Origin of the sequence: Geothrix alkalitolerans (assembly GCF_022808885.1) — a bacterium.
GTDB lineage: Bacteria > Acidobacteriota > Holophagae > Holophagales > Holophagaceae > Geothrix > Geothrix alkalitolerans.
Map to the genome: position 1 here is coordinate 57,672 of NZ_JAKZLE010000007.1, position 53,109 is coordinate 110,780.

General features: G+C 68.3%; 63 protein-coding genes (2 of these 63 running past the window's edge). 40 read left to right on the top strand and 23 right to left on the bottom strand.

All coding sequences use genetic code 11. The annotated features are described in order from the left end of the window. The 18 genes from MLJ35_RS13415 to MLJ35_RS13500 form a co-directional block, all read left to right on the top strand. Positions 1-117, top strand: the end of a protein-coding gene (locus MLJ35_RS13415; protein WP_243384764.1) for an outer membrane protein. Its footprint begins 468 nt before the window's first position; the window shows 117 of its 585 coding nt (coding positions 469-585); its start codon lies off the left edge, out of view; the stop codon is at positions 115-117. 186 nt (positions 118-303) lie between these two features. Further along, positions 304-825, top strand: coding sequence for a DUF3887 domain-containing protein (locus MLJ35_RS13420; RefSeq protein WP_243317460.1), 522 nt, complete (start codon positions 304-306; stop codon positions 823-825). A 57-nt stretch (positions 826-882) separates the two neighbouring features. Further along, positions 883-1,509 carry a hypothetical protein gene (locus tag MLJ35_RS13425; RefSeq protein ID WP_243317459.1) on the top strand — a complete coding sequence of 209 codons (627 nt, stop codon included), beginning with the start codon at positions 883-885 and terminating at the stop codon, positions 1,507-1,509. An 89-nt stretch (positions 1,510-1,598) separates the two neighbouring features. Then, the gene (locus MLJ35_RS13430) at positions 1,599-1,916 is read left to right on the top strand and encodes a hypothetical protein (RefSeq protein ID WP_243384765.1); all 318 of its coding nucleotides are present in this window, start codon (positions 1,599-1,601) and stop codon (positions 1,914-1,916) included. A gap of 166 nt (positions 1,917-2,082) precedes the next feature. Further along, complete coding sequence (locus MLJ35_RS13435) at positions 2,083-2,382, top strand: YciI-like protein (protein WP_243295619.1); 300 nt, start codon at positions 2,083-2,085, stop codon at positions 2,380-2,382. Positions 2,383-2,658: 276 nt separating this feature from the next. Then, the gene (locus MLJ35_RS13440) at positions 2,659-3,333 is read left to right on the top strand and encodes a DUF2278 family protein (RefSeq protein WP_243384766.1); all 675 of its coding nucleotides are present in this window, start codon (positions 2,659-2,661) and stop codon (positions 3,331-3,333) included. 127 nt (positions 3,334-3,460) lie between these two features. Beyond that, entirely contained in the window at positions 3,461-3,847 is a 387-nt protein-coding gene (locus tag MLJ35_RS13445; RefSeq protein WP_243384767.1) for a DoxX family protein, read from the top strand. Then, on the top strand, positions 3,844-4,068 hold the full coding sequence (locus tag MLJ35_RS13450; RefSeq protein WP_243384768.1) for a hypothetical protein: 225 nt from the start codon (positions 3,844-3,846) through the stop codon (positions 4,066-4,068). Before MLJ35_RS13445 ends, MLJ35_RS13450 begins: the two co-directional genes overlap by 4 nt. Further along, positions 4,068-4,601: an NADPH-dependent FMN reductase gene (locus tag MLJ35_RS13455; RefSeq protein WP_243384769.1), complete on the top strand. Its 534-nt coding sequence runs from the start codon at positions 4,068-4,070 to the stop codon at positions 4,599-4,601. The genes MLJ35_RS13450 and MLJ35_RS13455 overlap by 1 nt, the downstream gene beginning before the upstream one ends. Further along, positions 4,598-5,083, top strand: coding sequence for a YaiI/YqxD family protein (locus MLJ35_RS13460; RefSeq protein ID WP_243384770.1), 486 nt, complete (start codon positions 4,598-4,600; stop codon positions 5,081-5,083). Before MLJ35_RS13455 ends, MLJ35_RS13460 begins: the two co-directional genes overlap by 4 nt. Before the next feature lie 51 nt (positions 5,084-5,134). Further along, the gene (locus MLJ35_RS13465; protein ID WP_243324015.1) at positions 5,135-5,320 is read left to right on the top strand and encodes a hypothetical protein; all 186 of its coding nucleotides are present in this window, start codon (positions 5,135-5,137) and stop codon (positions 5,318-5,320) included. 51 nt (positions 5,321-5,371) lie between these two features. Beyond that, positions 5,372-6,256, top strand: a complete 885-nt coding sequence (gene bla, locus MLJ35_RS13470; RefSeq protein ID WP_243384771.1) for a class A beta-lactamase — start codon at positions 5,372-5,374, stop codon at positions 6,254-6,256. An 18-nt stretch (positions 6,257-6,274) separates the two neighbouring features. Beyond that, positions 6,275-6,754, top strand: coding sequence for a HugZ family pyridoxamine 5'-phosphate oxidase (locus tag MLJ35_RS13475; protein WP_243384772.1), 480 nt, complete (start codon positions 6,275-6,277; stop codon positions 6,752-6,754). 167 nt (positions 6,755-6,921) lie between these two features. Next, complete coding sequence (locus MLJ35_RS13480; protein ID WP_243324011.1) at positions 6,922-7,395, top strand: rubrerythrin family protein; 474 nt, start codon at positions 6,922-6,924, stop codon at positions 7,393-7,395. Continuing rightward, positions 7,388-7,951 carry a DUF3501 family protein gene (locus MLJ35_RS13485; RefSeq protein WP_243384773.1) on the top strand — a complete coding sequence of 188 codons (564 nt, stop codon included), beginning with the start codon at positions 7,388-7,390 and terminating at the stop codon, positions 7,949-7,951. The genes MLJ35_RS13480 and MLJ35_RS13485 overlap by 8 nt, the downstream gene beginning before the upstream one ends. Positions 7,952-7,960: 9 nt before the next feature. Beyond that, complete coding sequence (locus MLJ35_RS13490) at positions 7,961-8,404, top strand: Dps family protein (protein ID WP_243324009.1); 444 nt, start codon at positions 7,961-7,963, stop codon at positions 8,402-8,404. A 196-nt stretch (positions 8,405-8,600) separates the two neighbouring features. Then, positions 8,601-9,179 (top strand): Fe-Mn family superoxide dismutase, encoded by a 579-nt coding sequence (locus MLJ35_RS13495; protein WP_243384774.1) that lies wholly within the window; start codon positions 8,601-8,603, stop codon positions 9,177-9,179. A gap of 111 nt (positions 9,180-9,290) precedes the next feature. After that, positions 9,291-9,992: a DUF2461 domain-containing protein gene (locus tag MLJ35_RS13500; RefSeq protein ID WP_243384775.1), complete on the top strand. Its 702-nt coding sequence runs from the start codon at positions 9,291-9,293 to the stop codon at positions 9,990-9,992. A 5-nt stretch (positions 9,993-9,997) separates the two neighbouring features. Here the strand turns inward: MLJ35_RS13500 and MLJ35_RS13505 are convergent, their stop codons facing one another. From MLJ35_RS13505 to MLJ35_RS13555, 11 genes are all read right to left on the bottom strand, one after another. Then, positions 9,998-11,038 carry a prephenate dehydrogenase/arogenate dehydrogenase family protein gene (locus MLJ35_RS13505; RefSeq protein ID WP_243384776.1) on the bottom strand — a complete coding sequence of 347 codons (1,041 nt, stop codon included), beginning with the start codon at positions 11,036-11,038 and terminating at the stop codon, positions 9,998-10,000. Positions 11,039-11,064: 26 nt separating this feature from the next. Next, entirely contained in the window at positions 11,065-11,295 is a 231-nt protein-coding gene (locus tag MLJ35_RS13510; RefSeq protein WP_243384777.1) for a thioredoxin family protein, read from the bottom strand. Between the two features lie 8 nt (positions 11,296-11,303). Next, the gene (locus MLJ35_RS13515) at positions 11,304-12,377 is read right to left on the bottom strand and encodes a permease (RefSeq protein ID WP_243384778.1); all 1,074 of its coding nucleotides are present in this window, start codon (positions 12,375-12,377) and stop codon (positions 11,304-11,306) included. A 7-nt stretch (positions 12,378-12,384) separates the two neighbouring features. Further along, a complete protein-coding gene (gene arsM, locus MLJ35_RS13520; RefSeq protein WP_243384779.1) occupies positions 12,385-13,299 on the bottom strand; it encodes an arsenite methyltransferase in 915 nt (304 codons plus the stop codon). A 67-nt stretch (positions 13,300-13,366) separates the two neighbouring features. Then, on the bottom strand, positions 13,367-13,702 hold the full coding sequence (locus MLJ35_RS13525) for an ArsR/SmtB family transcription factor (protein ID WP_243384780.1): 336 nt from the start codon (positions 13,700-13,702) through the stop codon (positions 13,367-13,369). A 71-nt stretch (positions 13,703-13,773) separates the two neighbouring features. Further along, the gene (locus MLJ35_RS13530; protein ID WP_243384781.1) at positions 13,774-14,193 is read right to left on the bottom strand and encodes an arsenate reductase ArsC; all 420 of its coding nucleotides are present in this window, start codon (positions 14,191-14,193) and stop codon (positions 13,774-13,776) included. 121 nt (positions 14,194-14,314) lie between these two features. Continuing rightward, positions 14,315-14,797, bottom strand: a complete 483-nt coding sequence (locus MLJ35_RS13535; RefSeq protein WP_243384782.1) for an arsinothricin resistance N-acetyltransferase ArsN1 family B — start codon at positions 14,795-14,797, stop codon at positions 14,315-14,317. After that, positions 14,794-15,207: a rhodanese-like domain-containing protein gene (locus MLJ35_RS13540; protein WP_243384783.1), complete on the bottom strand. Its 414-nt coding sequence runs from the start codon at positions 15,205-15,207 to the stop codon at positions 14,794-14,796. Before MLJ35_RS13540 ends, MLJ35_RS13535 begins: the two co-directional genes overlap by 4 nt. A 3-nt stretch (positions 15,208-15,210) precedes the next feature. Next, positions 15,211-16,305, bottom strand: coding sequence for an ACR3 family arsenite efflux transporter (gene arsB / locus MLJ35_RS13545; RefSeq protein WP_243384784.1), 1,095 nt, complete (start codon positions 16,303-16,305; stop codon positions 15,211-15,213). A 9-nt stretch (positions 16,306-16,314) separates the two neighbouring features. Beyond that, a complete protein-coding gene (locus tag MLJ35_RS13550; RefSeq protein ID WP_243323991.1) occupies positions 16,315-16,650 on the bottom strand; it encodes a carboxymuconolactone decarboxylase family protein in 336 nt (111 codons plus the stop codon). Continuing rightward, positions 16,647-17,036: an ArsR/SmtB family transcription factor gene (locus MLJ35_RS13555; RefSeq protein ID WP_243384785.1), complete on the bottom strand. Its 390-nt coding sequence runs from the start codon at positions 17,034-17,036 to the stop codon at positions 16,647-16,649. Before MLJ35_RS13555 ends, MLJ35_RS13550 begins: the two co-directional genes overlap by 4 nt. 104 nt (positions 17,037-17,140) lie before the next feature. On the opposite strand from MLJ35_RS13555, the gene MLJ35_RS13560 reads away from it, so the two are divergent. Beyond that, a complete protein-coding gene (locus MLJ35_RS13560) occupies positions 17,141-18,628 on the top strand; it encodes a M20/M25/M40 family metallo-hydrolase (protein ID WP_243384786.1) in 1,488 nt (495 codons plus the stop codon). Here the strand turns inward: MLJ35_RS13560 and MLJ35_RS13565 are convergent, their stop codons facing one another. From MLJ35_RS13565 to MLJ35_RS13575, 3 genes are read right to left on the bottom strand one after another with little or no spacing between them, the layout of a single operon-like run. Beyond that, positions 18,629-20,650, bottom strand: a complete 2,022-nt coding sequence (locus MLJ35_RS13565) for a cation:proton antiporter (protein WP_243384787.1) — start codon at positions 20,648-20,650, stop codon at positions 18,629-18,631. Positions 20,651-20,654: 4 nt separating this feature from the next. Beyond that, on the bottom strand, positions 20,655-21,698 hold the full coding sequence (locus MLJ35_RS13570; protein ID WP_243384788.1) for a potassium channel family protein: 1,044 nt from the start codon (positions 21,696-21,698) through the stop codon (positions 20,655-20,657). A gap of 1 nt (position 21,699) precedes the next feature. Beyond that, positions 21,700-22,143: a PaaI family thioesterase gene (locus MLJ35_RS13575; protein ID WP_243323982.1), complete on the bottom strand. Its 444-nt coding sequence runs from the start codon at positions 22,141-22,143 to the stop codon at positions 21,700-21,702. Between the two features lie 98 nt (positions 22,144-22,241). Here MLJ35_RS13575 and MLJ35_RS13580 point away from each other — a divergent pair, with 98 nt between their 5' ends. Then, positions 22,242-23,240 (top strand): PstS family phosphate ABC transporter substrate-binding protein, encoded by a 999-nt coding sequence (locus MLJ35_RS13580; protein WP_243384789.1) that lies wholly within the window; start codon positions 22,242-22,244, stop codon positions 23,238-23,240. Positions 23,241-23,268: 28 nt separating this feature from the next. After that, a complete protein-coding gene (locus MLJ35_RS13585) occupies positions 23,269-23,787 on the top strand; it encodes a TraB/TrbI/VirB10 family type IV secretion system protein (protein ID WP_243384790.1) in 519 nt (172 codons plus the stop codon). Positions 23,788-23,799: 12 nt separating this feature from the next. Here MLJ35_RS13585 and MLJ35_RS13590 read toward each other — a convergent pair whose 3' ends face one another. After that, positions 23,800-24,834: an Mrp/NBP35 family ATP-binding protein gene (locus tag MLJ35_RS13590; protein ID WP_243384791.1), complete on the bottom strand. Its 1,035-nt coding sequence runs from the start codon at positions 24,832-24,834 to the stop codon at positions 23,800-23,802. A 284-nt stretch (positions 24,835-25,118) separates the two neighbouring features. On the opposite strand from MLJ35_RS13590, the gene MLJ35_RS13595 reads away from it, so the two are divergent. After that, on the top strand, positions 25,119-27,209 hold the full coding sequence (locus MLJ35_RS13595; protein WP_243384792.1) for a hypothetical protein: 2,091 nt from the start codon (positions 25,119-25,121) through the stop codon (positions 27,207-27,209). A gap of 30 nt (positions 27,210-27,239) precedes the next feature. On the opposite strand, the gene ppk1 is transcribed toward MLJ35_RS13595, so the two are convergent. Next, positions 27,240-29,363 (bottom strand): polyphosphate kinase 1, encoded by a 2,124-nt coding sequence (gene ppk1 / locus MLJ35_RS13600; RefSeq protein ID WP_243384793.1) that lies wholly within the window; start codon positions 29,361-29,363, stop codon positions 27,240-27,242. Between the two features lie 181 nt (positions 29,364-29,544). On the opposite strand from ppk1, the gene MLJ35_RS13605 reads away from it, so the two are divergent. From MLJ35_RS13605 to rpsR, 6 genes are all read left to right on the top strand, one after another. Further along, a complete protein-coding gene (locus MLJ35_RS13605) occupies positions 29,545-30,186 on the top strand; it encodes a 50S ribosomal protein L25 (protein WP_243384794.1) in 642 nt (213 codons plus the stop codon). A 98-nt stretch (positions 30,187-30,284) separates the two neighbouring features. Continuing rightward, on the top strand, positions 30,285-30,878 hold the full coding sequence (locus tag MLJ35_RS13610; RefSeq protein ID WP_243384795.1) for a TetR/AcrR family transcriptional regulator: 594 nt from the start codon (positions 30,285-30,287) through the stop codon (positions 30,876-30,878). A 24-nt stretch (positions 30,879-30,902) separates the two neighbouring features. Further along, complete coding sequence (locus MLJ35_RS13615; RefSeq protein WP_243384796.1) at positions 30,903-31,535, top strand: DUF6448 family protein; 633 nt, start codon at positions 30,903-30,905, stop codon at positions 31,533-31,535. Positions 31,536-31,620: 85 nt separating this feature from the next. Further along, a complete protein-coding gene (gene pth / locus MLJ35_RS13620) occupies positions 31,621-32,199 on the top strand; it encodes an aminoacyl-tRNA hydrolase (RefSeq protein ID WP_243384797.1) in 579 nt (192 codons plus the stop codon). A gap of 189 nt (positions 32,200-32,388) precedes the next feature. Further along, the gene (gene rpsF / locus MLJ35_RS13625) at positions 32,389-32,778 is read left to right on the top strand and encodes a 30S ribosomal protein S6 (protein ID WP_243288344.1); all 390 of its coding nucleotides are present in this window, start codon (positions 32,389-32,391) and stop codon (positions 32,776-32,778) included. After that, complete coding sequence (rpsR, locus tag MLJ35_RS13630; RefSeq protein WP_243295579.1) at positions 32,775-33,041, top strand: 30S ribosomal protein S18; 267 nt, start codon at positions 32,775-32,777, stop codon at positions 33,039-33,041. The genes rpsF and rpsR overlap by 4 nt, the downstream gene beginning before the upstream one ends. A gap of 763 nt (positions 33,042-33,804) precedes the next feature. Here the strand turns inward: rpsR and MLJ35_RS13635 are convergent. From MLJ35_RS13635 to dcuS, 5 genes are all read right to left on the bottom strand, one after another. Then, positions 33,805-35,370 carry an LTA synthase family protein gene (locus MLJ35_RS13635; protein WP_243384798.1) on the bottom strand — a complete coding sequence of 522 codons (1,566 nt, stop codon included), beginning with the start codon at positions 35,368-35,370 and terminating at the stop codon, positions 33,805-33,807. A 413-nt stretch (positions 35,371-35,783) separates the two neighbouring features. Further along, positions 35,784-36,899, bottom strand: a complete 1,116-nt coding sequence (locus MLJ35_RS13640) for a hypothetical protein (RefSeq protein ID WP_243384799.1) — start codon at positions 36,897-36,899, stop codon at positions 35,784-35,786. Positions 36,900-37,149: 250 nt separating this feature from the next. Continuing rightward, positions 37,150-38,460: a C4-dicarboxylate transporter DctA gene (dctA, locus tag MLJ35_RS13645; protein WP_243323964.1), complete on the bottom strand. Its 1,311-nt coding sequence runs from the start codon at positions 38,458-38,460 to the stop codon at positions 37,150-37,152. A gap of 422 nt (positions 38,461-38,882) precedes the next feature. Beyond that, complete coding sequence (locus MLJ35_RS13650) at positions 38,883-39,599, bottom strand: response regulator (protein WP_243384800.1); 717 nt, start codon at positions 39,597-39,599, stop codon at positions 38,883-38,885. Beyond that, complete coding sequence (gene dcuS / locus MLJ35_RS13655; RefSeq protein ID WP_243384801.1) at positions 39,596-41,197, bottom strand: DcuS/MalK family sensor histidine kinase; 1,602 nt, start codon at positions 41,195-41,197, stop codon at positions 39,596-39,598. Before dcuS ends, MLJ35_RS13650 begins: the two co-directional genes overlap by 4 nt. A gap of 80 nt (positions 41,198-41,277) precedes the next feature. Between dcuS and MLJ35_RS13660 the strand changes: the two genes are divergently transcribed. Continuing rightward, on the top strand, positions 41,278-41,778 hold the full coding sequence (locus MLJ35_RS13660; protein WP_243384802.1) for a DUF6677 family protein: 501 nt from the start codon (positions 41,278-41,280) through the stop codon (positions 41,776-41,778). 253 nt (positions 41,779-42,031) lie between these two features. Here MLJ35_RS13660 and prfB read toward each other — a convergent pair whose 3' ends face one another. Then, positions 42,032-43,138 (bottom strand): peptide chain release factor 2, encoded by a 1,107-nt coding sequence (gene prfB / locus MLJ35_RS13665; protein WP_243384803.1) that lies wholly within the window; start codon positions 43,136-43,138, stop codon positions 42,032-42,034. A gap of 85 nt (positions 43,139-43,223) precedes the next feature. Here prfB and MLJ35_RS13670 point away from each other — a divergent pair, with 85 nt between their 5' ends. From MLJ35_RS13670 to MLJ35_RS13720, 11 genes are all read left to right on the top strand, one after another. Next, positions 43,224-44,225 (top strand): alpha/beta hydrolase, encoded by a 1,002-nt coding sequence (locus MLJ35_RS13670; protein ID WP_243384804.1) that lies wholly within the window; start codon positions 43,224-43,226, stop codon positions 44,223-44,225. Next, positions 44,222-45,154: an outer membrane protein assembly factor BamD gene (locus tag MLJ35_RS13675; RefSeq protein WP_243384805.1), complete on the top strand. Its 933-nt coding sequence runs from the start codon at positions 44,222-44,224 to the stop codon at positions 45,152-45,154. The genes MLJ35_RS13670 and MLJ35_RS13675 overlap by 4 nt, the downstream gene beginning before the upstream one ends. 97 nt (positions 45,155-45,251) lie before the next feature. After that, entirely contained in the window at positions 45,252-46,241 is a 990-nt protein-coding gene (locus MLJ35_RS13680; RefSeq protein ID WP_243384806.1) for an aldo/keto reductase, read from the top strand. Then, positions 46,238-46,795 (top strand): thiamine phosphate synthase, encoded by a 558-nt coding sequence (locus MLJ35_RS13685; protein ID WP_243384807.1) that lies wholly within the window; start codon positions 46,238-46,240, stop codon positions 46,793-46,795. The genes MLJ35_RS13680 and MLJ35_RS13685 overlap by 4 nt, the downstream gene beginning before the upstream one ends. A 44-nt stretch (positions 46,796-46,839) precedes the next feature. Then, the gene (locus tag MLJ35_RS13690) at positions 46,840-47,103 is read left to right on the top strand and encodes a hypothetical protein (protein WP_243323946.1); all 264 of its coding nucleotides are present in this window, start codon (positions 46,840-46,842) and stop codon (positions 47,101-47,103) included. 2 nt (positions 47,104-47,105) lie between these two features. Continuing rightward, complete coding sequence (gene rlmN, locus MLJ35_RS13695) at positions 47,106-48,206, top strand: dual-specificity RNA methyltransferase RlmN (RefSeq protein WP_243384808.1); 1,101 nt, start codon at positions 47,106-47,108, stop codon at positions 48,204-48,206. A 70-nt stretch (positions 48,207-48,276) separates the two neighbouring features. After that, complete coding sequence (locus MLJ35_RS13700; protein WP_243323944.1) at positions 48,277-48,879, top strand: exopolysaccharide biosynthesis protein; 603 nt, start codon at positions 48,277-48,279, stop codon at positions 48,877-48,879. Beyond that, a complete protein-coding gene (trmD, locus tag MLJ35_RS13705; RefSeq protein WP_243384809.1) occupies positions 48,879-49,664 on the top strand; it encodes a tRNA (guanosine(37)-N1)-methyltransferase TrmD in 786 nt (261 codons plus the stop codon). The genes MLJ35_RS13700 and trmD overlap by 1 nt, the downstream gene beginning before the upstream one ends. 145 nt (positions 49,665-49,809) lie before the next feature. Next, the gene (locus MLJ35_RS13710) at positions 49,810-50,367 is read left to right on the top strand and encodes an outer membrane beta-barrel protein (RefSeq protein WP_243384810.1); all 558 of its coding nucleotides are present in this window, start codon (positions 49,810-49,812) and stop codon (positions 50,365-50,367) included. A 146-nt stretch (positions 50,368-50,513) separates the two neighbouring features. After that, a complete protein-coding gene (rplS, locus tag MLJ35_RS13715; protein ID WP_243295563.1) occupies positions 50,514-50,873 on the top strand; it encodes a 50S ribosomal protein L19 in 360 nt (119 codons plus the stop codon). Positions 50,874-51,078: 205 nt separating this feature from the next. After that, complete coding sequence (locus MLJ35_RS13720) at positions 51,079-51,612, top strand: outer membrane beta-barrel protein (RefSeq protein ID WP_243384811.1); 534 nt, start codon at positions 51,079-51,081, stop codon at positions 51,610-51,612. Positions 51,613-51,682: 70 nt separating this feature from the next. Here the strand turns inward: MLJ35_RS13720 and MLJ35_RS13725 are convergent, their stop codons facing one another. Beyond that, positions 51,683-53,109, bottom strand: partial view of a menaquinone biosynthesis decarboxylase gene (locus MLJ35_RS13725; RefSeq protein WP_243384812.1) — the 3' portion only. Its footprint extends 43 nt past the window's final position; the window shows 1,427 of its 1,470 coding nt (coding positions 44-1,470); its start codon lies beyond the right edge, outside the window — the gene reads right to left on this strand; it ends in the stop codon at positions 51,683-51,685.

The following is a 53,109-nucleotide window of genomic DNA, read 5'->3' on the forward strand; positions in this document are numbered from 1 at the left end:
GGGTATGCAATAAATTCAAATTTTTCATTAGAAACCCGATACAACTATTTAAAATTCAATTCTCCGACGGAAGCCACAACTCCTTCACTTCAACTTTCCTTACTGTTTCATTTATAAATTGAATGCTCACCCTAAAATGTGCATATCATGGGGCCACCTTGGCCCCCTGTTTTGTGTTCTCGAGCTAACCCTCCACCCAACTCGGACCCAAACGTAATTGCCTTCCATTCTTCGCACTGCACTCGGCCCCAGTTGGGCGGTTCGCTTCATCTGTTAAGCGCAGGTAGCCCCCCAGGAATCCCCATGGAAAACCCCTACCAATCCCCCCAGGCCCCGGACCAGCCGGCCCCCAAATCCAAAGTCTGGAAGTGGGTCGCCTGGGGTTGCGGCGGCTGCCTCGGGGCCAGCCTGCTCCTGCTGGCCAGCTGCTATGTCATGGCCAGGGGGGTCATGACCCTCGGCGAACGCCAGCTCGGGCCCACCTGCGATGCCTACCTGGCCTATGCCAATGAGGGGCGCTACGACCAAGCCTATGACGACGAGTTCGACCAGAGCCTGAAGCAGGTCGTGACCCGGGAGAAGCACCGGGCCCTGCTGAGCGCCGTCTACGGGAAGCTGGGCAAGCTCGAATCCAAGCAGGTGCAGAACGTCGAGTCCGGCTTCGACCAGGCGGGGAAATGGTCGAGGATCCAGTACTCGGGCAAGTTCACGAACGGAGAGGGCACGATCCGCTTCCGCCTTGTCAAGCGCGGCGACGCCTACAAGATCGTCGAGTTCAACTACCACTCGCCGCTGCTGCTGGATCTGATGATCGACCCGAAATAAGCCCAGTTGCTGTGCCTGTATGGCAACCAGCGATCGACTCCTCCCCAAAGGACCTCCATGCGACACCGATTCCTGCTCGTCCTCGGGCTGGCCCTCCTCGGATGCGGAAGGCCCCACTACACCTGGCGGACCGCTCCGAACGCCGCGAGCACTCCCATCGCCCTCCGCATCCAGACCCAGTTCGACCCCAAGGCCAAGCTCACACCCGAGGTCCAGAAGCTCTACGTGGACTCCATCCGCGAGGGGCTTTCGTCCTGGGCGGAGATCCTGCCCGAGGCCGAGCCCGCGAAGGAAGGCGACATCACCCTGCGGATCCGCATCAGCTGCGCGTGCCGGAGCGAATTCGCCAAGCAGGCCGACGCCACCATGGAGCTGGCCTCCCTCTTCGATCGCGACAGGCCCCGTCCAGCCACCAGGAACCCCGAGGCCATCCAGCGGGACCGGCTCGGCTACGACGCGGACGACATGCAGGGGGACATCCGGATCTACGGCAGAGCCACCGCGGCCCACCCCTACACGTCGATCTTCATGAAGGCCCACCTCATGGCCTTCATGGACCCGCTCTCCGGCGACGCCAAGCTGGTCGCCGCGAACCGGGCCCGCGAGCAGGCCAGGGGCTTGGCCCGCTGGATCGTCGCCGACCTCCAAAGGATCGACCTCCTGCCCCGCGAGCCCATCCGCTGACTGCGGCGGCCACGGAGACCGGCCCCACCTGGCCTGCTCCATACCCGAGTGGACAAGCCCTGACGCGTACCTTCAGCTAACCTTCCGCCATGTCCCTCCCCACCCCCGAACTCAAGCTCGGCTATGAGCTGTTCTCCAAGCTGCTGACCTGGGCGGCGGGGAAGCGGTCGTCGAAGCGCCTGGAGGCGCTGAAGTCGGCCGCCTTCCAGGAGCTTCTGAAGGGGGACGCCGCGGACCTGGACCTGGTGGCCTCGGTGCTGAAGGAGATCCACCAGGCAGCGGACACCTCGGCCAAGGCGGTGCGTCTGGAAAACCTGTACGACCACGCCACCCAGCCGGCTGCCAAGGCGAAGAAGCCGGACCGCCGGAGCCGGGCCGTCAAGAAGGAGCCTGGCGCCAAGGGCTGAGGGCCGGGCTTATCGGGCCGAGTAGGCCTCGCCATTCGAAGGTCGGCAGCCTCTGCAGGCAGCGACAATCATGGAAAAATACGATGGAACCGCCAGCCATCTTGCTCCATCTTTTCCGGTGGATGCGGCCGTCATGATGACCGCCTCCCATCGATGAGGGGCATCTATGCACTACCTCCTGATCTACGAGGTCGGTCCGGAATATGTGGATCGCCGAGGGGAATTCCGGAAGGAGCACCTGGCCCTGGCCTGGGCCGCCCATGAGCGGGGCGAGCTGGTGCTGGGCGGGGCGGTGGCGGATCCTGTGGACATGTCCGTCCTCCTCTTCCAGGGGGACTCCCCAGCGGCGGCCCAGCGCTTCGCCGCGGCGGATCCCTACGTGCTCCACGGCCTGGTGCATCGCTGGCAGGTGCGCCCCTGGATCACCGTGGTGGGCGCGGACGCGGCCACGCCGGTGCACGCGTAGGCCCCTGGGCCCACCAACTCCTGCCAATTCCACAGGCTCGGATCCGGCAATCCCACGGGCTTGTTCTGGGTCACTTTCTGCCTAGCTTGTCGATCGAGCATCCACATCCTTCGAGGCCTTATCTCCAGGCCTTCCATGCTCGCCATCGATCTGCCTCATGGCCTCCTTGCCCCCCCTTTCGGTATGCGCGGGTGACAGGCAACGATCTTTTGCCACGCTCATTCGCACATCCAGCGCTCCCACGAACCTGGCCAAACCACCCTCTCGGAGGTGCGCGTGCCCCTTCCCAACGGCTACGGCGTCGTCATTGGAACCTTGGACCATTACCAACGCGACCCTATCAACAACTATGGCCAGTATTACCACGATAACGTCTATGTCTCGACGCCGGGCGGCCTCTACCACTGCGCCGTCGACGTGGACACCAAGATGACGAACGACGGCATCCAATGGCGCGTGGTTCCCCTGGGAGAAGCGGACATGAAAGGTGTGTTCGCCATGGCCAACGGTTGGCATACCTTGATTTCCAATGACACTTCCGGAGCCTTGGACAACATCAGGACTGCCGCGTTCCATCGCAAAGGGTGCAACATCATTTTCATTATTTTCGACCCTATTCTCGAATTGCTGAGGCGGTGGTTCAACCTGTGGATCAATCCCCCTTGGAAGGCTGGCACCAGCATCGATGCCCTCGCAGTGCTCGAGCCGCTTCTTGATGATTCCACGCGGCTTTTCATCTTCGGGGAACCCTTCACCTACGGCGGGTTGGGCGTCCACAACATCCATCAGAACCAAGGGGACCCTGCCGGTTCGCAGTGGTGGTCAGAAAACGGGATCTGGCAGGACGGAGGGGTGATCATCGAGAAAAAGGATCATTCCATCGTGGCATTCCTGACCAAGTTCAAGACCCAGGCCTACCAGACGGACACCAGCGGGCACCCGATCCCCTGACCGCCGCGCATTGTTTCCGCGGGGTTGGATAACAACCTGGATCCGTACGCAAACCGGGAGAAGAGTTCCCTGTCCGGATCCGGCCTCCAGGTCCAGAATGTTTTCACACCCATCGAAGGGGGCTTTCATGACATGGCTCAGCAAGTATTCGGACCACACCTACGCGCTGCTGCGCATCGTGTCGGGCCTGTTGCTGGCGTTCCACGGGCTCCAGAAGATCTTCGGGGTGGTGAGCGGCTTCCAGCCCCCAGTGGGTTCTCAGCTCTGGATCGGCGGCCTCATCGAGCTGGTGGGCGGCCTGGCGATCCTGGTGGGCTTCCAGACTCAGCGGGCGGCCTTCCTGTGCAGCGGCATGATGGCGGTGGCCTACATGCAGTTCCACTGGAAGTTCCAGTTCGGCGCCGCCTTCTGGCCCGCCGTGAACAAGGGTGAGCTGGCGGTGGTGTTCTGCTTCCTCTTCCTCTTCATCGCCGCCCGGGGCGGCGTGAAGTGGTGCGTGGACAAGACCGCATGAAGGCCGCCACCCTCAGATCCCTCGCGGGCGTGGCCCTCATCGCCCTGGGCGCCGCGGCCCTGGCCTGGCCGGAGTTCAGCTACACGAAGGATTCCCACGACGCCAAGCTGGGCCCCCTGGAGTTCACCCTGAAGGAGAAGGACACCCTGCGCATCCCGGCCTGGGCCGGGTTCGCGGCCATTGCCGCGGGCACGGTGCTTGTGTGGCGGCGGAAGGGCTGATGCGGATTCTCACCCTGGCCGGCAGCCTGCGGGCCGGCTCCCTCAATGCCCGGCTGCTGCGGGAGGCGGCCCGCCTGGCGCCCGAGGCCACGTTCGAGTTCTGGGAGCGCCTGGACGACCTGCCCCACTTCAGCCCGGAGCGCGACACCGAGCCCCCGCCCGAGCCCGTGGCGGACCTGCGGGCCCGCATCCTGGCGGCGGATGCCCTGCTCATTTGCACCCCCGAGTACATCCACGCCATGCCCGCGGTGCTGAAGAACCTGCTGGAGTGGGTGGTCTCGTCGGGCGCCTGTGTGGGCAAGCCCGCGGCGGCCTGGAGCGCCTCGCCCTCGCCGGAGGGCGGCGCCAAGGCCCAGGCCTCGCTGGCCCACACCCTGGAGGTGATGTCGGCGCGGGTGGTGCCGGAGGCTTCGCTCTGCCTCACCCTGGCCGCCTCGGGCCTGGATGCCGAAGGCCGGCTGATCGATCCCGCCCAGGCGGCCCGCGTGGCGGCGGCGGTCCGGACCCTGATCGCCGCCGGGGCTGCCGCATGACCGGAATCAGCGTCGAGGCCCCCGCCATCCGCATCTTCGTGGACGCGGACGCCTGCCCCGTGAAGGAGGAGGTCTTCCGGGTGGCCTCGCGCTGCGGGCTGAAGGTCTTCCTTGTCTCGAACACGCCGTTGCGGGTACCGCGCCATCCGCTCTTCGAGTCCGTGGTGGTGGCCCGGGGCCAGTTCGACGGCGCCGACGACTGGATCGTGGCGAACATCACGGCCTCGGACATCGCCGTGACCGCCGACATCCCCCTGGCGGCCCGCTGCCTCGAAAAGGGCGCCCGGGCCCTGGACGCGCGAGGTCGCGTCTACACGCCGGATTCCATCGGCGACGCCCTGGCCAGCCGCGAGCTGATGAGCCATCTGCGCGCCATGGGCGAATTGGGCACGGGCCCGGCGCCGTTCAGCGCGAGGGACCGCTCCACCTTCCTGCAGCGGCTGGACGACCTCATCCAGGCGCTCCGGCGGACGAGGCGGTAGACTTAGGAAAGGGCTTCACAGGCTTCAACCTTTTTCGAGATCGGACGCGCCATGGCCAGAAAGCCCAACTACAACTTCGAGAAGCGGCAAAAGGACCTGGCCCGCCAGAAGAAGAAGGAAGAGAAACTGCAGAAGAAGGCGATGAAGAAGGACGCCCAGGGCAACGACATTCCGGAAGTCGAAGGCCCGGAAGGTACCGCCGAGGGCGGCCAGGGACCCGACCAGGATCCCGAGTAGCCGCCGCCGCGGCCCGCACCGTGGTAGAAGGAAGGGCCTTCAGGAGTCCCCATGAACCGGATCCTGTGCACCGCCGTTCTCCTGATCCAGACCCTCCAGGCCGCGCCGCCCGCCCCCACTCCGGCCCCGGCCCCGGCCCAGGCCCTGGCCCAGTCCCGCCTTGCCGCCCTGGAAGCCCGCGCGGGCGGGCGCCTGGGCGTGGCGGCGCTGGACACAGGCACGGGCCGCCGGATCGCTCACCGCGGCGAAGAGCGGTTCCCCCTGTGCAGCACCTTCAAGGTCCTGCTGGCGGGCGCGGTGCTCGCGCGGGTGGAGCGGGGCCAGGAGCACCTGAATCGGCCCATCGCCTACACGTCGGCAGACCTGCTGGATTACGCGCCCGTCACCGCGGCCCGTTTGGCGGAGGGGCACATGACCGTGGAGGCGCTCTGCGCCGCCGCCGTGGAGTCCAGCGACAACACCGCCGCCAACCTGCTGCTCCAGGCCCTCGGCGGTCCAGCCGAGGTGACGGCATTCGCCCGAAGCCTGGGTGACGCCGTCACGCGGCTGGACCGCACAGAGCCCACCCTGAACACCGCCATCCCCGGCGACCCCCGGGACACCACCAGCCCCACGGCCATGGTGGATTCCCTAAAGGCCATGCTGCTGGGCGGGGCCCTCGAACCGGCCTCGTGCCAGCGCCTGGAGGGCTGGATGCGGGGCTGCCACACCGGCGGAGATCGCCTGAGGGCGGGCCTCCCGGTCACCTGGGCCGTGGGCGACAAGACCGGCTCAGGCGAGCGGGGCACCGTGAACGATGTGGCCGTCCTGCGTCCGCCTGGCCGGGCGCCGATCCTGGTGGCCGCCTACTATACCGGCTCCCGGGCCCCCATGAAGGACCGCAACGCCGTGCTGGCCGAAGTGGGCCGCATCGTGGCCGCCGCCTTCCCGAACTGACCCGGCCGAGGAGGTCTCATGGATCCGAACACGGAAGCGACACTCCACGCCCTGCTGACGGGACTCCCCGTGGCCTCCCTGGGCACGCTGCATGAAGGGGCCCCCTTCGTGTCCATGGTGCCGGTGGTCCCGGCGCCGGATGGTGCGGGTTTCCTCATCCACGTGAGCGGCCTGGCCCAGCACACCCGCGACCTGCGGGCGGACGCCCGCGCCAGCCTGATGCTCGTGGTGCCCATGGAGGAGGGCCAGAACCCGCTGGCCCTGCCCCGGGTGACCGTGCAGGGCGTTGCCGAGGAGATCCCCCGGGATTCCCGTCGCCACGACCAGGCGGCCGCGGCCTACCTGGCTCGGTTCCCAGAGGCGGAGACGACCCTGGGCCTGGGGGACTTCTCCTTCTTCCTCATCCGTCCCGCCTCCGGACGGCTGGTGCTGGGCTTCGGCCGGGCGCTCAGCCTGGACGCCGCTCAGATCCAAGGCAGCCTCCGCGCGATCCCCTGACCGGCGCGACTCGCGACATGCCGAGGATCCGGCTCTCGATCGGTCGGGATTCTCTTGGGAAAGCGCGGATTGGAATTTACAGAATTTATTCAATGATTTGACTTATTGCTTTGGCATGGGGATGGCTCTACCTTGATGCCGCCGATCGCGGCCCAAGAGGAGATGCCATGTCCTTCACCGATTCCAAGACCCACCAGAACCTCAAGGCCGCCTTCGCTGGCGAGAGCCAGGCGAACCGTCGCTACACCTGGATGGCCCAGGTGGCCGAGAAGGAAGGCCTGAAGGAGGTGGCCGACCTCTTCAAGCACAGCGCCGATGGCGAGACGGGCCACGCCCTGAGGCACCTGATGTTCCTGGCGGAGAAGGCCGGCGACCCCGCCACGGGCCTGCCCCTGGGCGACACGCTCACCAACCTGAAGTCCGCCGTGGCCGGCGAGACCTACGAATACACGGATATGTACCCCGAGTTCGCCCGCCTGGCCAAGGAAGAGGGCTACCCGGAGATCGCCGCCTGGTTCGAGACCCTGGCGAAGGTCGAGCGCTTCCACGCCGGTCGCTTCCAGGAGGCCCTGACCAAGCTGCAGGCCGGCACCAAGCCCGCCTTCGCCCAACCCTCCGCCGACATCGCCCAGCATGTCTGAGTTCCTGGCGGTCCCTTCCTTCGACCCCGCCACCGAACGGGCACGCTTCCAGGCACGGCAGGCCTTCCTGGCCCGCCAGGCGTCCTTGCGGCTGGAGCTGGCGGAAGGCATCAGCTTCCAGCCCGAGACGGCGGAGAGCGTGGAGGATCAGGTGGTCGAGACCCTCTGGGCCGAAGGCATGACCCTGGACTCTGCCCCGGCGGAGGACCTGGCCGAGGCCCGCGCCTCCTTCTCCGTGCTGGCGCCCCGTCGCGAGCCCGGAGGCGCCAGCGTGGCCGCCACGCTCATGCTGGGCTTCCCCGACGACGTGCGGGACCGCCGACTGGCGGACCTGCACACGTTCCCGGACCAGCTGGCGCTGGAGCTCGCGGATGGATCCCTCGTCGCCCCTTCCGTGGATCGCGGCGCCGCCGGACCGGAGGACCGCCTGCCCTCCGTGCTGGCCCTGCGCTACCTCATTCCGGACGGCCGCCCCATCGCCGCCCTCGTCTCCACCCACGCCGGGCTTCCCGGCCGCTGGCCCGCGCCGGCCGCCTGGACGTCCTGGTCTTCCTGAGGAGAAGCCATGAACCGTTCCGTCATCGACCACCTGAATGCCGAGCTGGCCACCGCCTTCGTGTTGGCCCTCAATGCCAAGCGCTACCACTGGACCGTTACCGGCCCCCACTTCCGCGACTACCACCTGCGCTTCGAGGACCTCTACACCGCCGCGGACGGCACCGTGGACGAGCTGGCGGAGCGCATCCGCATGATGGGCGGCGTGCCGATCCACGCCCCGGCCCAGATCGAGGCCCAGACCAAGGCCGCCATCTCCAACCCCTCCGCCCGTCTCGATCCCGAGGCCATGCTGAAGGAGGCCCTGGCCAATGAGGAGGCCACCGTGTCCCTCATGCACGAGGGCATCGAGCTCGCCAACGAGGCCAGCGATCCAGGCACCGCCGACCTGCTCACCCGCTTCGTCCAGGTCCACCAGAAAGAAGCCTGGTTCCTGCGCGAGATGCTGGGCTGAGGATGAACGAGGGGGGACCGCCCGGCCGCTTCGCGTCCTCTGCATCCCTCCTCGCGTACCCCCACGCGGGGTCCGAGCCAAGCCCGGCACCGCGTCTGATACCGGACCCGCACCTGAACATTGTGCCTGTTTCATCCAATTTCCGACTTCTTCAGTAAACTACCCATCCGCGCGTCGCGCAGCCAAGGAGACACCCATGGCCTACACCGCCAAGAACTACGACCACCTGAAGGGCGGCGCCCTGAAGGGGCTCGGCGATTCCCAGCTGGACCAGCACTTCGGCCTCTACAAGGGCTACATCACCAAGCTGAACGAGATCGAGGAGAAGCTGGCGACGGCGGACAACACCAAGGCCAACTACTCCTTCAACGAGTACAGCGAACTGAAGCGCCGCGAGGCCGTGGCCTTCAACGGCTCGTTCCTCCACGAACTCTACTTCGAGAACCTGGGCGCCGACAGCGAGATCAGCGCCGGCCTCAAGGCCGCCCTGGACGCCGCAGGCGGCAAGGACAAGGTGGTCGCCGACCTCAAGGCCGCGGCCCTCTGCGGTCCCGGCTGGGCCGTGCTCACCCGCAACCGCCGCGACGGCAAGCTGCACACCTACTTCATCGCCGAGCACCACCTAGGCCTGCCCATCGAGCAGGACCTGCTCCTGGTGCTGGACAGCTGGGAGCACGCCTTCATGGTCGACTACGGCACCGCCCGCGCGAAGTACCTCGAGGCGTTCGTCGAGAACATCAAGTGGAGCGAAGTCTCCAAGCGGTTCGGCAAGTAAGAGGGCGCGCGGGCGCCTCGGCGCCTCTCCACGCGTGCTCGTGGTTGGGCCCCCGAATCGGGGGCCCGCCTTGTTTTTGGGCGTAGCCTGGGAGCACCACCCGGAGGCGATGTGGCGACGAAGACGGCTTCCACTGGACTCGAGAACCCGCTGGGACCGGGCCTCTTCCGGTTCCTGAAGGACCTCAAGGCGCACAACGACCGCGAGTGGTTCCAGGCGAACAAGGCCCGGTACGAGGCCGAGGCCCGGGATCCCGTGCTTCGCCTCATCGCGGCCTTCGGCGGGCCGCTGGCCGGCATCAGCCGCCAGGTGGAGGCCGACCCCCGCCCGTCGGGCGGGTCGCTGTTCCGCATCTACCGCGACACCCGCTTCAGCCGGGACAAGAGCCCCTACAAGACGCATCTGGGCGTGAACTTCCGCCACCGCTCGGCCGCGGCCGGCGGCGTCCACGGGCCCGGCTTCTACCTTCACCTCGAGCCCGGCGGCTGCTTCGCGGGCGGCGGTCTGTGGCATCCGGCTCCCGAGGCGCTGTTCAAGGTGCGACAAGCCATCGTGGCCCGATCCGCCGCGTGGAAGAAGCTCAAGGACGCGGGCCTGGAGATCGAGGGCGAAGCCCTCAAGCGGGTGCCCCAGGGCTTCGACGCCGGGCACGCCCACGCCGAGGATCTCAAGCTCAAGGACTTCTACGCCTCCGCGGCCTTCACCGACGCCCAGGTGCTGGCCCCGGACTTCCCGGCCCGCCTGGCAGAGGCCCTCCGGGATGCGGCGCCCCTGGTGGCCTTCCTGTGCAAGGCCCTGGACTTGCCGTTCTAGGCGGTTCAGCGCCCCTGGGCGGCACGCGAGGCTCGCAGCACCGCGCGGAAGACGTCCTCCACGCCCTGGGTGTCCAGGCCTGCCTCCCGGGCCCAGGCCCGCCGGGCCTGGAGCTGCGTGGCTTCCCGGTCGGGATCGTGCACGGGGAGGCCCAGCTCGGCCTTGGCGCGGCCGGCGCGGAGCACCAGCTCCGTGCGGCGGGCCAGCAGGGCCACCAGCTCCTGGTCCAGGGCGTCGATGTGGTCGCGGGTCTCCTGGAGGATGGGGGACCGCTCCCCCAGGCTGGGAATGGCCAGCTGCTGCTCGTCCGCGCCCTCGGCCACGGCCTCCGCCAGGGTCTGGTGGATGGCGGAGAGGGCCTCCAGCAGCCCTTTGCGGGCTCCCTTGGCGAAGGGGTTCTGGTTCTGCAGGGCCGCGAAGAGGTGCCCGGCGTCCTCCCGAACGGACTCCAGGGTACGGGCGATGGCGTGGAAGGAGGGAGGCGTGAAGGGCAGCTCGGCCCCGGCGCCCACCGCCAGCAGGCCCTTGGCGATGAAGAACGTGAGTGCGTGGGTGGTGGCCATCACCCGGTCGTGGTCCTCGGGGCTCTGCCGCAGCACTTCGCAGCCCAGGCTCTCGAACAGCGCCTGCACCCGGTCGGCGGCGGCGGGATGCTGGGCCGAGGGACACAGCACCACGCGCAGGGGCCGCTCCGCTCGGGCCAGGCTCACGGGGCCGAAGAGGGGATGCGTCCCTGCGTGGGGGATGGCGGCGCCGAGCTGGGCGTCCATCAGGGCGCAGGGGCCCGACTTCACGCTGCCCACATCGAAGACCAGCTGATCCGGCCGGAGGTGGGGCCGGAGGCTCGCCAGGGCCGCGGCCTGGGTGGCGACAGGCACCGCCAGCACCAGGGCCTCCGCCTCCACCAGGTCCTGAAGGCCGACCGCCCGACGCTCGGCGGGAATCTCCACCGCAGGATCCCAGGCCCGATAGCCATGGCCGGCCTCGCGGAGCAGCTCGCCCAGAGCGCGCCCGAAGCGGCCATAACCCAGGATGCCGATGCGCATGAAACCCCTCGCGGTGTGGGGAGATCCTACCGCAGGAGGTCCTTGATGGCGGCCACCGTGGGCACATGCCCCTGGCTCTTCACCACGCCGTCCACCACCAGGCCCGGTGTGCTCATCACGCCCCGGGCCACGATGTCCGGGTATTCCGTGACCTTCACCAGCGTGAAGTCCAGCCCCAGCCCCTTCGCGGCCTCCTCGGCCCGCTCGGCCAGCAGCTTGCATTTGGCGCAGCCGCTGCCCAGGATCTCGATCTTCATGGGAACTCCTACATCACGAGGTTGAACAGGAAGCCCACCAGCACGATGCCGGCGGCCACGATGCCCAGGAAGACCGCCAGCAGGCGGGGCTTGAGCACCTTGCGGAGGATGACGGTCTCGGGGAGGGAGAGCCCCGTCACCGCCATCATGAAGGCCAGGGCCGTGCCCAGGGCCGCGCCCTTGGCCAGCAGCACCTGCACGATGGGGATGATGCCGGCGGCGTTGGCGTAGAGAGGCACGCCGATGAGGACGGCCAGGGGCACGCTCCACCAGGCGGACTTGCCCATGAACCGGGCCAGCAGCTCGGCGGGTGCGTAGCCGTGCAGGAAGGCCCCCACGGCGATGCCCACGAGGATGTACGGCCAGACCTTCCCGACGATCTCCTTCGTCGCCTGGAGCGCCAGCTCCAGGCGCCCCGGGAAGCCCGCAGACACCTCGGCGCCCCTGGAGGGTTCGAAGGGAACGGTCAGGACCCAGGGCTCCAGGTGCCGCTCCAGGCGCAGCTTCCCGAGGATCCAGCCGGAGAGGAAGGCCACGGTCACGCCGGTCGCCGTGTAGAGGAGCGCGATCTTCCAGCCGAAGAGGCCCAGCAGCAGGAAGAGCGCCACCTCGTTCACCATGGGCGCCGACACCAGGAAGCTGAAGGTGGCGCCCAGGGGCACGCCCACCCGCACGAAGCCGATGAAGAGCGGCACCGCCGAGCAGGAGCAGAAGGGCGTGGCGATGCCCAGGAGCGCGGCCAGCAGGTTGCTCCAGGCCCCGGTGCGCTTCGCCAGCAAGTCGCGGGTGCGTTCGGGGCTCAGGAAGGTCTGCACGAAGCTCACGCCCAGCACCACGGCCCCGAGGAGCATCAGGACCTTCGGCGCGTCATAGACGAAGAAGGCCACCGCCTCGCCCAGGCGGCTGCCGGGCGCCAGCCCGAAGACCCGGAAGGCCAGCCAGTCGGCGGCTGGAAGGAGGATCAGGTACAGCGCGATCCAGGCCGGGAGGGCGGCCAGCAGCCACCCTCCCGATCTCCAGAAGCCGCCGTTGGAAGCCGGCGTCGGCGCCGGACAGGCGCAGCTTTTCGAAGCATCCGTCATGGCATCCTCACCCACAGCAGCTGGGTGCGCAGCAGGCCTTCACAGCCTTGGTGGCTTCCACCTGGACGCTGAGCACGGACCCGGCCAGCTGCTCCAGCTCCTCCGGGCTCATGCCCGGGTAGCGCTGCTTCGCCAGCGCCATCAGCTCCGGCGCCAGCTCCGCCAGGCCGAAGTGCCGCTCGGAGGCCACGCTCACGCCCTCGAAGCCCGCAGTGCGGATGGCGGCCAGGTAGTCGCCCTTGAGCATGGCGCCGGACACGCAGGCCGCGTAGGCGTCCAGGTCCTGGAGCAGCGCCTCGGGCAGGGGCCGGGCCAGCACCAGGTCGGAGACGTGGAGGCGCCCGCCGGGCTTGAGCACGCGGAAGGCCTCGCGGAAGACCTTGGCCTTGTCCGGGGCGAGGTTCACCACGCAGTTGGAGAGGATGACGTCCACGCTGGCGTCATCCACGGGCAACGCCTCGATGTCGCCCCGTCGGAATTCCACGTTCCCGTAGCCGTGCTTGCGGGCCAGGGCGGTGGCGCGCTCGATCATCTCCGGCGTCATGTCCACGCCGATGACGCGGCCTTCGGGGCCCACGCGCGGCGCGGCGAGGAAGGCGTCGAAGCCCGCACCGGAGCCCAGGTCCAGCACCGTCTCGCCAGGCTTCAGGTCCGCCAGGGCCACGGGGTTCCCGCAGCCCAGGCCCAGGTTGGCGCCCTCGGGCACGGCGGCGAGGTCTTTCGGGTCGTAGCCCACCTCCAAGCTGGCGTCGGGGCGGGCGCTCCCGCAACAGGAGGAAGAGCCGCAGCAACCTGAGGAAGCCGCCTCGCGGCTTGGCCGCAACTCGGCGTGGGGGTCCGGGGGTGTCCGCGCAGCGGGGAACCCCCGGAGGACATCGGCGTAGCGGTCGCGGACGGCGGATTTGAGGATTTCGGGTTCCATGGTGGGGCCTTTCGGATGGAGATCTCCCGGGACGCCGGTGGCATCCACGTCCCAGGACGATGGAAGGTCAGTCCCTGCGGCAGCAGGGCGAAGGTTGGGGGTCGTCTGCCGCGCCGCCGGCGCAGCAGTCCTGCCAGAGGTACTCGGTCAGCGCCCGCAGGGTGCCGTAGTCGGCGCGGTAGCGGAGCGTGGTGCCTTCCCGGGCCACCAGCACCAGGCCGGCGTCGGCGAGGGTGGCCAGGTGATGGCTGAGGGTGGAGGCCGGGATGTCCAGGCGCGTCTGCAGCTCTCCAGCGGGCGTCCCCGCCTCGGGGCCCTGCACCAGGCGGCGCAGGATGGACAGGCGCACGGGGTGCCCGAGGGCCTTCAGCCGCTCTGCCGCCTGTTCCACACGCCCGGTCATGGTCTCCTCCTGAACTAATTCTAGATTTGTCGAAATAGCGTGCAAGGCCTAATTTCGATTTTTTTCGAAATTCATGAAAGCCAGCCCCGCTCCCGACCCAGGGCTTCCAGGCGGCGGGCGATTTCGTCCCGGGCGGCGCGGAAGCGGGCCCGCAGATCCTCGGGCGTGAGCGAAGGGTCCTCACTGGCAGGATCCGGGATGGGCCAGTGCAGGCGCTCGGCCCTGCCCAGGAAGGCGGGGCACACCTCCTCGGCGCAGAGGGTGATGACCAGGTCCACGGAGGCCGGGTCGATGTCCGACACGGGCTTCGAGGCGTGGGTCGAGGCATCGATGCCCCGCTCCGCCAGGGCCTCGAGGGCGTAGGGGTTCACGCGGCTGGGCCGGCTGCCGGCGCTCTGGATGCGGAAGCCTGGGAACATCCGGCGCGCCAGGCCCTCGCCCAGCTGGGACCGGGCGCTGTTGGCCACGCAGAGGAAGAGAATCGAGGTCACGAATGCTCCATTCAGCTCAAGGGAAAGGGCTCACCACCAAGACACCAAGAACTGCTTTTGTCTTTACTTGGTGCCTTGGTGTCTTGGTGGTGCTCATTTTCTTTTCCAGCCTGAATGTCATTCACAGAAGCAACTCCCAAAAGCCCACATCCACCCAGGCGCCGAACTTCCAGCCCGCCTCGGTCATGTGGCCCACCTTCCTGAAGCCGAGCTTCTCGTGCAATCGCACGCTGGGCGCGTTGGGCAGGCTTAGGCAGCCTAGGGCCGAGTGGAAGCCCCGCTGCTTGAGCTCGTCCAGCAGCGCCTGGTAGAGCGCCGCGCCGCGGCCCTTCCCCTGGTGCCCCCGGTCCAGGTAGACGGTGGTCTCCACGGCAAAGCGGTAGGCGTGCCGCGTCCGCCAGGTGGAGCCGTAGGCGTAGCCGAGCACGCGGCCGTCCTCCTCCCACACGAGCCAGGGGTAGGCGGCCGTCACCTTGGCGATGCGTGCGCCCATCTCCTCGACGGTCACAGGCTGCTCCTCGAAGGTGATGAGGGTGTCCCGGATGTAGGGGTTGTAGATCTCGACCAGGACCGGGGCGTCGGTGGGCAGGACGGGGCGGATCATCGGCGGCCCTTCCGGGGGCGCAGCACGCAGGGGCACTGGCCGTGCAGGAGCGCGGCGGCGTCGGTCGTCACGGGCCAACCCTCCTGGTCCCAGAGGAGCATGCCGCCGTTGAGGCAGGCCACGTTCGCGAAGCCGTGGTCGAGCAGCAGGTGGGCGGCCTCCTTGGTGTAGACACCGGCGCTGTCGGCCAGGAGCAGGGGACGGTCCGCGGGCAGCTCGGACAGCAGGCTGGCCAGTTCCTCATGAGGGATGCGGATGGTCTCGGGCACCTGGAAGGCCTTCATCTCCGCCAGCTCATCGAGGCGGAGGTCCACCAGGACCGCGCCCTCGTTCAGCGCGGCCAGCGCGTCCTTCGGCGCCAGGAACCGCAGCCCCGCGATGACCATGCCCCTGTCCTCGAAGATGCCCATGGCCTACCTCTTGGCGGGGTCCACGGCGGGACAGCAGCCGGCGCTGGCGACGTCCTCCGCGGCCTCTGGATACCACTTCCGCTTCAGCCAGAGGGCCACGTTCACCAGGCCGATGAGGGCGGGCACCTCCACCAGGGGGCCGATGACCGCGGCGAAGGCCGCGCCGTGGGCGATGCCGAAGGTGGCCACGGCCACGGCAATGGCGAGCTCGAAGTTGTTGCTCGCGGCCGTGAAGCTCAGCGTGGCGCTCTGGGGATAGGTGGCGCCGGCCTTCTTCGACAGCCAGAAGCTCACCAGGAACATCACCACGAAGTAGATGAGCAGCGGGATGGCGATGCGGATGACATCGAGGGGGAGCTTCACGATGGTGTCGCCCTTGAGGCTGAACATCACCACGATGGTAAAGAGCAGCGCCACGAGCGTCAGCGGGCTGATCTTCGGCACGAAGACCCGGTGGTACCAGTCCAGGCCCTTGAGCTTCCCGAGGACGAACCGCGTGAGGAAGCCGGCGATGAAGGGAATGCCCAGGTAGATGAAGACGCTCTCGGCGATCTGCCCGATGGTGATGGCCACGACCGCGCCCTGGAGGCCCAGCTTCGCGGGCAGCACCGTGGCGAAGAACCAGGCGTACACGCTGAAGAAGAGCACCTGGAAGATGGAGTTGAAGGCCACCAGGCCCGCGCAGTATTCGGTGTCGCCCTTGGCCAGGTCGTTCCACACGATGACCATGGCGATGCAGCGGGCCAGGCCGATGAGGATGAGGCCCAGCATGTACTCAGGCCGATCCCTCAGGAACAGGATGGCCAGGCCGAACATGAGCAGGGGCCCGATGATCCAGTTCTGGAGGAGCGACAGGCCCAGCACCTTCTTGTTCCGGAAGACCAGGTGCAGCTCCTCGTACTTCACCTTGGCCAGGGGCGGATACATCATCAGGATCAGGCCCGCGGCCAGGGGCACGCTGGTGGTGCCCACGTTCCAGGCGTTGATGGCGTGGTTGAAGCCGGGGACGGCGTAGCCCAGGGCCACGCCGAGCCCCATGGCCAGGAAGATCCACAGGGTGAGGAAGCGATCGAAGAAGGACAGCCGGCCCGTGGACATCGTCAACTCCTAGTGGCAGTCGCAGTCGTCGCCGCAGTCGCCCTTCTGGCCGCCGGCCTCCTCGCAGGCGCAGGCGCCGCCGCAGCAGCCGCCGGCGCTCTCGCCCACCAGGGTGGTCTGGGCCAGGGCCATGATCTGGGAGTGGGGATCGCCCTTCACCCGCAGGGCCATGTTCACGGCCTCGATCATGTCGTCCTTGGAGACGCCCAGCTCTTCCAGGCGGGAATGGTGGGCGCGGAAGGCGCGCTCGGCGTTGGATCCGATGGCGGCGCCCAGGGCGATGAGGTTGAGGGTGGTCTCGCTGAGGCCGGTGGTTTCGGTCTCGGTCTGAGGCTGGGAGGTCATGCGTGCTCCTGGAGGGTGCGTGAAGGGGGACAGTCGGCGGGATCGCAGGGATCGCACCGGAGAGCCTGGGCCTGGGCCCGGTCGTGGGAGAGCTCGGCCTCGGCGCCGGCCATGAGAGGCCAGAGGGCCTCCAGCAGGGGGCGGGCGGCAGCCTCGTCAGAGAGGGCCACGTGGACCCATCGGCCCACTTTCCGCTCCCGCACCAGACCCGTGCGGCGCAGGCCCGTGAGGTGCTCGGAGACGGTGGAGGGCGCCAAGCCCAGCACCTCGGCCACCTCGCAGACGCACAGCTCGCCCCCGTGAAGGAGCGCGAGGATGCGCAGGCGCACGGGGTGGGCCAGGACTTTGAGGGTGTCCACGAGGGGACGGAGGGGGTCGGAGGTCATTTCGCTATTTCCCGAAACATCCCCATGATAGCCCCCGGGGCGCGTCTTGAAATGCCTCGTTTTTTGATGTTTGATGAATCCCGAGATCCCCTGCAGGAGTTCCCATGATGCGGCGTCCCTCCGCCCTGCCCTGGCTGGCCCTGGCCGTCGCTCTCCAGGCCCAGGCCCCCTTCGCGCCGGCGCCCGCCCCTTCGCCGGTGCCCGTCCTGAAGGAATACCCCGCCACCCCGGCCGGCCGCCTGCTCCGGGAGATCCACGACCACGCGGAGGTGGTGGCCCGGGTGGAGCAGCTCTGCGACACCATCGGCCCCCGCCTCACGGGTTCCGAGAAGCTGCGCCAGGCCCAGGCCTGGGCCATGGCCGACATGAAGAAGCTGGGTGCCACGAACGTCCACGAGGAGGCCTACGACTTCGGCCTGGCCTGGACCCGCGGCGCCGACTCCGCCCGCCTGCTCACCCACAGCGGCCTGCGCTTCCGGGTGGACCAGCAGGCCTGGACGCCGGCCACCGGCGGCCCGGTGCGGGGCGAGCTGATCCTGGTGGACGCTCGGAACCTGGCGGAGCTGCAGGCCTTCAAGGGGCAGCTCAAGGGGAAGATCCTCCTGCGCACCAACCCCAACGACAAGCGGCCTCCGCTGGCACGCCGAGGGGTGGACTTCGCGGCCTTCCAGGCCGAGCAGGCGGCCATGACCCAGTTCCTCCAGGACGAGGGCGCCCTGGCCGCCCTGGTCATGTCCGCCCGGAAGAACGGCCTGGGCTTCGCTTCCGGCGGCGCGGGCCGGGACCCCCAGAAGGCCGGGCTTCCCGCGGCCTATGTTCCCCAGGAGCCCTACAAGATGCTGCTGCGCCTCCTGACCCGGAAGGAGCCGGTGAAGCTGGAGCTGAACCTCGGCGGCGCCTTCTCCAAGGCCCCCGTGCAGGCCTTCAACGTGGTGGGCGAGCTCAAGGGCACCGAGAAGCCCGACGAGGTGGTGATCCTCGGCGCCCACCTGGACAGCTGGGACCTGGGCACCGGCGCGACCGACAACGCCACGGGCAGCGCCATCGTCCTGGAGGCCCTGCGCGCCTTCCAGGCCACGGGCCTGAGGCCGAAGCGCACGATCCGCTTCGTGCTCTTCAGCGGGGAGGAGCAGGGGCTGCTGGGCTCCCGCGCCTACGTGGAGGCCCACCGGGCCGAGCTGGACGCCATCCAGGCGGTGCTGGTCCACGACATGGGCACGGGCATGGTGAAGGGCTTCACCCTGCAGGGCCGGGAGGACTGCCGCGGCCCCATGGCCCAGGCCATCGCGCCGCTCAACGACCTGGGCGTGAAGGACCTTTCGCTACGCGTCATGGGCAGCACGGACCACGCGCCCTTCGATCGGGCCGGCGTCCCCGCCTTCCCCGCCACCCAGGATCCGGCGGACTACTTCCTGGGTACCCACCACAGCCAGATGGACTTCCCGGACCACCTGATCCCGGACCAGCTCGTCCAGGGCACCCAGGCCATGGCCGTCACCGCCTGGGAGCTGGCGGAGCTGCCCGGCCGCCTGCCCCACGGCGTGAACCTCCGGCCGCCCGTGGGGGCGGTGAACCCGTCCGCGGCGCGCTGACTAGCCCCGACCAGGTTCCCGCCCCAGCAGGGCCTCGGCCCGATCCAGGGCCGGAGCCGGACCGCTGAGAGCCAGCAGGTCGCCGGCCTGGAGGCGCGCGTCGGGCCGCGGCTCCAGCAGGTGACCCTCCCGCAGCAGGGCCACAAGGGCCGCGCCCGAACCGCCCGGCAGATCCAGGTCCCCGAGGCTGCGGCCCAGCGAGGGGCACCGGGGCCCGATGCGGAGCGTGCGCCAGCCCCCGGCCGGAGCCGCGGAGGCCGCATCTGGATCGCCCCAGGGATCCCGGGCCTCCGCGCCCATCCAGTCGGCGCCGGCATCCAGGTCCCTCTGGAGGCCCCGGGCCCGCCGCCAGAGCAGCAGCGGAATCGCCAGGGCCGCGGCCGCGGCCAGTGCCCCCAGAGAGGCCAGGGGGATGAGGGCCGAGACCGCCGCCAGCACGGGCAGGCCCGTGAGCAGCAGCACGCCGAGGCGCAGGCCCGTGCGGAAGGCGCGGCGCATGTCGGGGCGGCTGCCCAGGCCGCCGGGACCCGGCAGGTCCAGCAAGCGCTCGGCCAGGATCCGGGTGCGGCGCACCATGCGGCTCACCAGGAACCCCACCACGACCACCGCCGCCAGCAGGACCGCGCCCTGGGCCAGGGTGTGGCCCAGCGCCCCCCGCCCCTCGAGCCAGGTGGCCCCCAGCCGCATCACCCGCGGGGCGAGGACGCCCACCAGGCCGATGAGCACGGCATCCAGCAACAGGCGCAGGAAGGTCCGCCGCGCCGCGGCCCCCGGGGCCTTGCGGAGGGCCGGGGCCCGCAGGGCGGCGGCCCAGGACTGGTAGAGGCCCAGGTAGGTCTTCAGGGCCGCGGGCAGGTGCCGCTCCACGAACCGGGCCGCGGGTTCCCCCCCGCTGAGAAGCGCCGGCGTGGCCAGGGCCGTGGCCACGCCGATGGCCGCCAGCAGGGCGTAGCGGGAAGGGTCCACCACGCCCAGGCCGATGCCCGCGCTGAGGAGGATGAAGCCGAACTCCCCCACCTGCCCCAGGGCGAGGCCCGCGCGCACGCCCAGGGCCAGGGGCAGGCCTGCCAGTGTGGCCCCGACCGTGACGGACAGCGCGTTCACGACGATGACCAGGGCGGTGAAGAGCAGCACCAGCGGCCAGTCGCGCGCCACCATGGCCGGTTCCATCAACATGCCCACGGCCACGAAGAACATGGCGGCGAAGAGGTCCCGCAGGGGGTGGACCAGGTGCTCCACCTTGCGGCCCCGGCCCGACTCGCAGACCAGCATGCCCGCCACGAAGGCGCCCATGGCCACGGAGAAACCCGCCCAGGCCGCTAGCTGGGCCAGGCCGAAGCAGAGGGCCGCGGCCGCCACCAGCAGGACCTCGTCCCGCGCATGGTCCGCTACCCAGCGCACGGCGCGGGGCACCACCAGGCGGCCCAGGCCGATGAGCACGGCCAGGAAGGCGGCCAGCTTGAGCAGCGTGCCCGCGATGGCCCTGGCGCTGGGCCCGCCCAGGGAGGCCGCCGCCGTGAGCGCCGCCAGGAGGAGCACGGCGTGGAGGTCCTCCACCAGCAGGACGCCCAGGATCGTCTCCTTCAGCGGGCCCCGGATGCCCCGCTCGTCGAAGAGCTTGGCCAGGATCATGGTGGAGGCGATGGCGAGGCTGGCGCCGAAGAAGGCGCTCTCCAGGGGCGGCCATCCCAGCAGCCGCGCCGCGAGGAAGCCCACCACCAGCTGGGTCCCCACCTGCAGCGTGCCCGTGAGCAGGGCCTGGGGCCCGGCCTGGAGCAGCTTCGACAGGCTGAACTCCAGGCCGATGGTGAACATCAGCAGGATGACGCCCAGCTCGCCCATGAGGCGCACGTTGCCCAGGTCCGCGACCAGCGGCACGGGCACGTGGGGACCGACGATCATGCCCGCCAGGAGGTAGCCCAGGACCGCCGGCTGCTTCAGCTTCTGGAAGAGCACCGACGTCAGGGCGGCGACGCCCAGCACCATGGCCAGGTCCAGCAGGAGGCGCGCGTGCCCCTCCATGGCCTCAGCCCTTGGCCAGCCGCGTGAGCGTCTCCAGGGCGTCCGCCGGGCCCATCACCAGCAGCTCGTCTCCGGACTGGAACCGCTCTTCGCCGGAGGGATTGAACCGCAAGCCGGAGCCGGGATGCACGAGACCCACCAGGAGCGAGCCTGTGGCGTGGCGCAGCCGGGCCTCCCGCAGGGTCTGGCCCACCAGGGGCGAACCGGTGGCGATGGCGATGCGCTCCAGCCCAAGCTCCAGCTGCTCCTGCTGCAGCACGATGTCGAAGAAGCTCATCATCTCGGGCTTGAGCAGCAGGCCGGCCATGCGGCGGCCCCCGATCTCGTAGGGGCTCACGATGTGGTCCGCCCCGGCGGCCTTCAGCTGGCGCTCGGTGCCCAGCTTGGCGCTGCGGGCCACGACGGGGAGGTCCGGGCGCATCTGCTTGACGGTGAGGGTGACCAGCACGTTGTCGGCGTCCGTGGTAAGCGCCGTGATGAGACCACGGGCCCGGCGGACGCCCGCGCGCTCCAGCACCATCTCCTCCATGGCGTTGCCGTAGAGGATCATCTCGCCGGCGAAACGCGGGCTGCGGCCCTTGGTCTCGTCCTGCTCGATGATGACGAAGGGGATGCCGGCCTTCTTCAGCTCCCAGGCGGCCTGGAATCCCATCTTCCCGAAGCCGCAGACGATGATGTGGTCCTTGAGGTCGTCCAGGCGCTTCTGCATGCGGCGCTCCATGATGTAGCCCTTGAGGTCCCCCTCCAGGAGCAGGGCGGTCAGGTTCGATACGGCGTAGGAAGCCGTGCCCAGGCCGATGATGAGGTAGAAGATCGTGAAGAGCTTGGTCTGGGCGTTCACGTCGCCCAGCTCCCGGAAGCCCACGGTGAACAGGGTGGTGACGGCCATGTAGAGGCTGTCGAGGGCGTTGATGTGCGCCAGCTGGTGGTAGCCGAGCCCCCCGCACACGATGACCGCCACCAGCAGGGCCAGGGTGTACTGCAGGCGCCTCAGGGGAACGGCCTGGCGCCCGTTCCGCTTCTCGGGGAATGGCGTCCCGGCCCTCACATCACCCTCCGAGACCGGCCTTGATGGCGAAGTTGGCGGTGCTGTGCGCCACCAGGTCCGGGCCGCAGGTGAGGCGGCAGGCGAGAATGCCGCTGCGGCCGGAGATCCGCACCACCTGGGCTTCCGCACGAACCTCGCCCCGGGCGGGCTCCAGGTAGCGGATGTGCAGATCAGAGGTAGCGAAGGGCATGGCGCCGTCGAAGGCCGTGCTGAGGGCGAGGGCGCTCACCATGTCGGCGATGGTCGCCAGCACCCCGCCGTTCACCGTGCCGCGAGTGCCGTTGATGACGGCCTTGGTGGGCGCCAGCACCATGACCGCCTGACCGGGCGTGACGGACTCGATGGTGAGCCCCCATCCGCTGATGAGCGGCCAGGGGTGGAAGCGGTCGCGCAATCGCTCCAGGAGATCCGGCGCGAGGGTCTCGGGTATGTGCGGCTTGACCATGGTCCAGGATAGCTCCATTCGCCGAGGTCACGGCAATGGAGCCGGGGCTTCACGGCCGCGTCACGGCGCCATGGGGCAATGGTTTTGGAGGAATCCCCATGACCTTTCGCGCGATCGCACCCATCGTCCTTCTCGCCTTCGGCCTGGCGTGCCAACCGCCCGGAACGGTCCCCGCGCCCGCGCCTGCCCCGGCCCCCCCGGCCCGGGAAGTGGCCTTGCCCGCCTACGCCGCGGAGCGGCCCGTATCGGGCGAGCTGAAGAGCGTGGGCTCGGATTCCATGGAACCGTTGATGGTGCTCTGGGGCGAGGATTTCAAGAAGGTCCACCCCCGGGTCGCCACGCAGTTCATCTGCAAGGGCTCCGCCACGGCCCCCAAGGCGCTCCTGGATGGCAGCGCCATCATGGGCCAGATGAGCCGCGAGATGACCGACGCGGAACTGGCAGCCTTCCAGGCCAAGTACGGCTACGCGCCCACGCGCATCCCCGTGGCGGTGGACGCCCTGGTGGTCTACGTCAATGCCAACAATCCCATCAAGCAGCTCCGCATGGAGGAGATCGACGCCATCTTCTCCACCACCCGCAGGGGCGGCGCCCGGCGCGACATCCTGCGCTGGGGCGACCTGGGCCTCGGCGGCGACTGGAAGCAGCGGGACATCCAGGCCTACGGCCGGGACGAGAACTCCGGCACCCGGGCCTTCTTCCGCGAGCACGTGATGAAGAAGGGCGACTTCAAGCCCGGCGTGAAGGCCTTCATGGACCAGTTCGCCGTGGTGGAGGCGCCGGCGGTGGACGGCGGCGGCATCAGCTACGGCCCCCTCCAGTACGCCAACCGCATGGTGAAGGGCGTGCCTGTGGCCTCCTTCGGCAGCGACACCTTCGTGGAACCCACCCTGGAGACCATCCAGAAGGCCACCTACCCCCTGACCCGCTTCCTCTACATCTACGTGAACAAGGCCCCGGGCCGGGCGCTCGATCCCACGGTGAAGGAGTTCCTCCACTTCGTCCTGTCCCGGGAGGGCCAGGCGGCGGTGGCCAGCTTCGGGGCCGTGTCCATCCCCGGGGACCTGGCGGGCATGGGCGTGGGCAAGCTCAACTGAGGCAGCCATGCCACTCCTGAGGCCACTGATGATGCCCCTGCTGATGCCGGTGATGCTCGGCGCCCTGCTCGAGGCCGGGCCGGAGCCCCTTTCCGCGCCGCCTCCCCACCGCACCGTTCTGCAGCTGCCGGCCATGCCCGCGGCGCGGGGAACCGCCGACCTGCGCCTCCAGGAGAACGGCTCGACGTACCCGGTGCCCGCGGGGCTCGAAGTGCCCCTGCGGATCGAAGGGGACCTCGCGGCGCCTCCGACCGATCCCGGCCGCACCCTGATCCACTTCAGCCTGGAGGCGCCGGTCTATGATGCGCGACGCCGCGCCCTGCTGCTGCCGGCCGGCACCCGACTGGTGGGCCTGGTCCACCTGCTGCGCGGCGAGTACCGGTTCATGGCCTTCCAGTCCCTGACCCTCCCGGATGGCCGCAGCCTGGGGGCTCCGGAGGAAGGGTTCCGCCTGGGCCCCGGAACCCAGCTCGACATCCATGACGGCGGCCGGGCCACGCTCACCGTGGCCCGGCCCCTCCGCGTCGAGGCCTTCGGGAAACCATAGAGCCTTGAGAGCCTAGAGCTTCAGCACGCCCTTGAGGGTCTCGGCCATGTCCTGGAAGACCTTCGTCTGGACACTGTGAGGATGCTCCGCCACGAAGGGTTTGCCGCTGTCGCCGCCCTCGCGGATGGCCAGGTCGATGGGCACTTCGCCCAGGAAGGGCAGCTCCATGCGGATGGCCGCCGCCTTCACGCCGCCGTGGCCGAAGATCTGGGTCTCCTTCCCGCAGCCGGGGCAGATGAAGCTGCTCATGTTCTCGATGATGCCTAGCACGGGCACCTTCACCGTGCCGAACATGCCGATGGCCTTCTTGGCGTCAAGGAAAGCCACGTCCTGGGGCGTGCTGACGATGATGGCACCGTCCACCTGGGCGTTCTGGATGAGGGTGAGCTGCACGTCGCCGGTGCCGGGCGGCAGGTCGATGAGCAGCACGTCCAGGTCGCCCCAGGCCACGTCCTTCAGGAACTGCTGGAGGGCCTTGTTGAGCATGGCGCCGCGCCAGATGACAGGCCGGTCCTCCTCGATGAGCAGGCCCATGGACATGACCTTGATGCCGAACTTCTCGAGGGGCAGGATCTGGCCGTCCGGCGTGCCCAGGGGCGAGTCCTTCAGGCCCAGCATCATGGGGATGGAGGGGCCGTAGATGTCGGAATCCAGAAGGCCCACCTTGAGGCCTTCCTGGGCCAGGGCGATGGCGAGGTTGGCCGTCACCGTGCTCTTGCCCACGCCGCCCTTGCCGGAGCCCACCACCACGCAGCGCTTGATGCCGGGGATGAGGTTCTTGAACTCCACCTGGGCCGTCTTCTCCCAGCCGATCTCGATGTCCGCCGCCGCGACGCCCGGCTGGTTGAGGATGATCTCCTCCAGCGCCTGCTTGATGACCGCCACGCGGTCCTGGTAGGCCTCCATGAGCTGGAGCAGCACCGTCACCTTGCCCTCGGTGACATCGATACCCTTCACGGCCTTGAGGTTCGTGAGCGTGGCGGTGGTCCCGGGAACCACATAGGCATTCAGGGCTTCGAACAGGGCGGCGCGGCTGATCTTCGTCATGCGTGTCTCCAGCCCGACAGTGTGCCACGAGAGAATTGTGCCGCAGCAGGTGGGATCCAAGGGGACTCGGAAGAAGGCCACGTATCGACTTCGAGGGGCCCGGCATCGGGTCCCACCCCCGAAAAGCCCCTGACCGAAATCCGGAAGCCCCCCTCTAAAGGCCCTGCTATTCTCGGATCAAAAAATAGCCCAGGGTCAGAATTGTCGCCGGCATTCCTTTGGGACCTTCTACATCCCTCACCCCAGTCACACGTGCAAGCATCCTTCCATTCGCGAGGCAGATGATGTTTTCGCTCGACAACCACAAGGCCATTTTTCTCTTCCTGATCCTTGGGCTGTCTGCGGCCTGTGGTGGCGGGGGAGGAGGCGGGACGGCCTCTCCAGCGCCTTCCACCACCTCTGGACCACCAGTGAATGTGCGCGCCTCGGCGGACCCCGCCGGATCGGTCCTCGTCACCTGGGAAGCCCCCGTCAGCGGAGCCGATGGGTATGACGTTCAGGCACGGGTGGCTCCCGCTGACTTCCGCACGGTGAATCCGACCACCATTGCCGCCACCGGCAAATTCCTGTCTTTCCCGGCGACCCTCGATGCCCTGAACGTCCCGGAGCTTTCAACGATCGAGTTCCGAGTCCTGGGCTATAAAGGCACCCTGCCTCCAGGCATCAGCACAGTCGCCTCGACCAGTGCGCCCCTGCTCCGGCCCGAGCTGGTCCTGGCGACCTCCGAGGATGGGGTGGAACGGCTCACGCTGACCAACCACAGCAAGGTCGCCGATCATCTCCACGTGGAACGCCTGCACTCGTTCGACCTCAACCTGCTGATCTGGAATACCACGTCGATGGGCGATTTTCCTGTCGGAACGACATCCATCGTAGATGACGCACCTCCAGAGGGATCGGTCGTGTATTACACCGCCACCTACAGCAAGGGCAGTGCGAGTGCCAACAACGCCTCGAACAAGTGCTCCGCCGCCTACCGTCCGCCCAGTGGCTTAGCGGCGTCCGTGGCGGACCAGTCCATCTCTCTTTCCTGGACCAACCATAGCGCCGCCGCCACGAAGATCGTGGTCCTGCGCAGTGCCGGTCTGAATGCATCAGGTGCCGGCCTCGAAGTGGCGACCCTCTCCCCATCGACCCAGGCCTGGACTGACACCGTACCCGCACCGGGCTATTACACCTATTCCCTGGAGGCCCGGACGAGCCTGTGGGCAAGCGCCATGGCCATCCCGGTCATGGCTGGCACGCTGCCTCCCCCCAACGGATTGTCCCTGATCTCGAGCATCCAGCAAATGCCCGTGGCCCGCCAAGCCCTGAGGGGAGACTCGGGGGCATGGTATTTCGCCCAGGAGATGTATGACGGACACCCCTCGATCTACCTGCCCGTGACCAACGCCTGGAACACCGCCACGCCCAGCGGCGCTGACCAGCTGATCGCCCCCTATCTGGCGCTCGATGCCAAGGAGCATCCCCACACAATCTTCCGCACAGGCGCACCAGGAACCAATCCACAGAGCCTCCTCCGCGGGTGGCATGACGGCAACGCCTGGCAGACAGAAGCCATCGCCCAGCGGGACATCAATGCTTCTTTCACCCCGGGCGTAACCTGGAGGCTGGACAGCGCCGGAATTCCACGCCTCATCTGGGCCGTGGGTGACTACACCCAACCACAGGCCCTGGAGTTTGCTTTCCGGGGGACTGACGGCACCTGGTCCATCGAGCCCGTGAACCTGCCCCAGACTGCACAGAGCTTCAGTGGAAGATCCTTTCAGCTCTTCCTCGATGCGACCGACACGCCCCACCTCCTGGTCGATGACATCTTCACCGTCTATCACGGGGTCCGAACAGGAGCGGGGACCTGGGCCTGGGACAACCTCGGAGACCTTGGGCAGGGTCGGTTTTTCAAGCTGCCCAATGATGCAGGTTTTGGGGACGGTCCGGGTGATTTCACCCTCTTCCTGCTGAGGGTCGCCGCGGGAACCTTTGACGACGAACTCGTCCTCCTGAGCAGAATCTCCGGGACATGGCAGAACGTGGATCCGGTATTCCACCCAGCCTACGACTCGCTTTCCTTCACTTGGGCGAAGAGCCCGGCGGGGGATCGCCTGGCCTTTTTCAATGGCAGCAATGAAGGCACCAGGGTCGTGCTCGGAACCAAGGGGAATTGGACGGCGCACCTCCTGGATGCCAACCCTGGTTCCAACGCCTTTCCGGCCTTTGATCCCTACGGCCACTTCCATCTGCTCTGCCAGGTCAGCCAGGCCGCAATCGGAATGCAGGTGGTTTCTCTGAATGTCCTGTATGACGAACAGGTCGGAACCCCGCTGGCTCCACTTCAGCCCCCTCCCACCGTCAGCCTCCAGGGCCTTGGGAAGTAGGTACTCCTAACCATCGAATGGAAATCGGCATCAGGCCTCGGGCGGCAGCTTCCGAGTCACGGCCCCCACGCCGCTGGCCAGGAGGGAGTGCTCGTAGATCCGCAATTGGCTTCGCAGCGGAGGATCCTGCTCGTCGAGGCCCCTGCGGAGCACGTCGCCGTCGGGGCCCAGTACCCGCCCCTTGAGCGTGTCATGGAGCTGCAGGTCCAGCATCTCCACCACCTGGGCGGCCAGCTGGGGGTCCACCAGGGGGAAGGCCAGCTCCACGCGGCGATCCAGGTTGCGGGGCATGAGGTCGGCGCTGGCGAGGAGGGTCTCGGGCTGTCCGTCGTTGGCGAAGTGGTAGACCCGGGCGTGCTCCAGGAAGCGGTCGAGGATGGACAGGGCGCGGATGTTCTCCGACAGGCCCGGCACGCCGGGCCGCAGGCAGCAGGTGCCCCGGACGATAAGGTCGACCTTCACACCTTCGCGGCTGGCCTCGTAGAGCAGCTGGATGAGCTGCGGGTCCACGAGGGCGTTCATCTTGAGCACCATCCGTGCCAGGCGCCCCTTCCGCGCATGGCCGATCTCCCGCTGGATGCGCTCCTTGAGGGCCTTCTTCAGGTGCTGGGGCGCCAGGAGGATCTGGTTGAACTTCGGAGGGCGGGTGTAGCCCGTGAGCATGTTGAAGAGGTTGGAGAGATCCTCGCCGAACTCCGGCCGGGCGGTGAAGAGGCCCAGGTCCGAGTAGAGGCGGCTGGTCCGCTCGTTGTAGTTGCCCGTGCCCAGGTGGCAGTAGCGCTGGATCCCGGCGGCTTCCTGGCGCACCACGAGACAGGCCTTGCAGTGGATCTTGTGGTTGGGCAGGCCGTAGACCACGTGGACGCCGGTCTTCTCCAGGCGCCGGGCCCAGGCGATGTTGGCCGCCTCGTCGAAGCGGGCCCGAAGCTCCACGATGGCGGCCACCTGCTTGCCCCGCTCCGCGGCGCGCTCCAGGGCCGCGGCCACGGGGCTGTTGGCCGTCACCCGGTAGAGGGTCATCTTGATGGCGAGGACCTTGGGATCCTCGGCGGCCTCGCGCACGAAGCGCACCACGCTGTCGTCGAAGCTCTGGTAGGGGTGGTGGAGGAGGATGTCGTTCTTGGCGATGGCGTCGAAGACGCTGCCCGCCTGATCCAGCTGGGGCACCGGCAGGGGCGGCAGGGGCGAGTCCTTGAGGTGGGGCAGGTCGAGCTGGATGTAGAGCTGCATGAGGTCCGAGAAGGCCGTGAGGCCCGAGCTGGGATAGAGGTCCTCGGGGCTCAGCTCCATCTCCTCGATGAGGAGGTCGAGCACCTTGGAGGACAGGCCATGCTCGTACTGGAGGCGCACGACGGCGCCGCGGCGGCGGTCCCGCAGGCTCTCCTCCACGGTCTTGAGCAGATCCTCGGAGGGATCCTCCTCCACCGGCTGGTCCGAGTCGCGGGTGACGCGGATGGCGTGGCAGCACTTCACCGCATAGCCCAGGAAGAGGCGGGCCAGGTGATGGCGGACCACGTCCTCGAGCATGACGAAGGCGTGGGTGTCCGCCGCCGAGGGCACACGGAGGAAGCGGGAGGCGAGGCCCGTGGGCACGTGGATGAAGGACAGCTCCGAGGCCGGCAGATCCCCATCCAGCAGATCCTCGTCCGGCACCAGCTCCACCACCAGCACCAGGGCCCGGTTGCCCAGGCGGGGGAAGGGGTGGCCCGTGTCCACGGCCAGAGGCGTGATGAGCGGCAGGATGCTGCGCTCGAAGTAGTCGAGGACAAAGGCCTCCTGCACCCCATCCAGGTCCTTCGGGTCGAGGATGCGGATGCCCGCGGCCTCCAGCTGGGGCTCGAGGATGGCGTGGAAGAGCTCGTGCTGCCGGGCGGAGTAGGCGTGGATCCGCCCCGCCACCCGCTCCAGCAGCTGGCGGGGCGTGAGACCATCCGGACCGGGCTGGGTGATCCCCGCGTCGATCTGCCGCCAGATGCCCGCCACCCGCACCATGAAGAACTCGTCCCAGTTGTTCGATACGATGCCGAGGAACTTCACCCGCTCCAGCAGCGGCACCGAGGGGTCCTCCGCCTCCTCCATGACTCGGGCGTTGAAGTCCAGCCAGCTCAGCTCGCGGTTGAGCAGCTCCTCGGGGCGGGGAATGGGGTGGAACATGGAAGCAGGATAATCCCGGCCTGTGACGGCCGTGTGCCGGGCCGCGGAGAATATCCCCTTTGTTTTCGGGGCTTTTTCAGGCAGAATCGGTGGTTCGGCCCTCCATGGGGAGGCGCCGACCGGTCCGCCCGGACCCATCCCAACGAGAGGGCGGCAGCCAGCCGCCAGGTAGGAGGAAGACATGTCCCAGGAAGTCCTGATCGTCCCCAAGCGTGAGACCTTCGGCAAGGCCGCCATCCGCGATCTCAAGAAGAACGGCATGATCCCCGCTGTGGTCTATGGCCTGAACGAGGCGCCCATCGCCATCGCCATCAGCCCCAAGGCCGTGGCCCGCGTGCTGGCCAGCGACGCCGGCATGAACTCCGTGATGTTCCTCCAGCGCGAGGGCACGGACATCAAGCGCCACGTCATCATCAAGGACCTGCAGCGCGACCCCGTCACCGGCCGCCTCCGCCATGTCGACTTCATGCGCGTGGACATGACCCACAAGGTGCGCGTGAAGGTGCCCGTGCGCCTCATCGGCACCGCCATCGGCGTGAAGAGCATGGGCGGCATCCTCGACTTCGCCCACCGCGAGATCGAGCTCGAGTGCCTGCCCAGCATCATCCCCGCCCACATCGACGTGGACGTGACCAACCTGGCCGTGGGTGACAGCATCCGCTTCGAGCAGATCGCCCTCATGCCCAACGTGGCCTTCGTGGGCGACGCCCACCAGACGGTCTGCTCCGTCCGCGGCAAGGCCGCCGAGGAGGAGGAAGCCGCCGCGCCGGCCGCCGCCGAGCCCGAAGTGGCCAAGAAGGGCAAGAAGGAAGAGAAGAAGTAGCTTTCAGTTTTCAGCTGTCAGCTGTCAGAAAAACGGGCGCCTGGTGGCGCCCGTTTTTTGGGGATTGACAAAAGTAAGTACTTACTTACATTCAGGACATGGAACGGACTGCCCTCGAACTCACCCCGAAGCGTGCCGAAATTACGGATGCGGCGCTCCGAATCATCGAGGGCCGGGGCATCGCGGCCCTGACCACCAGCGCCCTGGCGGCCGAGCTGGGCGTGAGCAGCGGCGCCCCCTTCCGCCACTTCGCGAACCGGGAGGCCATCCTCGAGGCCGTGGTCCTGCGGGTGGAGGAACTGATCCTCGGCACCTTCCCCCCGGAGACGGACCCGCCCCTGGAGCGCCTCCTGGCCCTGCTTCGGGCCCGGGCTAGGGTGGTGGGCGGCCATCGGGGCATCGGCCGGCTGATGTTCTCCGAGCAGTTCGCCCTGGCCCTGCCGGCCGCCGCCGCCGAGCGCCTCCGCTCCGTGGTCGTGCGGACCAGGGCCTTCCTTCAGGCCGCCCTCGAGGAGGGGCAGCGGGAAGGTGTCATTCGCGGCGATCTCACGGCGGGGGCCCTGCTGGCCGTGGTCTTCGGAATGCTCATGCAACTCGTGCACGCCCAGGCCGCCGGCCAGGGCCGAGCCCAGGACACCGATGAAACCTGCGCCACCCTTCTGGCGTTACTGCAACCCCCGCCAGCCCCCTGAGCCGGCGGCTTCCCGGAGCTCCCCATGCGAAAGCTTCCCATCCTGCTCACGGCCCTCCTGGCCGGCCTCGGCGCCCTGCCCCTGAGCGCCCATTGCGATGCCCTGGACGGCCCCGTGATCGTCACCGCCCGGAAGGCCCTGGCGAAGGGCGACGTCGACCCCGTGCTCGCATGGGTGAAGGCCGAGGACGAAGCGCAGATCCGCGCAGCCTTCGCCCGCACCCTCAAGGTCGGCGCGCTGGGCCCCGAGGCGAAGGAGCTGGCCGAGACCTACTTCTTCGAGACCCTGGTGCGCGTTCACCGCGCGGGCGAGGGCGCACCCTACACGGGGCTCAAGCCTGCGGGCCTGGACCTGGGCCCCGCCATCCCGGCGGCGGACAAGGCCCTGGCCTCCGGCGACATGAAGCCCGTGTTCGAGCTCATGCACAGCGTCCTCAAGCCCGGCCTCGAAGCCCGCTTCAAGGAGGCCCGCGCCACCCGCAGCGAGGCGCCGACGAATCCCGCCTCCGGTCGGAAGGCCGTGGCCGCCTATGTGGACTTCCTCCACTACGTGGACGGCGTCTATCAGGCCGCCGCTGGTGGCAGTGCCCACGCCGAGGGCGCCGAAGTGGAAGCCCACACCGCCCCCGCCAAGCCCGAGCCCCACCACCAGCATTGAAGGCTCTTCACTCCACCGGCGGGCGCCCGAAGGCGCCCGCGGCCTTTTCCGAAAGCTGACAGCCGGCAGCTGATAGCTTCAACCCATGTGGACCCTCGTTCCCCTCGGAAACCCCGGCCCGGAGTACCAGGACACCCGGCACAACCTCGGCCGCCTCATGCTCCAGCGCTGGATGGCGGACCGGGAGCTGGCGCCATCCCCGGCCAAGCGGTTCCCCTCGGGCACGCTCTATCCGCTGACGGAGGGCCTCCAGGCCCTGGTGCCCGCCACCTACATGAACCTCTCCGGGGAGGCTTGCCTCCAGGCCGGGGCCGCGGGGATCTACCCCCGCAAGCTGGTGCTCCTCTACGACGACAAGGACCTGCCCCTGGGCACGGGCCGCTTCCGGCTCGACGGCTCCAGCGGCGGCCACAACGGCCTCCGCTCCGTGTTCGAGTGCCTGGGAACCACGGACATCGCCCGCCTCCGCCTGGGCATCGGCCCCTTCCAGCGCCCCCTGGTGGACTACGTGCTGCAGCGTTGGACCGACCCCGAATGGGAGGTCATCGACCGGCTGGACGCCCCCTTTGCCCGGTTTCTGGATCTGCTCGCGCAGACGGAGGATCTGGGTGGCCTGGCGAACCTGGTGAATCCGACGGCGTTCTGGACCCCGGTCGAGGGCTGAGCCGCACGACTTTTCATTGAATTTCCTGACCTTCCACGCGAAACTATCCGTTCGCGCCTCCGCTGGAGGCGTATCCATCGAACGCACGGTCCCCCGGACCGTGCTCCTCACCGGCGCTGCCGGCGAGAGATGGGACCTCTCTTGCTCCCCGGAACCCAGAGGGGGGCTTCACATCCACAAGGAGGACAGATGCGTCATTACGAGACCATCTTCATCGCCTCCCCCACGCTGACGGACGAGCAGAGCGATGAGCTCGTCAAGCAGTTCGAGGGGATCATTGCCGAGCAGGGTGGCGAGCTGCTCAAGACCGACAAGTGGGGCCGCAAGAAGCTGGCCTACGAAGTCCAGAAGTTCAGCGAGGGCTACTACACGCTGTTCGAGATGAACGCGGGCCCCGACCTCATCGCCGAGCTGGAGCGCCGCTTCCGCAACCACGATTCGGTCATCAAGTACCTGAGCGTCCGCATGGACGAAGCCGAGAAGGCCGCAGGCCGCGCCAAGCAGCGCATCGAGCGCGAGGCCAAGCGCAAGGCCCAGGCCGGCATCAAGGAACGTTCCGCTGAAGAGGTGATGGGATGAAGCGCCGCAGCGACGCCAAGAAGGGCAAGCCCAAGAAGAAGAAGGCCTTTGGGGGCCGACGCGCCAAGTTCTGCAAGTTCTGCGTCGAGAAGAGCACCCTCATCGACTACAAGGACGTGAAGACCCTCCAGGCCTTCACCCCCGAGCGCGGCAAGGTGCTGCCCCGCCGCACCAGCGGCGTGTGCGCCGTCCACCAGCGCGCCCTCGTCGAAGCCATCAAGCGCGCTCGCAACATCGCGCTGCTGCCATTCGCCACGGACTAGTCCTGGCGCTGGCTGACTTTCAACGAAGAGGGGGCCATTCGGCCCCCTCTTCGTTTCCGCACGAAAGCCTTCCTCGACAGGGCTCCCCCGGAGCCCTGTCGCCCCTTCGGGGCCGGTCAGCTTCTGCCGTCCACCAGCGCGCCTCCATCTGACGGGCACGCCCCCGGCGTGCCCTCCCGCTCGCTCCACTCGCGGAGATGGAGCCTCCGTCGAAGCCAGCAAGCGCGCACTCGGGTCGGCGGGGCCCCGCTCCGAAGGCTCCCTTGGAGCCTACTCCGCGACCCGCGTCGTCCCTCGCATCGCGCTGCTGCCATTCGCCACGGACTAGTCCTGGCGCTGGCTGACTTTCAACGAAGAGGGGGCCATTCGGCCCCCTCTTCGTTTCCGCACGAAAGCCTCCCTCGACAGGGCTCCCCCGGAGCCCTGTCGCCCCTTCGGGGCCGGTCGTCTTCTGCCGTCCACCAGCGCGCCTCCATCTGACGGGCACGCCCCCGGCGTGCCCTCCCGCTCGCTCCACTCGCGGAGATAGAGCCTCCGTCGAAGCCATCAAGCGCGCACTCGGGTCGGCGGGGCCCCCCTCCGAAGGCTCCCTTGGAGCCTACTCCGCGACCCGCATCGTCCCACGCATCGCGCTGCCGCCGTTCGCCGGGGACCGGGGGCTGGTCCTGATCGTAGCTGTCGACAAAGCGGGGGTGGGTGCCTCCGCTTCGTCGCATCCGGCTTCCATGCCAGCGGCGGCGCGGATGTCAGCCGCCTGGCCAGTTCAAGGGGGGTCTGGCACCCCCGGCTGGGGCACGAACACTCGTCTATCCTTGTCGATGATCAGATAGGAAATGGGCTTACCGAACAGTCCCATGGGCGAGCCGTAGAAGGCGCGGTGCCTGGAGGCATCTTCGGGGCTGGGCGCCGACCAGAGCGACGGCATCCCGGGCATCCGCTGGCCCAGGAGATTCCGGATGGATTCACTTATCAGCGCGTGCGAGGCATGGTCCTGCCAGCCTGGATCGATGCCCTGGAGCCTGCCAGCCAGGTCCGGGCTGGAAAGGACGATCACGGGGACGGTCCATTCGGAAATGCCGCATTCCCCGGGCAGATTCCCGTGGGGGGCCTTGGCCTGGAAATTCTGCCCGTGGTCGCTGGTGTAGAACACCAGGGTGCCCTCCGGAAGCCGCCCGGCCAGGCCCTGGAGGAACGCCAGCGAGGCCCGGGAGATCGAGATGGAATAGGGGTTCGGGGCCCCGGCCAACTCAGGCGGAAGGCTATGCGCATAGGGGAAGTGGGTCCCGACCTTGTTGATGAGGGTGAACGTCCGATCCGCCTTCCCCAGCTGGCCGAACAGCGCGGGAACGGCCTTGAGATCCCGTTCCGGTCGCGCACCCAAGGCCCCGGACGGCAGGACTTCGTCGATGAAGGACTTCTCGAGGTCATCGAAGTAGTCCTGGATGGCCAAGTCGTCCAACACGCCCTGGCAATCGATGTAGGCGGTCCGGAACCCGGCCCCCTTCGCCACCTGGAACAGGCTGGGGAAGTGGCGAAGGGATGTTCCCGGATCTTTCGGATCAGCGCCCCGCCTGAGCATCAGGTTCGACGCGGCGCTGGAATTGGCGAAGCTGTACCCCAGACCGAGATTGCGGAGGTCCGGCAGGTGGGCCCGATCGACCAGGTCGCGGAACGCGCCCCCTTCCACCGATTCGTCGATGACGAGAACGACGTGCCGCACCGCAGGATCAAGGGGAACGTGCTGGAACGCCGCCGCGGCTTTCCCGTCCTGTACCCATCGGCGGGCCGCGGCATCCACGGCCAGCGTCCCGGCGTGCAGGCCCGCCTGGAACTGCATGGGAAACCCATTCAAAGCCGTGTCTCCACCGATGGCCAGGATCGCCAGGTACATGACGATCGCGGCCAGGCTGGCGCTGACCATGGGGACGCTGGTCCTGGCCCGCGCGGCGACTCGGACCCAGACAAGCAGGACCAGCACCCCCAGGATCTGCAGCACCACGACGAGGATGGGTGCCGTGAAATGGGACAGCGCATCGCCCGTGCTCCCGACCGATTCCAGGAGGGTCTTCCCATCGACCAGGGTCAGGGGCCGCCCCCTGATCCTGAAGAAGGAGGTGCCGACCAGGAAATTGAGAGAGAAGAAAAGCCCCCCCAGGATCGCCCACCGGCGACGGGCGAACCCGCAGCCCACCAGCGCCAAGACCGCGGCCAGGATTTCCACCAGGTAGATCAACCGTTTCAGCGGGTGCCCCAAGGTGGCCATCCGGTGGGGGATCTGGGGATTCATCCACAGCGACAGCACCACCAGCAGCGCGCACGCGACCAGCACCTGCGCTCGTCGGCTCAACATGAGAGGTCTGGGCAGGTTCGATTCCGTGACCACGGGTGGCTCCGGATGAGCTCACTGTGAACACCTGGCACCCTGAGGACAAGTGTTGCGAATGGAGAAAATCAGGAAGCCTACATTGATCTGCCTTTCGGACTTTAGTCGGAGAATTCGCAAGGGCACTCTGGGAGGGTCGGACGAGTCGGACTGGGGCTCAGGACAGACTGGGTGGTTCCATCCCAAGGGTTCCGGACGAAGCCAGGCGTCGGCAGGCAATCAACGAAAGGGGCCACATCCGCGGCCCGCATCGTCCCTCGCATCGCGCTTCCGCCGTTCACGAGGATGAGGTTCGTTCTTGAACCTGCGAAAAGCGGGGGCCTGGGCCCCCGCTTTTTCGCATGGCACAAGACCATCACTCAATCCGTCACCGCGAACACCACGCGGTCGTTGCGCAGGCGCTCGGGGTCCAGGATGCGGATGGTGGCGTTCTTCCGGTCGTCGGCGAGGATCACGGTGTAGTCCTTGTCCTTCTGGAGGGAGCCGGGCACCACGTTCACCTTGCTGATCTTGGCGAGACCCACGTCCGAGGCCTGGATCTGGACCTGGGGATTCGGATCGTCCAAGGGGAGATCCTTCACGAAGCGGGAGGCCACGGCCTTGGGGCCCATGCGGTCCTTGGCGAAGACCGGCACCACGATGACGCCTTCGTTCTCCAGCTGTTTGCGCTGGCCGACCAGGTAGTGCATCGAGTTGAGCTTGGCCTTCTGAGCCTGGCTGAGGGTGGTCAGTTCGCTGACCTGGGCCGTCAGGGTGGTCTTCTCGGAATGGAGGGCGTCCACCTCCTCCTGCACCTTGGAGCGCTCGGTCTTCAGGTCCTGCACCTGGGTGGAGAGGTCATCGCGATCCTTCTGCAAGGCCGCCCGCTGGTTGTGCAGATACTCGGTGGGGCCGATCTCGGCCTTGCCCTGAGTGACGGCCGTGATGTAGGCGCCGCCGGCGTACTGCTGGTAGACCTGCCAGCCGGGCTGGAGCTCTTCCAGGATGTTCGCCCGGGCGGCGAGGGTCTTGGCCTTCTCCTCCGAGAGGCCCTTGCCCTTCAGGAAGCGCACGGCCATGGCGAAGTGGTTGTCCTTCTCGGTGGCGATCTGGGGCTTGGGCAGCTGGGACTGGAGCCTGGCCACCTTGGTGTTGAGCTCGCGGATCTGCTTGTCGCGGTCGAGGATCTCCTGCAGGAGGGCCGCGGTGCCGTTGTTCTTCTCGGCCTTGATGCGCGCTTCCAGAAGGGCGCGCTGGTCCTCCGTCAGCTGGATGCCCGCGGCGTTGGGCTGAAGCCCCGCCTTGGCCATGGCATCGGCCTGAGCCTTGGTGACGCCCTGGGCCTGGCCTTCAGCCTGCTGGGCCTCCGCCACCTTGCTGGCGAAATCCTTGGATTCCGCGGACTCGGACTGCGACTTCTGATTGCACCCGACCGCGAGAGCGAGCGGGAGGACCGCGAGGGCGGCCCCGAGGGCGAAGGGTTTCAGAAATGTCATGCACACCTCCTCAGGGAACGGGGAAACGCTGGACCTGAAGGGTGGTGCCACCTCCTAATTCACGCAAGTCAATGTATATACACCATTTGTTCTACCACCAGCCCATCCCTGCGGAGGTGCGCCTCACTTAAAGGCCGTGATCTCTTCACTCAAGGAGGGGTTCATCGAAGCCTTGGTCGCGAAGATTTTGGTGTCGGCCACAAAAAAAGTGGAGGCCGGAGCCCCCGCTTCTCCTTCAGGCCCGGAGGCCCTATTCCATCTCGTTGGCCAGGACGGGAACCTCGCCCACAGGCAGCGCCGCTTCCGCCTTGCCGCCCAGGGTGGCGTGGAACTTGTCCCAGTCCAGCTCCTTCTCCCAGCTGGCCATCACGACGGCGGCGATGCAGTTGCCGATGTGGTTGGTGATGGCGCGGGCCTCGGACATGAACTTGTCGATGCCGAGGATGAGGGCCATGCCCGCCACGGGGATGGTGGGCACCACGGCCAGGGTGGCGGCCAGGGTGATGAAGCCCGAGCCCGTGACGCCGGCGGCGCCCTTGCTGGTGATCATGGCCACCACGAGGATGCCCAGCTGCTGGCCCAGGGTCAGCTCGATTCCGAGCGCCTGCGCGATGAAGAGCGAGGCCAGGGTCATGTAGATGTTCGTGCCGTCCAGGTTGAACGAGTAGCCCGTGGGGATCACCAGGCCGACGATGGATTTCGACAGGCCCAGCTTCTCCATCTTGTCCATCAGGGGGATGAGGGCGGACTCGGAGGAGCTGGTGGCCATCACGAGCAGCAGCTCGCTCTTGATGTAGCTCACCACCTTGAAGATGTTGAAGCCCGCCAGGCGCGCGATGAGGCCGAGCACCACGAAGATGAAGACCGCACAGGTGGCGTAGAAGAGGAAGATGAGCTGAGCCATGGGAATCAGCGACTTGAGGCCGAACTTCCCGATGGTGTAGGCGATGGCGGCACCGGCGCCCAGGGGGGCGAGGTAGAGGATCTGCTTCATGACCCCGAAGAACATCTTGCTGAGGTTGTCCAGCATGGCGATGACGGGATCCTTGACCTTGTCGGGCAGGGCCGCGAGGGAGAAGCCCATCAGCACGGAGATCAGCAGCACCTGGAGGATGTCGCCCTCCGTGAAGGCGCTGAACAGCGTCTTCGGGATCATCTTCAGGAGGTGGTCGGTGATCGTCAGGTGCTGGGCCTGGGTGACGTAGTTGGCCACGAGCTTGGGATCAAGCTTCGAGGGGTCGGCATGGAAGCCGCGGCCGGGCCCGAACACGTTGGCCATGACCAGGCCGATCACCAGGGCCAGCGTGCTGACGATCTCGAAGTAGAGGATGGCCTTCCCGCCCACGCGGCCGGCCTTCTTGATGCTGCCGGAGCCGGCGATGCCCAGCACCACGCTGCACATGATCACCGGCGGGATCAGCATCTTGATCAGGTTGATGAAGCCGTCGGCCGCCGGCTGCATCTTCACCGCGATGGCGGGATAGAAGTGCCCCAGGAGCGCGCCGAGGACGATCATGACGGCGACCCAGTTGTACAGTTTTGATGCGGCACGCTTGAACATGCGGATGGTCCTTTCAGAAGATCCAGACATGGGGAACGGGCGGCCCCGAGGGGGCCGGAAGGAAACGTGGTGGGAAAGATGCCGGAGGTCTGGGCGGAAACCCGGGAGGGGTCCCGGGTGCCGAACAGCTGCACTGCTCACACGACCTGCGGGTAGGTTTCCTGATTCTCGGTCAGCCTTCCCAGAACGCGCCGTTCTGGAAGTTGATTCCCCGATTTGGAACTTTTGAAAGCGGATTCATCGAGGGGCCAACAACGCAACCCGCAATGTCCGGCGCGCCGAAGCGAGGTCCGGGGGGAGGTTCCCCTCCGCGAGCCCAGAGGGCGGGTGGGCGCCACGCCCCGCGTGGCGTCAGGTGGAGACGCGCAGCGCGCCCTTAGATCCCTGCCACGCTTGCGCGGCGGGGGGAACGCCCGGGGGCCTCAGAGGAATGTCTGGACTTCGCGCAAGTACCCCTTCTGGAACTGGAACCGGTGGACCGGCCGCCCCCCGGTGCCGTAGCCGGGTTCCATCCGGAGCACCTTCAGCGCGCTGAGGAACTCGAAGTACTTCCGCACGGAGACCCTGGAGATGCCCACCTGGTGGCCGATCTCCTCGGCGGTGAACCAGGGGGACGGTCCCTGCCAGGCCGCGACCGCCTTCACCACCTTCTCCAGGGTGTTCCGGTCCAGGCCCTTGGGGAGTCCTTCCGCCTTCCGGCCTTCCGTGGCCCGCCCGGCCAGGCGCTTGTCGAGCTCGGTCTGGTCGAGGACCTGCCCGCCCCGGATCAGGCGGCGGGTCTCGCCGTAGCGATCCAGGGCCTGCTTGAGCCGCTCGAACTCGAAGGGCTTGATGAGGTAGTCCACCGCGCCCAGCTTCAGGGCCCGATCGATGGTTGCCGCGTCCCTCGCGGCCGTCACGAAGATGACGTCCACATCCAGGGCCTGGCGACGGATCTCCCTCATGAGCTCGATGCCGCTCTGCCCGGGCATGAAGATGTCCATGAGCAGCAGGTCCACGGTGTGGCGCCGGAGCAGGTCCAGGGCCTCGGCGGCGTTGCCGGCGGAGGCCACGGCCTCGAACCCCGGCACGCGGCTCAGGTACATCCGGTTGAGCTCGGCCACCATGGGGTCGTCTTCGACCAGCAGCACCCGGATCATGGTTCCTCCCGGAGGAACAGGGTAAACGTGGCCGTGAAGAGGGCGCCGCCTTCTTCGCGGTTCTGCGCCACCAGGCGCCCGCCCCGGGCCTCGATGGCCCGGGCGGCCTGCCAGAGGCCGAAGCCGCGGTTCTCCCCCTTGGTGGAGAACCCCAGGTTGAAGGCCTCGGCCAGGATGTCCTCGGGCATCCCCGGACCGCTGTCCGCGACGGACAGGTGTAGCAGGGTGCCCTCGGGCCGGAGGGACACCTGGATCTCGCGGCGCGCGCCGTCGCCGATGGCCTCGACCGCGTTCTCCAGCAGGTTGCCGAGCACGGTGACGAGGTCGTGGGAGGCCGCGTCATCGGGGCAGGGAGGCAGCGAGGCGTCCTGGTCCAGCTCCATGTGGATGTTCTGCTCCCGCGCCGAGGCGAACCGGGCCAGCAGGAAGCCCGCGATGACGGGATCCTTGATCCGCTGGACCACGAAGCCCACCTCGTCGTCCAGCCGGCCCACCACCCCGGCGATGAAGGATTTGAGGCGCTCGTACTCCTCCAGCCGGACCAGCCCCAGGATCACGTGGAGCTTGTTCATGAACTCATGGGCCTGGGCCCGCAGGGCATTGGCGTACAGGCGGACCCCCGTCAGCTGCTCCGCCAGCCGGTTCATCTCCGTGATGTCGCGGAAGGTGGCCAGCGCCCCGGTGATGCGGCCGCCCACCAGCACGGGGACGCGGTTGGTGAGGATCTTCAGGCCCAGGATGTCGCCCTCCTGGTCGTACTCCGCCTGGCCGGTCTCCATCACCGTGCCCAGCCTGGAGCTGGGGAGGACCTCCTCCACCGGGTGGCCCACCAGCTCGCCATGGCTTCCCGCCAGCGCGAACAGGCGCAGGGCCTCCTCGTTGACGATGGTGACCACCAGGTCCCGGTTCACGCCGATGATGCCCTCCCGCACCGAGTGCAGCATGGCGTTGCGCTGCTGGAGCATGGTGGCGATTTCCTGCGGTTCCATGCCCAGCAGGATCTTCTTGATGCGGCCACCCAGGTACATGGCCCCCAGGATTCCCGCGGCAAACCCGATGACGCCCCCGATGACGATGCGCTTGCGCACGCTCACGATCGTGCGGTCCACCCCGGACTGGAGGATGCCCACCGCCACCGCCCCCACCTGCCGGTCCCCCTTCCACACGGGCGTGAAGGCGCGAAGCGAGAGGCCGAGGGTGCCCTTGGCGATGGAAAGGTAGGACCGCCCCCGGTACACCTCCGCATCGTCGCCGCCGGCGAAGCGGGCACCGATGAGGGACGCGTTGGGGTGCGAGAGCCGAATCCCGTTCATGTCCATGACCACGACGTAGTCCACGCCGGATTCGGTGCGCATGCGCTCTGCAAGGTCCTGGACGTCCGCCTGGGGGCGGCCTCCCGCCAGGGCGTCCCGTACCACCTCCGCCTCGGCGGTGATCCGAGAGAGCAGGACCACCTTCTGCCCCAGGGTGTCCCGGGTCTGGCGAGCCATGCGCCAGTCCACCATGGCCCCCGTGACAGTCAGGGCCAGGGCCAGGATCAGCGAGACCAGGATGGTGATCCGGGTCCGGAGCTGGAGGAACGGGCGCATCCGCGGCATGGTAGGGACCATCCTAGGGCGGAAGGACGAGGAAAGGCGAGGCCCGCGGGGGCTCGTCCGTTCTGGGGTAACCTAGGGGCATGACCGACGACAAGTCCGTTCCACGGCTCCCCATGCCCCTCCGCCGCCAGAAGGCCGTCCAGGCCGCGTGGAAGCCGCTGCTGTTCCAGTGGCTGGTGCCGGGTGCGGGCTACTGGATGATCGGCGAAAAGGGCCGGGCCAAGGCGTTCTTCGGCGTCTGGGTACTCTTCTGCCTCCTGGGCGCCCTGCAGATGCAGCACGGCGCGGTCGCCGGCGTGAAGGGCGGCGTCTTCGTGCCCCAGGCCGGAGCCTGGCTGCCCACCCTGGGGGCCTTCGCCACCGCGGGCATCGGACCCGCGTACGGCTTCTTCGCCTGGGCCTTCGGCGGCGCGGGCACCGAGCCTGTGCGCACGCTCACCCAGGAGTACGGAGCCACCTACGTGATGGTCGCCGGCCTCCTCAACTGGCTCTGCTGCTTCGACCTCTGGGACCGCATTACGGGTCGCTGGGTCTTCCGGCTGCCTAAGGACGAGCAGGAAAAGATCGCCAAGGGCGAGTAGCCAGCACGCCCTCCGGGCGGCCGCTGGGCGCGCCTTCGAGCGCGCACGCGGCCCTGGCTGCCCGCGATCGGACGCGCCACTGGCGCGTCCTCCCACTCACGGGGCCTTCGGCCCCGTTCGCGGAGCGGGGCCCCCGGTCGCCGGCCTCCTCAACTGGCTCTGCTGCTTCGACCTCTGGGACCGCATTACGGGTCGCTGGGTCTTCCGCCTGCCCAAGGACGAGCAGGAGAAGCTCGCCATGGGCGAGTGAGCCTCAGCCTTCGGTCTTGAGCGACTTGGCCAGGAGCTGGGCGCGGATGAAGGCGTCGATGTCGCCGTCGAGAACCTTCTGGGTCTGGCTGGTCTCCTCGCCGGTGCGGTGGTCCTTCACCATCTGGTAGGGCTGGAGGACGTAGCTGCGGATCTGGCTGCCCCAGGCCACGTCGGCCTTGTCGCCGCTGGCGGCGGCCACCTTCTCCTGGAACTTGCGCTGTTCCAGCTCGTAGAGCCGGGCCTGGAGCACCTTCATGGCTGTCGCGCGGTTCTTGATCTGGCTGCGCTCGTTCTGGCAGCTCACCACGATGCCCGTGGGCAGGTGGGTGAAGCGCACGGCTGATTCGGTGCGGTTCACGTGCTGGCCGCCGGCGCCGCTGGCGCGGAAGACATCGATCTTGAGGTCCTTCTCGGGGATCTCGACGTTGATGGTGTCGTCCAGCTCGGGGCTCACGTACACGGCGGCAAAGCTGGTGTGGCGCCGCTTGGCGGCATCGAAGGGGCTGATGCGCACGAGCCGGTGGACGCCCGCCTCGGCCCGCAGGTAGCCGTAGGAGAAGGGCGCGTCGACGATGAAGGTGGCGCCCTTGATGCCGGCCTCCTCCCCGTCCTGGTAGTCGATCATCTCCGTGGCCCAGCCCTTGGCTTCGCAAAAGCGCAGGTACATGCGCAGCAGCATGGCGGCCCAGTCCTGGCTCTCGGTGCCGCCGGCGCCGGGTGCGATGGCGACGATGGCGTGGTTGTTGTCCAGGTCGCCGCTGAGCATCATCCTCAGCTCGGCATCCTCCACCGCCTTGCGGAGCCCCATCTCCACGGCCTCGGCCTCGACCAGCATCTCGGCGTCCTCGCGGGCCAGCTCCAGCCCCGTCTCCAGGTCCTCCAGCCCGCCGGACAGGCGCTTGGCCAGGGCGATGTCGTCGCTGATGGAGCCCCGCTTCTGGAGCAGGGGCTTGGCGGCCTCGGGATCGTCCCAGAAGCCCGGGGCGGTGGTCCGCTCTTCGATCTGTTCCAGTTCCAGGGCCTTCCGCTCGGGATCCAGGTGGGCGACCAGCTGCCGGACCCGGGGCTCCAGTTCGTTCTTGGCCCGCACCAGGGTCTCGAAATCCATCGTCCGCGTCTCCAGCCCGAGCTTCCGGGGAACCTTCAAGTTTATGCCAATCGGGGATCGGCCGTCCCCACGGTATTCTGATCAGATGCATGATCCCACCCCCGTGCTGCCCGCCGATCTGGAGCCCACCGCCCGTGGGGTCCTGTCGGGCCATGGGGGCGTGACCCTCGCCTACGCGCGCTGGGAGCACCCGGCGCCCAAGGGGCGGGTGGTCATCTCCCATGGCTACGGCGAGCACGGCGAGCGCTACCGCCACACGGCCCGCTGGCTGCACGGGCTGGGCTGGTCCGTGTCCGCCATGGATCACAGCGGCTTTGGGCGGTCCGGGGGCATCCGGGGCGACGCGGATGGCATCCGCGTCTTCGTGGACGACTTCGCCCTCTTCCTCCGCCAGGAGCGCCGCCACGACGCCGAACGCACAGGGGCCCAGGCCCGGGTGGTGGACGGCGTGCCCATGCCACCGCTGCCGGTCTGTCCCCAGGTGGTGCTGGGCCACAGCTTCGGCGGGCTGGTTGCCCTGCTCACCCTGCTCTGGCACGCGGACACCCTGGACGGTCTGATCCTGTCGAGCCCCAGCGTGGCCGTGCGGTCCAATTCGAAGGCCCTGGTCGTGCTCTCCCGCCTCCTCAGCTGGCTCATGCCCCACCGGCCCATCCAGCTCCATGGCGACAAGAGCCGGGTCTGCTCGGATCCTGTCCTCGTGCAGCGTTACCAGACGGATCCCCTCTGCCACCGCTGGGCCACCGCCGCCTTCGGCGCCGCCCTGGACGAGGGCCGGGCCGAGCTGCTTCCCCTCGGCCAGGAGCTGGATCGCCCCATGTTGCTGCTGGAATCCGGCGAGGACACGGTGGTGGATCCGGACGCCTCCGAGGCGCTGTGGTCCGCCGTGAAGCCCGGCCTGCTGGAGCGTCACCGCCTGCCCGGTTTCTATCATGAGGTCTTCCACGACCGCCGGCGCGCGGAAGCCCATGCCCTGGCCGAGCCCTGGCTGGACCACCTCTACCAGGCATGGAATCCCTCCCAGCGCCCCCGGAACCCTTCGCTCTGTCCCGCCATGTCTGAAATGCTGTCCCCGGAGTCCGCATGAAGCGCATCCTCACCACCCTGTCCGTCAGCCTCCTCCTCGCGGGGCTGGGATTGGGCTGCCGCAAGCCGAAGACCGCCAGCCAGGTGACCCTCAGCTCCACCGTCCTGATGGCTCAGGCGGACAAGCAGATGAAGCAGGGCAAGTTCAACGAGGCCAGGACGACCCTCCGCCAGCTGGAGCAGTACCTTCCGGGCTCTCCCGAGTTCCCCAAGGCCAAGCTCATGCTGGGGGACAGCTTCTTCTTCCAGTCGAACCCCAGCTTTCCCGAAGCGGAAGTGGAATACACGAGCTTCCTGAACTACTTCCCCCGCCACGAGCTCCGGGACTATGCCCTGTACCACCGGGCCCTGTGCCACTTCTCGTCCATCGAAAGCGCCGAGCGCGACCAGACCGAGACCCGCAAGGCGCTCGACGGGTTCCAGCAGCTGCTGACGGAATCTCCGGGCAGCCCCTACGCCCCCGAGGCCAGGTCCAAGGTCGTCCAGTGCTGGAGGCGCATCGCCGAGCACGAGCTGGTCGTGGGCATCTTCTATGTGAACGTCTACTACTACCCGGGGGCCGAGCGGCGCCTGAAGGCCCTGCTGGAGACCTATCCCGACTACGTGGATCGCGAGCGGGCCTATTTCTACCTCGGCGAGGCCCTGCGCCAGCGGCTGCTGCTTCCCGAAGAGCTGAACCAGTTCGAGAAGGACTACGCCAAGAAGCTCCAGAAAGAGGATCTGAAGGAGCTCACCCGGGAACAGGGCATGCAGTACCAGAAGGACTTCATCACCTTCACCACCGAGCGCATCAAGGGTTTCCGCGACGAGGCCAGGAGCTACTACCAGAAGCTGGTGGAGAGCTATCCGGGCTCCGAGTGGGCCCGCCGTGCGGCGGACCGCCTGGTGACCATGGGCACCGGCGGTGTGAAGGAAGACCTGGATAGTTGATGTTGTCCGGGGGTTCCCCGCTACGCGGACACCCCCGGGCCCCCGCGCTCGGTCCGGCTGAGCCGGTCCTCGCTTCAAATCAACCTCGGGACACGCCATGGACCTGAGCAGCCTCGGCCTCGGCACCTACCTCGGGGAGGCCACCTCCGCCGCCGATGAGGGCTATGCCGCCGCGGCCCGCGCCTTCTTCGCGGCCGGGGGGAATGTCTTCGACACCGCGGCGAACTACCGCGGAGGGCGCTCGGAGCGGGCCCTGGGCCGCGCCTTCGCGGGCATGCCCCGGGAGGCGTTCTTCGTCTCCACCAAGGCCGGCTACCTGCCCATGGGAGACGGGCTCACGGACGAAAGCCCCGGGGCCTGGTTCCGGCGCACGCTGGAGGGTCCGGGCATCCTGTCCGCCGAAGAGGTGGTGGACGGTTGCCACGCCATGACACCCCGCTACCTGGCCCACCAGCTGGAGGTGAGCCGGGCCGCCCTGGGCATGGCGACCGTGGACCTCTTCCACCTGCACAACCCCGAGCAGCAGCTCCCGCACCTGGGGCCGGAGGCCTTCTACACCGCCATCCAGAAGGCCTTCGAAGCCTGCGAGGGCTTCGTGGCCTCCGGCGCGATCCGCGCGTACGGCGTGGCCACCTGGAACGGGCTCCGCGTGCCACCGGGGCGGGCCGACCACCTCAGCCTGGAGCGCCTGATGGCCGCCGCCGAGGCCGCCGGAGGACGGGATCACCACTTCCGCTGGATCCAGCTGCCCCTCAACCTCGCCCTGCCCGAGGCCTTCATCGCCCCCACCCAGCCATTCCGGGGCGAACGCCTGACGCCGCTCCAGGCCGCCTGCGCCGCCGGCCTGTCGGTGCAGACCTCCGCGTCGATCATGCAGGCCCGCATCCTTTCCCAGCTCCCCGCAGACCTGGTGGAAGCGCTGGGAGGGGCCACCCCCGCCCAGGCGGCCCTCCAGTTCACCCGTTCCTGCGCCGGGGTCACGGTGGCCCTCTGCGGCATGGGCCGCGCGGACCACGCCACCGAGAACGCCGCGGTAATGGCCCTCCCGAAGGTGGACCCAGCCGTGCTGGAGGGCCTCTTCGGATGATCCTCCTCGCCATCACGCCGGGTTTCGGCTTCGACCGCGACCGCTGGGCGGCCGTGCTGCGTTCGGGGGTGGATGGCTTTCTGATCCGCGAGAAGCAGCTGGAGGCGCGCGCGCTCCTGGAGGCCGCCACCTGGTGCCAGGACGCCGCCCCGGAGGTGGCGCTGTGGGTGGCCGATCGCCTGGATGTGGCCTTCGCCGCGGGCTGCGGCCTGCACGCCCCGGAAGCCCATCCGGAGGTGGAACCAGGTCTGGTGCCGCTGTCCCGCCCCCTGCACGACGAAAGTCAGTGGGCGGCGCGCAGCCGCGTGGACCAGCTGCTCATCTCGCCGATCTTCGCCAGCCCCGGCAAGGGCGCGCCCTGGGGGCCGGTACGGCTGGGCCGCTTTCTCGACGGCCTGCCCGCGGAGGGCCCGCGCCTCCTGGCCCTGGGCGGAATCGATCCCGTGAAGGCGGCCCTGCTCAGGCATCCGCGCCTGGCGGGAGTGGCGGCCATCCGGCCCTTCTGGGACGGAGATCCGCGCCGCGCAGTCGCAGCCTTCCGCGAGTCCTCCTAGCCGGCGGATCTGGAGCCGGCTGGTATTCTGGGAGCGGAGGCTCCATGGATCTGCCCGAGAACCTGCATCACCTGGTCAGCGAACTGGGCGATTCGCTGGTGAAGGCCTTGGCCGAAGATGACCACTGCCGCGACCTCACCTTCCAGATCCAGGCCCAGGGCTACGGACTCATGCTCATCCTGGAGGCCGCGCCCATCCGGCTCCGCGGGGAGGGCCCCGGCGAAGGGCTGCCCCAGGAGGGTCCCGAGCAGCCCTTCTCCGAGGACGACAAGCGCCTGATGAAGTCCTTCAAGATCCGGATGGACTGACGATGACCCAGTTGTGGGACCTGCCGGCCCCTGAAGCCGGCCGCGCCGCGCGTCCCAACGCCGCGGGCCTGGACGCCGCGGACCTGAAGGCGCTGGTCTCCGCCCTGGGGGAGCCGGCCTGGCGCGGAGGCCAGCTCTTCGACGGCCTCTACCGGCAGCGTTGGACCCGCTGGGAGCAGTTCTCCAGCCTGTCCAAGGCGCTGCGGACGCGCCTGGAGGCCGAGGTGGACCTGGCCTGGCCCGCCATCGTCCAGAGCCAGGCTTCGGAGGACGGATCCACCAAGCACGCCTTCGAGCTCGCGGACGGCCGGCAGGTGGAGGGCGTCCACATGCCGTACGAGGACCGCACCACCCTCTGCCTCTCCAGCCAGGTGGGCTGCGCCATGGGCTGCACGTTCTGCGCCACGGGGCAGATGGGCATCATCCGCAACCTCTCGGCAGCGGAGATCGTGGGCCAGGTGGTGGCCATGCTGAACCATCACGGCCACCCGGAGGGCCGGCCCGTGAACCTGGTGTTCATGGGCATGGGCGAGCCCTTGCACAACCTGGACCACCTCATGGCGGCCTTCGCCATCCTCACGGATCCCAAGGGCCTGGCCATCCCGCCCCGGCGCATCACCGTGTCCACCTCCGGTCTGGTGAGCGGCATCGAGCGGCTGGGCAGCTTCGCGAAGCGGCCGCGCCTGGCCCTGAGCCTCAACGCCACCACGGACGTCCACCGCTCGGCCATCATGCCCGTGAACCGGGTCTGGAACCTGGAGGCGCTGGCGGCGGCCCTGGCGGCTTTCCCCCTGCAGTCCGGCGAGCGCATCACCCTCGAGTACGTGCTGCTGAAGGGGGTCACCGACAGCCTGGAGGACGGCCGGCGCCTCGCCGCCTTCGCGCGCCGCTTCCCCGCCAAGGTGAACCTGATCCCCTTCAACCCCCACGAGGGCAGCGGCTTCGAGCCCCCGGAGGAAGCCCGCGTCGGCGCCCTCTGCCGCCTGCTCTCGGAAGCGGGCCTGCCCGTGAGCGTCCGCCGCAGCCGGGGCCAGGACGTGGCGGGCGCCTGTGGCCAGCTGGTGCGGGAAGGCCAGGCCCGGAAACCGAAGGCCGGGGCTTGAGGTCCCGGAGCCAGAGGCCTCAGAACTGAAGACCAGGGACCGAGGACCCTTTTCCCGTCATCCTGGAGGGGTGCCGTCCGCCCCGAAGCCCTTCTTCGAGACCCTCCACGCCCTGCTGGACGCGGAAGGCGAAGTCACGCTCGGGGAGCTGCTGGACGCCGCGGGCGAGCAGACCTACGGCCTCCTGACCCTGCTGCTGTCCCTCCCAAGCCTGGTGCCGGGCCTGAACCTCGGGCTGGCCCCCGTGGGCGGCATCGGGCTCATCGTCCTGGGGACCCAGTTGGCCTGGGACACACCCCATCCCTGGGTGCCCGGGCGGGTGCAGGCCCAGCCCATCCACAAGGGCCGCATCAAGAACGCCCTGGCGAAGCTCGAGACCCAGCTCGACCGCCTCCGCTGGCCCAGGGCCCGGCGGCGGCCCATCAACCGCCGCTGGGTGGGCGCCTGCATCGCCTGGACGGGGTTCCTGCTGGCCATCCCCGTCCCCCTTCCCTTCGGCAACCAGCTACCCGCGGCGATCCTCTGCCTCCTGGGCGCCTCTCTCCTGGAGGAACGCCCCCTCTGGGCCTGGATCGGCGCCGCCGCCGCCCTCGCCAACACGCTGTACTTCGCCTTCAGCTTCGACCTCATCGCCCGCACCTTCATGAAGGCCTTCCACGCGATGATGAAGTGATGCGCATCGACGCCCTCACCCTCTTCCCGGAATTCTTCGAGGCCGCCCGCCTCGGCATCACCGGGCGCGCCTTCCGGGAGCTGGGGCACGCCCTCCTCACCCACAGCTACCGGCCCTTCGCGGGCAACCCCTTCGGCCACGTGGACGACGCCCCCTTCGGCGGCGGGCCAGGCATGGTGCTGCGCCCCGAGGTGCTGCGCGACACCCTGGCCTCCGTGCCCCGGGCGGCGTCGAACCGCGTCATCCACTTCAGTCCCGCGGCGCCGCCCCTCACCCACGCCAAGGTGCTGGAGCTGGCCCGCCTGGATCAGCTGATCCTCGTCTGCACGCGCTACGAGGGCCTGGACCAGCGGGCGGTGGACGAGTACGTGGACGAGGAGCTCAGCGTGGGCGAGGCCGTGCTCAGCGGCGGCGAGCTGCCGGCCCTCTTCCTCATCGACGCGGTCTGCCGCTGGCTTCCGGGCGTGCTGGGCAACGAGGCCAGTGCCGAGGAGGACAGCTTCGCCACGGGCCTGCTGGACCACCCCCACTACACGCGCCCGGCCACCTTCGACGGCCTGGAGGTGCCGGTTGTGCTCCAGGGCGGCGACCACGGCGCCATCCGGCTCTGGCGCCTGCGGGAGGCCATGGCCCGGACCCAGCGTCTCCGGCCGGACCTCTGGACCGCCTTCCTGCGGGACCGCCTGCCCGCCCTGGATCGCCCCGCCCAGTGGTGCGCCTGGCAGGTGGAGCATCCGGAGGACTGGAACCGGGCCAAACCCAAGGGCTGGAAGGGCTGGAAGTAGAACCAGGTCGATTTTCTTGGATCCGGACTAGACCTCCAGATACAAGATGCGTAGGTACCATTTAGCCCCATCGGGCGACCGCGGCCTCAGAGGCCCCGGATCCGCCCAATGAACCCCGGCCCCCCATGGGCCTCAAGGAGATCTCATGACGATCCGCGCACTCATCCTGGCCGCCGCCGCGCTGGTGGCCCCCGCCCTCAGCGCCCAGGAAGGCCCCCGCTTCGGGCTCCAGGCGGGCCTCAACATCCCCCAGAGCGACCTCAAGGACGCGGTGGACAGCAAGGTGGGCTTCACCGTCGGCGCCCAGGCCACCTTCGACCTCCGGGGCGGCCACATGATCCGCCCCCGCCTGGACTACACCTGGTTCCCGGAGTACTCCGTGAGCGGCGGCGGGGCGTCCGCCAGTCTCAAGATGTCCAACATCTCCCTCGGCGCCGACTACATGTACTTCGTGGACGGCAAGCCCCAGGGCTTCTACTTCACCGCCGGCGCTGCCGCCATGCAGTGGAAGATGGAGGCCAATGTCTCCATCCCCGGGTTCGGCTCGGGCTCGAACAGTGAGACCACCACCAAGCTGGGCCTGGCCGCCGGCGTGGGCTACCAGTTCAACAAGACCGTCGGAGCTGACGTCCGCTACCTGAAGAGCAGCGCCTGGGAAGGCGACCTCGACATGATCCAGGTGGGCGCCACCTTCCGCTTCTAGGTTGAGGTTCAGGGAAGGGGGGCTTCCTCCGGGAATGCCCCCTTTCCTTTCCGGCCTTTTCCGATACACTGATGGACTCCCCGACTCCGGGGACATCGAGCCATGTCCGCCGATTCCGGCCCGGGACCGCTGGCCCAGGAGCCCACATGAGCCACATCATTGACCAGCTCGAAGCGAGCCTGCTTCGTTCCGACCTGCCCCGCATCCAGCCCGGCGACACCGTCAAGGTGCACGTGAAGGTGAAGGAAGGCGAGAAAGAGCGCATCCAGCTCTTCCAGGGCATCGTCATCGGCATCAAGGGCGGTGGCATGCGCACCTCCTTCACCGTCCGCAAGATCGCGAGCGGCGTGGGCGTGGAGCGCATCTTCCCCCTGAACAGCCCCACCATCGACAAGCTGGAAGTCGTGCGCCACGGCAAGGTCCGCCGCGCCAAGCTCTACTTCCTGCGCGAGAAGCTCGGCAAGGCCGGTCGCCTCAAGGAGCGCCGCACCGAGAACGGCGAATAGGTCTGACCGCTTCCCTGAAAAGGCGCCCGCGAGGGCGCCTTTTCGTTGGAAATAACCGGAATCGGATTCACCTCAACTCAAGCTAGATCTTTATTTCTAGTCCCATCTTTTCCTTCCTGAATGAAGGGCGGCCTTCCCGTTATTTGTGGGAACATGGCCCCGGCGCCGGTCGGCCCGCCCCGGGCCCGCGCCTTCCGGAGGAACCATGAAGATCCTGTCCCCGCTGACCCTGGCCGTCCTGGCCACCGCCCTGTCCCTCCAGGCTGAGGCACCCCGATACGGTGTGCAGGGTCTCGTCAACATCCCCCTGGGCGACCTGAAGGACTACGTGGACAGCAAGCCGGGCCCGGGCATCGGCGTGCACGGCACCTTCGACCTGGGCGATGGCCACATGCTGCGCCCCCGCCTCGACTACTCGGTCTATCCGGAGTCCAGCTTCGGCAGCCTCAAGCAGGATGCCAACAACCTCAGCCTGGGCGGCGACTACCTCTACTTCATCGCCGGCAAGCCCGAGGGCCTCTACCTGACGGCGGGTCTGGCCGCCATGCGCTGGTCCTTCGAAGTGAAGGATCCCGTCCTGGGCAACGTCTCCACCCACACGACCAAGCTGGGCCTGGCCATCGGCGCCGGGTACCAGTGGAACGCCACCGTTGGGACCGAGGCGCGTTTCGTGCATTCCCGCATCACCAGCGGCTTCCAGGCGGACGCCCTGCAGGCCGGGGTGACCATCCGGTTTTGATGCGCTCCGGGGAGCCTCCCCGGACCCCCGCGTGAAGCCCGGCATAGCCGGGCTTCGCTTTGTACTCCGATCAGAACCCGTATTCCTTCCACCGCTGGCCGATGCGGTCGAGGATCTCGTCGGGGAAGACCAGGTCGCGGGGCCACTCGCGGGGGAAGCCGTCCCAGGGCCGGTTCTTGCGGGTGGCGTCGATGCCCACCTTGCTGCCGAAGGCGAAGCGGTCGGCGCTGTGGTCCAGCACGTCGAGCGGGCCTTCGGTGAAGAGCATGTCGCGCTTGGGGTCCACATTGCTGGTGAGGCGGAAGAGCACCTCGGTCAGGTCGTGGGGGTCGATGTCCTCGTCCACCACCACGATGCCCTTGGTGAACATGATCTGGCCCGTGCCCCAGATGGCGTTCATCACCTTCTGGGCGTGGCCGGGGTATTCCTTCCTCATGCTCAGAATTACCAGATTGTGGAAGGCCCCGGCGGCGGGCAGGTGCATGTCCCGGATCTCGGGCAGCACCATGCGGAGCAGGGGCAGGAAAATGCGCTCCGTGGCCAGGCCCAGGTAGGCGTCCTCCTGGGGCGGACGGCCCACGATGGTGGCGGGGAAGACGGGACTCTTCCGCATGGTGATGGCTTCCACATGCAGCACGGGGTAGTCGTCCGCCAGGGAGTAGTAGCCCGTGTGGTCGCCGAAGGGGCCCTCGCGGCGCAGCTCGCCGGGGGTCACGTAGCCCTCGATGACGATCTCCGAATCGGCCGGGACTTCGAGATCGTTCGTCACGCACGGCACCATCTCGATGCCCTCGCCCCGCAGGAAGCCCGCGAACATGACCTCGCTGAGGAAGGGCGGCAGGGGCGCCGTGGCGGCATAGGTGAGGGCCGGCTCGCCGCCGAAGCTCACGGCCACGGGCATGCGCTCGTCCTTCCCGTAGCCGTGGCGGTTGCGGGCGCCGTCGTGGTGGAGCTGGGTGTGGAAGCCGAGCGTCCGGTCGTCGAAGACCTGCAGGCGGTAGAGGCCCGTGTTGCGGTGCCCCGTCTGCTTGTTGCGGGTGTGGCTCATGCCGAGGGTGATGAAGGGGCCGCCGTCCTCGGGCCAGGTGGTGAGCACCGGCAGGTCGGTGAGCTTCACCTGGTCGCCCTTCAGCACCACCTCCTGGCAGATGCCCTTGCGGACGGTCTTCGGCATCCAGTTGGAGACCTCGGCCAGCACGGGCAGCTTGGCCAGCTTCTCGAAAAAGCCCGTGCCGGGCTTGGGCATGGCCTCCTGCACCAGCTTCTCGATGCGGTCGGCGACGGCGTCCAGGCCCCGGGGGTCCTTGTCCACGCCCAGGGCCAGCTCCATGCGCTTCAGGCTGCCGAAGGCGTTCATGGCCACGGGCATGGCCTTGCCCCTGGGCCGGTCGAAGACCAGGGCCCTGCCGCCCCCGGGTTGCTTGGAGACCCGGTCGGCGATGGCGCCCATCTCCAGATAGGGGTCGACTTCGGCGGCGATGCGGCTCAGCTCGCCCG

Coding starts and splice junctions, on each gene's coding strand:
- MLJ35_RS13720 (WP_243384811.1), top strand. CDS start 51,079: ATGAAGATCCTGTCCCCGCTGACCCTGGCCGTCCTGGCCACCGCCCTG.
- MLJ35_RS13555 (WP_243384785.1), bottom strand. CDS start 17,036: ATGACCTCCGACCCCCTCCGTCCCCTCGTGGACACCCTCAAAGTCCTG.
- MLJ35_RS13510 (WP_243384777.1), bottom strand. CDS start 11,295: ATGAAGATCGAGATCCTGGGCAGCGGCTGCGCCAAATGCAAGCTGCTG.
- MLJ35_RS13525 (WP_243384780.1), bottom strand. CDS start 13,702: ATGACCGGGCGTGTGGAACAGGCGGCAGAGCGGCTGAAGGCCCTCGGG.
- MLJ35_RS13670 (WP_243384804.1), top strand. CDS start 43,224: ATGCATGATCCCACCCCCGTGCTGCCCGCCGATCTGGAGCCCACCGCC.
- MLJ35_RS13710 (WP_243384810.1), top strand. CDS start 49,810: ATGACGATCCGCGCACTCATCCTGGCCGCCGCCGCGCTGGTGGCCCCC.
- MLJ35_RS13480 (WP_243324011.1), top strand. CDS start 6,922: ATGTCCTTCACCGATTCCAAGACCCACCAGAACCTCAAGGCCGCCTTC.
- MLJ35_RS13430 (WP_243384765.1), top strand. CDS start 1,599: ATGTCCCTCCCCACCCCCGAACTCAAGCTCGGCTATGAGCTGTTCTCC.
- MLJ35_RS13460 (WP_243384770.1), top strand. CDS start 4,598: ATGACCGGAATCAGCGTCGAGGCCCCCGCCATCCGCATCTTCGTGGAC.
- rpsR (WP_243295579.1), top strand. CDS start 32,775: ATGAAGCGCCGCAGCGACGCCAAGAAGGGCAAGCCCAAGAAGAAGAAG.
- MLJ35_RS13585 (WP_243384790.1), top strand. CDS start 23,269: ATGATGCCCCTGCTGATGCCGGTGATGCTCGGCGCCCTGCTCGAGGCC.
- bla (WP_243384771.1), top strand. CDS start 5,372: ATGAACCGGATCCTGTGCACCGCCGTTCTCCTGATCCAGACCCTCCAG.
- rplS (WP_243295563.1), top strand. CDS start 50,514: ATGAGCCACATCATTGACCAGCTCGAAGCGAGCCTGCTTCGTTCCGAC.
- MLJ35_RS13445 (WP_243384767.1), top strand. CDS start 3,461: ATGACATGGCTCAGCAAGTATTCGGACCACACCTACGCGCTGCTGCGC.
- MLJ35_RS13565 (WP_243384787.1), bottom strand. CDS start 20,650: ATGGAGGGGCACGCGCGCCTCCTGCTGGACCTGGCCATGGTGCTGGGC.
- MLJ35_RS13475 (WP_243384772.1), top strand. CDS start 6,275: ATGGATCCGAACACGGAAGCGACACTCCACGCCCTGCTGACGGGACTC.
- dctA (WP_243323964.1), bottom strand. CDS start 38,460: ATGTTCAAGCGTGCCGCATCAAAACTGTACAACTGGGTCGCCGTCATG.
- pth (WP_243384797.1), top strand. CDS start 31,621: ATGTGGACCCTCGTTCCCCTCGGAAACCCCGGCCCGGAGTACCAGGAC.
- MLJ35_RS13685 (WP_243384807.1), top strand. CDS start 46,238: ATGATCCTCCTCGCCATCACGCCGGGTTTCGGCTTCGACCGCGACCGC.
- MLJ35_RS13595 (WP_243384792.1), top strand. CDS start 25,119: ATGTTTTCGCTCGACAACCACAAGGCCATTTTTCTCTTCCTGATCCTT.
- MLJ35_RS13455 (WP_243384769.1), top strand. CDS start 4,068: ATGCGGATTCTCACCCTGGCCGGCAGCCTGCGGGCCGGCTCCCTCAAT.
- trmD (WP_243384809.1), top strand. CDS start 48,879: ATGCGCATCGACGCCCTCACCCTCTTCCCGGAATTCTTCGAGGCCGCC.
- MLJ35_RS13690 (WP_243323946.1), top strand. CDS start 46,840: ATGGATCTGCCCGAGAACCTGCATCACCTGGTCAGCGAACTGGGCGAT.
- MLJ35_RS13550 (WP_243323991.1), bottom strand. CDS start 16,650: ATGACCTCCCAGCCTCAGACCGAGACCGAAACCACCGGCCTCAGCGAG.
- MLJ35_RS13435 (WP_243295619.1), top strand. CDS start 2,083: ATGCACTACCTCCTGATCTACGAGGTCGGTCCGGAATATGTGGATCGC.
- rpsF (WP_243288344.1), top strand. CDS start 32,389: ATGCGTCATTACGAGACCATCTTCATCGCCTCCCCCACGCTGACGGAC.
- MLJ35_RS13675 (WP_243384805.1), top strand. CDS start 44,222: ATGAAGCGCATCCTCACCACCCTGTCCGTCAGCCTCCTCCTCGCGGGG.
- MLJ35_RS13605 (WP_243384794.1), top strand. CDS start 29,545: ATGTCCCAGGAAGTCCTGATCGTCCCCAAGCGTGAGACCTTCGGCAAG.
- MLJ35_RS13420 (WP_243317460.1), top strand. CDS start 304: ATGGAAAACCCCTACCAATCCCCCCAGGCCCCGGACCAGCCGGCCCCC.
- arsM (WP_243384779.1), bottom strand. CDS start 13,299: ATGGAACCCGAAATCCTCAAATCCGCCGTCCGCGACCGCTACGCCGAT.
- MLJ35_RS13660 (WP_243384802.1), top strand. CDS start 41,278: ATGACCGACGACAAGTCCGTTCCACGGCTCCCCATGCCCCTCCGCCGC.
- dcuS (WP_243384801.1), bottom strand. CDS start 41,197: ATGCCGCGGATGCGCCCGTTCCTCCAGCTCCGGACCCGGATCACCATC.
- MLJ35_RS13560 (WP_243384786.1), top strand. CDS start 17,141: ATGATGCGGCGTCCCTCCGCCCTGCCCTGGCTGGCCCTGGCCGTCGCT.
- arsB (WP_243384784.1), bottom strand. CDS start 16,305: ATGTCCACGGGCCGGCTGTCCTTCTTCGATCGCTTCCTCACCCTGTGG.
- ppk1 (WP_243384793.1), bottom strand. CDS start 29,363: ATGTTCCACCCCATTCCCCGCCCCGAGGAGCTGCTCAACCGCGAGCTG.
- MLJ35_RS13515 (WP_243384778.1), bottom strand. CDS start 12,377: ATGACGGATGCTTCGAAAAGCTGCGCCTGTCCGGCGCCGACGCCGGCT.
- MLJ35_RS13485 (WP_243384773.1), top strand. CDS start 7,388: ATGTCTGAGTTCCTGGCGGTCCCTTCCTTCGACCCCGCCACCGAACGG.
- MLJ35_RS13640 (WP_243384799.1), bottom strand. CDS start 36,899: ATGACATTTCTGAAACCCTTCGCCCTCGGGGCCGCCCTCGCGGTCCTC.
- MLJ35_RS13680 (WP_243384806.1), top strand. CDS start 45,252: ATGGACCTGAGCAGCCTCGGCCTCGGCACCTACCTCGGGGAGGCCACC.
- prfB (WP_243384803.1), bottom strand. CDS start 43,138: ATGGATTTCGAGACCCTGGTGCGGGCCAAGAACGAACTGGAGCCCCGG.
- MLJ35_RS13650 (WP_243384800.1), bottom strand. CDS start 39,599: ATGATCCGGGTGCTGCTGGTCGAAGACGACCCCATGGTGGCCGAGCTC.
- MLJ35_RS13575 (WP_243323982.1), bottom strand. CDS start 22,143: ATGGTCAAGCCGCACATACCCGAGACCCTCGCGCCGGATCTCCTGGAG.
- MLJ35_RS13450 (WP_243384768.1), top strand. CDS start 3,844: ATGAAGGCCGCCACCCTCAGATCCCTCGCGGGCGTGGCCCTCATCGCC.
- MLJ35_RS13535 (WP_243384782.1), bottom strand. CDS start 14,797: ATGATCCGCCCCGTCCTGCCCACCGACGCCCCGGTCCTGGTCGAGATC.
- rlmN (WP_243384808.1), top strand. CDS start 47,106: ATGACCCAGTTGTGGGACCTGCCGGCCCCTGAAGCCGGCCGCGCCGCG.
- MLJ35_RS13580 (WP_243384789.1), top strand. CDS start 22,242: ATGACCTTTCGCGCGATCGCACCCATCGTCCTTCTCGCCTTCGGCCTG.
- MLJ35_RS13505 (WP_243384776.1), bottom strand. CDS start 11,038: ATGCGCATCGGCATCCTGGGTTATGGCCGCTTCGGGCGCGCTCTGGGC.
- MLJ35_RS13540 (WP_243384783.1), bottom strand. CDS start 15,207: ATGGGCATCTTCGAGGACAGGGGCATGGTCATCGCGGGGCTGCGGTTC.
- MLJ35_RS13490 (WP_243324009.1), top strand. CDS start 7,961: ATGAACCGTTCCGTCATCGACCACCTGAATGCCGAGCTGGCCACCGCC.
- MLJ35_RS13465 (WP_243324015.1), top strand. CDS start 5,135: ATGGCCAGAAAGCCCAACTACAACTTCGAGAAGCGGCAAAAGGACCTG.
- MLJ35_RS13425 (WP_243317459.1), top strand. CDS start 883: ATGCGACACCGATTCCTGCTCGTCCTCGGGCTGGCCCTCCTCGGATGC.
- MLJ35_RS13590 (WP_243384791.1), bottom strand. CDS start 24,834: ATGACGAAGATCAGCCGCGCCGCCCTGTTCGAAGCCCTGAATGCCTAT.
- MLJ35_RS13615 (WP_243384796.1), top strand. CDS start 30,903: ATGCGAAAGCTTCCCATCCTGCTCACGGCCCTCCTGGCCGGCCTCGGC.
- MLJ35_RS13610 (WP_243384795.1), top strand. CDS start 30,285: ATGGAACGGACTGCCCTCGAACTCACCCCGAAGCGTGCCGAAATTACG.
- MLJ35_RS13495 (WP_243384774.1), top strand. CDS start 8,601: ATGGCCTACACCGCCAAGAACTACGACCACCTGAAGGGCGGCGCCCTG.